The following is a 54,001-nucleotide window of genomic DNA, read 5'->3' on the forward strand; positions in this document are numbered from 1 at the left end:
GAACTCGCGGGCCTTGAGCAGCCGGGTACGCACCCCGTCGTACTTGGACAGGCCGGTGAACAGCACGGTGCGGATCGGCACGTTGATCCCGACGCCGAGGGTGTCGGTGCCGCAGATGACCTTGAGCAGGCCGGCCTGCGCCAGGGTCTCGACCAGCCGGCGGTACTTGGGCAGCATCCCGGCGTGGTGCACGCCGATGCCGTGCCGGACCAGCCGGGACAGGGTCTTGCCGAACCCGGAGGTGAACCGGAAGTTCCCGATCGCGGTGGCGATCATGTCCTTCTCGGCGCGGGTGCAGACGTTGACGCTCATCAGGGCCTGGGCGCGTTCCAGGGCGGCGGCCTGGGTGAAGTGCACGACGTAGACGGGCGCCTGCCTCGTCTCCAGCAGCTCCTCGAGGGTCTCGTGCAGCGGCGTCATCGCGTACGAGAAGATCAGCGGGACCGGCCGCTCGGCGGAGCGGACGACGGCGGTGGGCCGGCCGGTGCGCCGGGCCAGGTCGTCGACGAAGCGGGTGGTGTCGCCCAGCGTGGCGGACATCAGGACGAACTGCGCCTGCGGCAGCTCGATGAGCGGCACCTGCCACGCCCAGCCCCGGTCGGGCTCGGCGTAGAAGTGGAACTCGTCCATGACCACCTGGCCGACGTCGGCGCGTTCGCCCTCGCGCAGCGCGAGGTTGGCGAGGATCTCGGCGGTGCAGCAGATGATCGGCGCGTCGGCGTTGACGCTGGCGTCGCCGGTCAGCATGCCGACGTTGTCGGCGCCGAAGACCTCGCAGAGGGCGAAGAACTTCTCCGACACCAGCGCCTTGATCGGGGCGGTGTAGAAGGTCGTCCGGTCGTCCGCCAGGGCCGCGAAGTGCGCCGCGATCGCGACCAGGCTCTTGCCGGACCCGGTCGGCGTGTTCATGATCACGTTGGCGCCGGAGACGATCTCGATGACCGCCTCCTCCTGGTGGGGGTAGAGGTCGAGGCCGCGCTCCTTCGCCCAGCCGGCGAACGCGTCGAAGAGGGTGTCGGGGTCGGCGCTTGTCGGCAGCGCGGCGGTGAGCGTCATAGCGCGTCCATCGTGCCTGGATCATGCCCCCGAGCGCCAACCGGCCGGGCGGGAGAGGCATGAAAGGGCCGGCTCCGAGGGCGCCGTGCGGCATGGCGGCCCAGGCGCTCCGGCGCCGGAGCGGCCCCCGCCTTCACGCCCGGCGGTGGATCAGGTCGAAGATCGGGCGGCCCGCCCGCAGGGCCCGGCGCTCGAACTTGGTGACCGGGCGGTGGGCGGGGCGGGGGGCGAAGCCGTCGTGCGCGTCGACCAGCCCCGGGTCGGCGTCCAGGGTCTGGCGCATCGCCTCGGCGTACTCGGCCCAGTCGGTCGCGCAGTGCAGGATGCCGCCGGGCGTCAGCCGGGAGCGCAGCAGCGCGACGTGGGCCGGCTGGATGATCCGCCGCTTGTGGTGCCGGGACTTGGGCCAGGGGTCGGGGAAGAAGACGTGCACGGCGTCCAGCGACGCCTCCGGCAGGCCCGCCACGAGGTCCAGGGCGTCGCCCTGCGCCACCCGTACGTTGCGCAGGCCGTGCCGGTCCACCAGGTCCAGCAGGTTGGCGATTCCGGGCGTGTGCACCTCGACCGCCAGATAATCTCGACCGGGGTCGGCGGCGGCCATCTCGGCCGTGGTGTCGCCCATCCCGGAACCGATCTCCAGCACCAGCGGGGCCCGGCGGCCGAACAGGCCGGCGAGGTCCACCGGCGTGCCGGGCCGCTCCGGCACGTGCAGGCCGTAGACCGGCCAGAGCCGGTCGAGGGCGTCCGTCTGGCGGCTGCTCATCCGGCCACGGCGCGGATGGAAGGTCCGGATCGTCCGGGCGGCGGGCGCGGGGACGGCGGCGGGGGAGTCGGTGAAGGTCACAACGACCCGAGGGTACGCGACGACCGCGCCGAATCGGATGTGATGTTCGCCCGGGGATGAGAGGATCCATCCCGTACGGCAGACCGGGTGTCTGGTGTTGCCCGGCACTGCCCCAACGCGCCGGGAGGGGGCGTCGTGTCGGTGCACCGCGGCGGTGTGGCGCTGGCGATCGCGACCGTGCTCGCCGGTCCCCTGCTCGCGGCCCCGCCGGCCCTCGCCGCTCTGCCGCCCACGGCCGCCCTGTCGTCCCTGGCCGCTCTGCCGCCCACGGCCGCCCTGTCGTCCGGCGTCGTCCTGGAGCCCGACGTCGCTTCGCTGGTCCGGGCCGGCGCGCCCCAGCCGGGGCCGCCGGGGCCGCACGTCTTCGTCGAGGTCAGCCCGAGCACGGTCGAGCCCGGCTTCCTGGTGGGGATCCGGGCCAACTGCCGGGACAACTCCGTCCCCGCCACCGTGGTCTCGGACGCCTTCGGCCGGGTGCAGGTGCAGCCGCAGAACGGCTCGCTGACCGCGGCGCCGATGGTGCGGGAGCGCACCCGGCCCGGCAACTACCGGATCAAGCTGGAGTGCCGCGACGGCGAGACCGCCTCGACCATGCTCCAGGTCGTCAAGGCCGTGAAGCCCAGTCGCGGCCCGGCGACCGGGTTCGGTGGGGGCGCCGGTGGCGTCACGGGCGGGCTGCTGCTTCCGGGTGGCCTCGCGCTGATCGTGACCGGCATCGTGCTCGCGGTCCGGGCGGCGCGCCGCCCGCGTACCGTCCGTGGCGCCGCCCGACGCTGAGCCCGGTCATGGCCACCACGCCCGCCCCGAAGCCGGCCGCCGCAGCGGCCCGGGGCCCACGGCCGCCCGGACGTCGCCCCTGGTCGGTGCCGCTGGCCGTGGTGCTGGTGCTGGCCGGGGTCTTCGCCACCGGCGCGGGCCTGGGGCGCACCGCCGGTCCGTTCGACTGGGCCGCCGGCGGGGGACAGGACCGGCCGGCGCGCAGCGAGAGCGGCGCGCTGGCGGCCAGCCGGCCGGTGCGCCTGTCGATTCCCGCGATCAAGGTGTCCGCCCCGGTGGCTCCCGTCGGTCAGGCCCGGGACGGTTCGATCGCCGTCCCGCCGCTCGAGCGGGCCGACGAGACCGGCTGGTACGACCGGGGACCCACCCCGGGCGAGCCGGGCCCGTCGGTCATCGTCGGGCACGTGGACACCAAGCGTGGTCCGTCGGTCTTCTACGACCTGCACAAGCTGCGCCCGGGCGACACCGTCGAGGTGGCCCGGGCGGACGGCTCGGTCGTGGTGTTCCGGGTCGACTCCGTGGAGCACTTCCCCAAGGAGCGGCTGCCGGCGGAGCGGGTCTACGGCGACGAGGGCCCCGCGGGCCTGCGCCTGATCACCTGCGGCGGCGACTGGCTCGGCGGCCGGACGGGCTACGCCGACAACATCATCGCCTTCGCCACCCTGCTCTCCTCCCACAACCGCTGACCCCATCCACCCCGACCCCCGCCCCCCTCCGGTCCGCCCGTTCCCGGTGATCATGAGGTTGGCGGTGGTCAGGGAGATCCACTTCGCCGCCAACCTCATGATCGCCGCCTCCGGAGAGGGCGGGCGGGAGGTGGGGGGAGCGGGAGGGTGAGGGCGGGTCAGGGGCGGCCCGGGACCTGTTGGACGACCTCGAACTCCAGGAGGGTGGCGCCGGAGGCGACCGGGGGACGCTTCTCGCCCGTCCCGGCGTGGGCGGCGCGGGAGGGGCCGGCGGCCCACGCCTGATAGGCCTCCTCGGTCTCCCAGCGGGTGTAGACGAAGTAGCGGTTCTCCCCGGCCACCGGGCGCAGCAGCTCGAAGCCGAGGAAGCCGGGGGAGTTCTCCACGGCCCCGGCCCGGGCGGCGAACCGCTTCTCCAGCTCCTCGCCCGCGCCGGGAGGGACGTCGATCGCGTTGATCTTCACGACTGCCATGGCTCCACCCTAGCGACGGGGCCGGGGCTCAGAACGACTCGACGGCCGGAACCAGGTCGGCGTCGACCACGATCGGCGCGTGGTCGGAGGGCCCCTTGCCCTTGCGCGCCTCCCGGTCCACGTACGCGGAGCGGACCGCCCGGGCGAACGGCGCTGAGGCGTACACGAGGTCGATCCGCATGCCCTTGTTCTGGTGGAACATGCCCGCCCGGTAGTCCCAGTAGGTGAACGGGTGCGGGCCCTTCATCGGCGTGGGCACCACGTCGGAGAGCCCGAGGTCGCGCAGCGCCGCGAGGGCCGCCCGCTCCGCCGGGGTGACGTGCGTGGAGTGGGTGAACACCGCCGGGTCCCAGACATCGGCGTCGGTGGGCGCCACGTTGAAGTCGCCGCAGACCGCCAGCGGCAGGCCACCGGTCAGCTCCGCCTCCAGCGCGTCCCGCAGCGCCGCGAACCAGGCGAGCTTGTACGCGTAGTGCGGGTCGTCCGGCGCCCGACCGTTCGGCACGTACACCGACCAGACCCGGACCCCGTCGCAGGTCGCCGAGATGGCCCGGGCCTCGGGATCGGGGAAGCCCGGTTCGCCGGGAAACCCCACCGTCACGTCGGCCAGGCCGACCCGGGACAGGATGGCCACCCCGTTCCACCGGCCGTCGCTGTGGCTGGCCACCGTGTAGCCCAGCTCGCCCACCTCGGCCACTGGGAAGGCGCCGTCCGGGCACTTGGTCTCCTGAAGGCAGACGACGTCCGGCCCGGTGCCGGCCAACCAGTCCAGCAGCCGGGGCAGGCGGGCCTTCACCGAGTTCACGTTCCAGGTCGCCAGACGCATGTGACCAGCCTGCCCCATTCCCGCGCGCGTCGCCGGTTCAGCTGCCCGGGGTGTCGCCCGGGCGGGTCTGCTCGGCCAGGAACCGCTCCAGTTCGGCGCCCAGCTCGTCGGCGGTGGGCAGCGGCCCGGCCTCGGCGGCCAGCAGGTTCTTCTCGCCCCGCCCGCGCGCGAACGCGTCGTACTGCTCCTCCAGGGCCTGCACGAGCTGGGCTGCGTCGTCGGTCTGGGCGACCTGCCGGTCGATCTCCACGCGGACCACCTCGGCCGCCGAACGCAGCCCGTCGCGGGGCAGCAGCAGCCCGGTGCTGCGGGACACGGAGGCGAGCAGCACCTCGGCGGCGGCCGGGTACTCCGTCTGCGCCACGTAGTGCGGCACGTGGGCGGCGAAGCCGAGGGCGTCGCGGCCCAGCTCGCCGAGGCGGTACTCCAGCAGGTGCCCGACGCTGCCCGGCACCTGCACCCGCTGCAACCACGGCTCGTAGCCGGCGATCAGCTCGCGGCGGGTGGCGTGTGCGGTCACCCCGGCGGGCCGGGTGTGCGGCACGGCCATCGGGATCGAGTTGAGCCCGACGGTGAGCCGGACGTCCAGCCGCGCGGAGATCCCGGCCACCGCGGCCACGAAGCGCTCCCACTGCAGGTCCGGCTCCGGGCCGGTAAGCAGCAGGAAGGGGGTCTCGTCGTCGTCGCGGAGCAGGTGCAGCTCCAGCGCCGGGGCGTCGTACGACTCCCAGTGGTCCTCGACGAAGGTCATCACCGGGCGGCGCGAGCGGTAGTCGAAGAGCTGGTCGACGTCGAACCGGGCGATCGGGCGGGCGTCCAGGGAGGTGAGCAGCTGCTCCCTGGCCAGTCGGGTGGCGCTGCCGGCGTCGACGAAGCCGGTGAGGGTCTGGATCAGCACCGGCTGACCGAGGTCGGGCAGATCGTCGGTGAGCTCGTAGAGCTCGTGTGGGTCGAGCACCGGTGCGGACCTCCCTGGTCGTGCGTACGGGTCGCCGCGCGACGGCACCCGGTTCGGGGAAACGTACCCGCCATCCTCGTGCATTCCTCGCCGCGCCCCGCCGCGGGTCGTCACCTGACCAGTAATCGGGCGTATGCCCGCAAGCCCACCGTCGGACGGCGAAGGATGACCGTCGGGACGATCAGGCTATCGGTCGAACGGGGGAGTTTGGGGATCATGGGCCGGGCGTCGGTGGTTTGTCCGCGTTCCGGCCGCGCGGGGGCGGGCCGGGGCGACCCGGAGGTCTGACCGGTCCGCGAGGTCCGTCCCTCGGGCTGCCCGGGGCGACGGGGGCGTCCACCCGGCCCAGCCCATATCGTGAGGAAAGCCACGAGATCACCCCGGGTGATGGGCGGGTGGGCCTGCCTAGCCTCGGCTGATGCGTGACGACCCCACCCTCGACGACCAGACCGCCCCCGGTGACCGGGTTGACCGTTCGAACGATACCCCCTCGTACGTTCGGTCAACCGTTCTCCGCGCCGCCGGGGCGTACGCCCACCTGCTGACGCGCGGGCCGGCCCGGGCCCGGATCGCCCTCGCCACCGGCGTGCTGTGCTGCCTCGGACTGACCGCCGTCGCCCAGGGCGCGCGCGACGGCTCCGCCGACCCGGCCCCCGCCGCCGCCCCCTCCGCGCTCGCCGAGCGCGCCGAGCCGGACCCGGCTTCCCGCAGGGTGGAGCGCGTCGCCGCCTCCGCCAGCCCGACCCGCGCCGCCGACCCGGACACCACCACCCCGGCGCCGAAGAAGACCACCCGCAAGCCGGTCGACCCCGCCCCGGTCGTCGGGCTCGACGACGCCCAGATGGAGAACGCCGAGGAGATCGTGCGGACCGGGCGCGAGATGGGGATGCCCCGGCGGGCGCTGGTGATCGCGGTCGCCACCGCGATGCAGGAGAGCAACCTCTACAACGTCGCCAGCGGGGTGCTTCCCGAGTCCCGCGAGTACCCGCACCAGGGCATCGGGTGGGACCACGACTCGGTCGGGCTGTTCCAGCAGCGCTCCAGCAGCGGCTGGGGCGAGGTCGGTGAGCTGATGGACCCGGAGTTCGCCACCCGGCAGTTCCTCTCGGCGCTGGCCCAGGTGCCGGGCTGGCAGCAGATGCGGCTCACCGACGCCGCCCAGGCGGTGCAGATCTCCGCCTACCCGGAGCACTACGCCAAGCACGAGTGGCGCGCCACCAAGGTCGTCGCCGCGTGCCTGGAGGCCGGGCAGTAGGCTTGCACCAACCACAGTGGACGGTTGCGGTTCGGGCATCCGGGGTACATGAGTTGTCGCTCCGAGGTACACATGGAACAGGGCACCACCGACTGGAGGACAACATGTCACTGATGCAGCGGATCAGCACCTTCCTGCGCTCGCCCAAGGGTCAGCAGATGGTCGACCGTGGCCGTCGCGAGCTGGCCAAGCCCGGCACCCAGCAGAAGCTCCGGGGCCTCGCGGCCAAGCTCCAGAACCGCCGCTGACCCGTCACCGCCGACCTCTCCGACCCCCGGGAGACCCTGTGACCGATTCCGCGCCCGCCGACGACCAGCACCTCGCCGGAGGACCGCAGCCGCCGGCCGTGGTTCCGGCACCGACGCAGGAGGCCACCGAGGCGCCGCCGCTGAAGCTCTGGGACCGGATGCGGGAGGACCCGCAGTACGCCCCGGAGCACCTCGCCCTGGAGGCCGTACGCCGGCTGGGGCCGGAGGCGGCGCAGTGGGCCGCGCGGGCCCGGGCCGAGCAGCCCGGCATCTCCGCCGAGGCCCTGGCGGAGCAGGCGGTACGCAAGTTCGTCAACCACGCCCGGCTCTCCGGGGCGGTGTCGGGCGCCGCCGGGCTGCCCGGCGCCGTGATCGACGTGGGGGTGCTGGCCTGGACCCAGGCCCGGATGGTGCTGCACGTCGCCGCCGCGTACGGTGTCGACCCGCTGCACGGCGACCGGGCCACCGACCTGCTGGTGCTGCAGAAGGTGCACAAGGTCGCCGAGAGCGCCCGGCTCGCGCTCGGGGTGGCCGCCGGCCGGGAGCGCGCCGGGGCCCTCTTCGGCAGCGGCGGGCAGAACCCGCTCGGCAAGGTGATGCTGCGCCTCGGCGTGCGACTGGCCCAGATGGCCGGGGTGCGCGCGGCGAAGCGGGTCTTCGCCAAGGTGGTGCCCGGCGCGGCGATCGTCCTCGGCACCTGGGCCAACTCGTCGGCCACCAAGGATCTCGCCGCGCGCTCCCACGCCCTCTACCGCCAGTACGGCGGACCGACCGTCCCCGAGCCCCGCCGGCCCTGAGGCGGGCCGCCGTACGCCCATCCCGCCGCCCGGTCCGGGTGGGCCGGTGCGGTCGGTCGGCGGGTCAGGAGCCGAGGCCGGAGGCGCGCCACGCCACGTCGGCCAGCCGGTCCTGCCCCGCGGCATTGGGGTGGAACCAGTCCAGCGGGTTGACCAGCTCCAGGTCGAACCGCACCCGGTGCACCGCCCCGCCGTCGTGCCGGCAGCGAGAGCCGTACGCCTTGCAGGCGGCGGCGAGCTGGGCGTTGTAGTCGGCGATCCGCTCCCGGACGGCCGCCCGGCGGGCCCGGTCGAGCGGATCCGTCGAGGTGGGGTTGGCCAGCAGCGCCGGGCAGACGCCCCGCTTCCAGGCCCGCACCGCCCGTGCGTCGGTGTGCCCGACCTCCCAGAGCCGGTGCAGGTTCGGCACGCTCACCACCAGCACCCTGGCCTTCGGCCGGCCCTGCCGCAGCACCCGCAGGCCGCGGTCGACCTCGGCGCGGAACTGCTTCACCGGGGTCATCGCCTCGATGCCGCCCCGGCACACGTCGTTGGCGCCGATCAGCACGGTGACGTGGTCGACGCGGTCGCGTACCGCCCGCTGGGCCTGCCCCTCCAGCGACGCCGCGCGGGCCCCGGGGCTGGCGTGGTTGTGGACCTTGCCCCGGATCGCCGGGTTCCGGTCGAGCAGCCGTCGGTAGAGGCTGTCGACGCGCAGCCCGTCCCCCGTGGACCAGGAGTTGCGCTGGCACGAGACCAGCACCAGGCAGGAGCCGAAGCCGGTGCTGATCGAGTCGCCGAGGGCCGCGATGCCGCCGGGCGAGCCGGGCGACGGCGTCTCCCGTGGCGGGCGGGAGCCGGGCTCCCCGCCGCCCTCGCAGGCGAGTGCGACCAGCGCCAGCAGGCAGGCGGCCACGGTGACCCAACGTCGAGGCATACCATCCCCAGTCCCGCAGCGGAGAGCGACAGCGCGGTAACTCTAAGCGCGGGCCCGGTGGGGCAACCCGCCGCTGTCGACTATGCGGCAGAGGGCTGTTCCGGCGCGACTCCGCGTGCTAGGCGCGGATCGCGCGCCAGACCGCTGTCGGCGCGCCGGGTGGGATCAGTGTGTCAGAGCGCGGTCGGCGCGCCAGACGGCGGTCGGCGCCGGGCGGGATCAGCGCGGCAGGCGGAGGTCGGCGCGGCAGGCGGCGGTCAGCGCGCGAGGCGCCAGGGCGCGGGCTGGCCGTGCAGCCACCAGTGCAGGGTCCGGGTGATCCGGGGCAGCACCAGGTAGGTCATCAGCGGGGTCAGCGTGAGGGTCATCATCAGCACCCGGGCGGCCAGCGGCACGTCCGGGAGGAACCGGCTGGTGAGCAGCGTCGCGGTCAGGCTGAGCGGGAAGAACGCCAGCCAGATGGTCACCGCCTGCTTCCAGCGCGGTGGGGAGGGCGGCGGGACCGTCGGCTCGGCGCTGACCGGCACGGTCTGCGCCGCGTGCTCCCGCGGCGGGTCGAACCAGCCCTCGACGCCGGTACGCCGCTCGACCCGGGTGTGCTCGACGATGCCCTGCGCGGAGGAGAGCCACCAGTGCCGCTGCGGGGACTCCTCCCAGCGGCGCAGCGTGTCGTGGTCGGCGAAGCGGTAGATGATGTGCCACTCCCCGGAGCCGGGCGCGCTGCGTACCCAGCCGGACCCGAGGAACCCCGGGAACGCCTCGGCCAGCGCCGTGCCGGCCCGCATCCAGGCCACCATCTCGCTGGTCCGGGCGGGGTCGGTGCGCCGGGCGACGGCGACGGTCACCGGCAGCGCGTGGGTCATCGTCATACCGGCCATCCTCTCCGGTCGGAGCCGGTTCGACCGGCTCACCGGCGGCCGGTGTAACGCACCCCACCAGCGGGGTGACGCGGCCCACCGGCACGGCCGACACCGTCCGGCGGGTCACGGGGCGGGCGCCGGAGGACTTCACGGCGTACGCCGCCGACGCGGTGGCCCTGGGCGCCCCGCGCACCGACGAGGGCGCCCGGGGGGAGCCGACCGGCCGGGGCGGGTTAAGCGGGTCGATCGGGGGTAGGTCGGTGCAATGACGAGATCGCAGCCCCGGCGTGCCCGTGGCACGGTCGGCCACGCCTACAGCGCGCTCAACATGCGGCTCCTGCTGGCCGGGTTCGGGCTGGTGACCATGACCGTCTTCGCGGTGCTCGCGTTCAACGCCGACCTGGTGTGGCTGGGGGTCCTCTGCGTCGTCTTCGCGGTGGTCGCCGTCGTCGACCTGGTCATCATCCAGCGCCGCCGCGCCGCCCGCCGCCGGGAGGAGCCGGGCGCCCGCCACTCACTCTTCGAGTGACAGGAGTACGAGATGCCCATCGCGACCACCAATCCCGCCACCGGACAGACGCTCAAGACCTACGACCCGATGTCGCCGGAGCAGATCGACGCCGCGATCGAGCGGGCCGACCTGGCGTACCGACAGCTGCGCGGCACCACGGTCGAGCAGCGCGGGCGCTGGCTGAACGCGGCGGCCGACCTGCTGGAGGCCGAGCGCGACGAGATCGCCCGGCTGATGACCACCGAGATGGGCAAGACGTACGCGTCGGCCAAGGCCGAGGTAACCAAGTGCGCCAGCGCCTGCCGCTTCTACGCGGCGAAGGCGGCCGACTTCCTCGCCGACGAGCCCGCCGACGCGGGAGCGGTCAAGGCCGTCCGGGCCTTCGTCCGCTACCAGCCGATCGGGCCTGTGCTCGCGGTGATGCCCTGGAACTTCCCGCTGTGGCAGGTGCTGCGCTTCGCCGCGCCGGCCCTGATGGCCGGCAACACCGGCCTGCTCAAGCACGCCTCCAACGTGCCGCAGACCGCGCTGCTGCTGGAGGACCTGTTCCGCCGCGCCGGTTTCCCGGAGGGGGCGTTCACCACCCTGCTGGTCGGCTCGGCCGAGGTCGACCGGGTGCTCAGCGACCCGCGGGTGCGCGCGGCGACGCTGACGGGCAGTGAGAGCGCCGGCCGGTCGATCGGCCAGATCGCCGGCCGGGAGCTGAAGAAGACCGTGCTGGAGCTCGGTGGCAGCGACCCGTTCGTGGTGATGCCCTCGGCGGACCTGGACCGGGCCGCCGAGGTCGCGACCACCGCCCGCTGCCAGAACAACGGCCAGTCCTGCATCGCCGCCAAGCGGTTCATCGTGCACGCCGACGTCTTCGACACCTTCGCCGAGAGGTTCGCCGCGAACATGTCGGCCCTGCGGCTCGGCGACCCGATGGACCCCGAGACCGACGTCGGTCCGCTGGCCAGCGAGGGCGGGCGCGACGAGATCCACGCGCAGGTGCGGGACGCGGTCGACAAGGGCGCCACCGTGCTCTGCGGCGGCGAGCCGCCCGCCGGCCCGGGCTGGTTCTACCCGCCGACCGTGGTCACCGACCTGAGGCCGGAGATGCGGATGTGGTCCGAGGAGGTCTTCGGGCCCGTCGCGGGCCTCTACCGGGTGTCGTCGTACGAGGAGGCGATCGAGGTGGCCAACGGCACCTCCTTCGGCCTGGGTTCCAACGCCTGGACCCGCGACCCGCAGGAGCAGGAGCGCTTCGCCACCGATCTGGACGCCGGGAACGTCTTCCTCAACGGGATGACCACGTCCTACCCCGAACTGCCCTTCGGCGGGGTGAAGAACTCCGGCTACGGCCGCGAGCTCTCCGCGCTCGGCATGCGGGAGTTCTGCAACACCAAGACCGTCTGGGTGGGTGAGGGGGCCGCCTCGGCCGGCGCCGGGGCGCACGCGGAGTAGCCCCGTCCGGCTTCGTCGGCGTAGCCGGACGCCGTCATGGGTACGGAGGGACGTCATGACGGTGTTCGGCTTCCACGCGTCCCACGAGCAGATCCATCCCCGCGCCCTGCTGGAGGCGGTGATCCACGCCGAGCGGGCCGGTTTCGACGCCGCCATGTCCTCGGACCACTTCGCGCCCTGGAGCGAGCGGCAGGGCCAGTCCGGCTTCGCCTGGTCCTGGCTCGGCGCGGCGCTCCAGGCCACCGACCTGCCGTTCGGGGTGGTCAACGCCCCCGGGCAGCGCTACCACCCGGCGATCATCGCGCAGGCGATCGGCACCCTCGGGGCGATGTACCCGGGCCGGTTCTGGGCCGCGCTGGGCACCGGCGAGGCGAGCAACGAGCACATCACCGGCGACGGCTGGCCGCGCAAGGACGTCCGCGCCGCCCGGCTGCGCGAGTGCGTGGACGTGATCCGCGCGCTGCTGGCCGGCGAGGAGGTCAGCCAGGACGGCCTGGTCCGGGTGGACCGGGCGAAGCTGTGGACCCGTCCGGAGCAGCCGCCGGCGCTGATCGGGGCGGCGGTCAGCGTGGCCACCGCCCGCTGGTGCGCCGAGTGGGCGGACGGGCTGATCACCGTGAACGCCCCGACCGCGCACCTGCGGCAGATGATCGACGCGTACCGGGACGCCGGCGGGCGCGGCCCGCTGCACCTGCAGGTGCACGTGAGCTGGGCGCCGGAGCAGGCCGAGGCCGAGCGGCTCGCGTACGACCAGTGGCGCAGCAACGTCTTCGCCCCGCCGATCTGCTGGGACCTGGAGACCCCGGAGCACTTCGACGCGGTCTCGCAGGACGTGCCGATGGAGAAGGTCCACGACGTCGTGAACGTCTCCGCCGACCTCGGCCGGCACGTCGGCTGGCTGGAGGAGTACCTGGAGCTGGGCTTCGACCAGATCGCCCTGCACCACGTCGGGCAGGAGCAGCGGGACTTCATCGACGCGTTCGGCGCCGAGGTGCTGCCGAAGCTGCGCAGCGCCGGCTGAGCCGTGGCGGCCCGCGCCGCCGTCGGGACGTGCCGTGTCGACGGGCGGGTGGTCAGGGCAGGCGGCGGACGAGGACCTGCCCGGGCCACGGGTCGCGGCCGGGGCGCTCGACCGTGAACGGGTCGGTGGCGGTGAAGCCCTGCCGCTCGTACCAGCGGACCAGCGCGCCGTCGCCGCCCGCGTAGCAGTCCACCCGGAGCAGGCCGAGCCCGCGCTCCCGGGCCAGCTCGGCGGCGCGCGCCAGCAGCCGGCCGCCGATGCCCGACCCGGCGTGCGCGCGGTCGGTGACCAGCAGGTTCACGTACAGCTCGGGCTCGGTGGCGGGTGGCACGTACTCCGTCGCCGTCCCGACCACCAGCGCGCCGACCGGCCGCTCGGCGAGCGTCGCCAGCCACAGCCCGCCGCCGCCCGCCCAGGCCTCGGCCTGCGCGATGCGCCGCGGGTCGGTCGAGGCCGGCTCGGTGCCCCACTGCCCGGTGCGACCCCGCGCCACCAGCCAGGCGGTGGCATCGTCGAGCAGCCGCAGCACGGCGGGCGCGTCGGTCGGGCCGCCGGGACGCAGACCCGGGCTCCGCTGATCGCTCATGACGGACATGCTGCTACAACCAGGTGCCTCGACGCGAGCAGGCCGGACTGGACGTCGGCCCTCGACGCCGCGAGCCCCGGCCAGGGAGGCGGTCTCCCCACGCTCGTGCTGTCGAGCTGATGTCGTGGACGATTCACCGCTCCGGGCGCCAGCTACGCCGGGAGGTCATGGCGTCCCGCCCGAGTCGCCGGAGCTGGCGGTGCCCATCGTGCTGGGATCCCCGCCGTACCCTTCGCCGCGGAGGCTGCCCCGCCCACGGCGCCGTCCGTCCCGGCGGGACTGCCGGATGGCCCTGCGCGCCGCCGTCAACGCCGCGTCCCGCCCGTCGGGCGGCGACGCCCGCCGCCTGCGCAGCGGCAGCACGACCAGGATGAGGGCGACGACCGTGGCCGCGATCCCGGTCAGGATCCACCCCGTTGCATCCATGGCCATGATGGTAGGGGGCTCCGCCAGGCTCTGGGTCGGCTGATCGTGGTCAGGGCGCCGCTGGCCGCCGGGCCTCGGTGAGCGCGACGAGCCGTTCGGTGGCCAGGCAGGAGGTCAGGCAGCGTTCCTTGGCGTCGCTGGTGAACCGGGCGGTCCAGGCCGTGAAGCCGCCGTCGCCGAGTGCGACCTCGTCCGCGCCGTGCCCGGCGGTGATCCGCAGCGCCGCGCCGACGTAGTAGCCCCGGCCGCGTCGGCGCTCCGGCTCGTCCACCAGCGGTACGCCCGACGGGCTCAGCGCCGGCCGGACGGTGTCCTCGATGCGTTCTCCGACGACAGGGTTGTCGAGCACGGTCAGGCGCACCCGGGCCGCCGCCGACTGCGGCAGCAGAGTGGCGAGCACCGTCCGCCAGTACGCCAGGTGCAGGGTGAGCAACCGTGCCTCGGTGCGCCCCGAGCCGCCGTCGCGGGCGCTGGAGACCAGCGTGAAGAGCCGGAAGTGCGCCGAGGCGCCCGGCCCGAAGTCCTGCGCCCGCAGCACCCGGTGGCAGGCGGCCAGGTGCACGGCGCCGTCGGCCGGCTGTTCCCGGCGGCGTACCGCGGCCTCGATGGCGAGCGCGTTGGTGGGGTCGCTGAGCACCTCGGTGGCGCGGAAGGTGGTGACGATGCGGTTCTGGCTCATCGGCGTGACGGCCGAGCAGGTGCCGAGCGGCGCGACGGGGGAGAGGTCGACGCCGGCGAACTCGGCGGGCAGCAGCCGCCACAGGCGGGCCTCGACGGCGGCCAGCGCGCGGGGGTCGGCCGCCGCCGGCCGGGTGAAGCGGTCCGTGCGCCACCGGCGGACCAGATCCGCGGGGCGTACCGCCGCCGCCCGGTCCCGGGCCACCGCCAGCAGCAGCGTGCGCAGGTCCGCCGGGGTCAGGCCGGCCAGGGCGCTCCGGGTGCCGTCGGGCAGTCGCGACCAGACCCGCCGCTCCGCGTCGTCCATGCCGGCCACCCTGTCGTACGCCCCGGAACGCCGTCCACCGAAAATCGACGGTCGGGGCCGTTCCGGCGGCGACGCCGGGGGAGGCGGCGGCCCGCCTCCCCCGGCTCGCGCGGGTGTTCGCCGGTCCGGGCGGCGGACCGCCCCGACCGGATCGTCAGGAGAGCGTGCAGGCCGCGCCGTTGACGGTGATCAGGCCGGGTGCCGGGTTGGCGCCGCCGCCGGTCACCGCGTTGAAGCCGAAGGTCACGGTGCCGCCCGGGGCGATCCTGGCGTTGTACGACTCGTTCTTCGCGGTGACCGTGGCCCCCGCCTGGGTCGCCCTGGCCAGCCACGCCTCGCGCACCTTCTGGTCGCCGGTGAAGGCGAAGCGGGCCGTCCATCCGTCGACGGTGCTGGTGCCGGTGTTGCGGATGGTCACCTGGGCGGTGAATCCGGTGCCGCCCTGCCAGGCGCCGTGGTTGGTGTACGTGGCCGCGCAGGTGGGCGCCGGCACCGCCGCCGAGTCACCCTGGTCGGCCAGGAACGAGGCGATCCAGGCCAGCGCCGAGTTCCAGTTGATGGCGACCTCGTTGGTCGCGTACGAGTTGATGTCGTCGACGTAGCAGAACATCGGCTTGCAGCCGGCGAGCAGCTTGGCGGCGAACGGGTCCTGGAGGGCGGCGTTCGGGCCACCGGCCAGCGAGCCGGCGGGCGGCTTCGGCAGGTCCGGGTCGAGCTGGTGGCCGAAGATCCGGCTGTGCTGGTTCTCCGCCGCGTGCTCGCCCCACCCGGTCACGTACGAGATGTTCAGGGCGTTGCGGCCGAGGACGTAGTCCATCGCCTGCACCGCGCCGTCGCGGTACTTCGCGTCCCGGGTCAGGTCGAAGGCGGTGGCCAGCACGACCGCGTTGTTGATGACGTTGCTGTTGCCGCCCCAGAAGTAGCTGCCCGCGTCCCCGGGCATGGGCAGCCCGTACGCCTGCCGGCCCGCCTCGGCGAGGTGGGCGTCGGCGGCGGCGGTCACCGAGGCGCGGACGCGGGCCAGGTCGGCGGCCGGCAGCCCGTTCGGCACGGTGGCCAGGTCGAGCCGGCCCAGCGCGGCGACGCCCTGCCAGCCGAAGCCGCGCGGGTCGAACACGTCCCCGGTGTGGTGCGGCGACGCGGTCAGGTCCGCCAGGTACGGCTGCTCCCCGGTGCTCAGGTAGAGCTCGACGGCGGCCCAGTAGAACTCGTCGGTGACGTTCGTGTCGTCGTACGCGCCGCCGCCGGTGCTGTCGGTCGGGCTGGCGTACCGCGTCGGGTTGGCCTTGGCGGCGGCGTAGGCCGTCTTCGCCGCCGTGCCGCAGCGCTTCGCGAAGGCCGCGTCGTAGGGGGCGAAGAGCCGCGCGCACTGGGCGGCGACGGCGGCCAGGTTGAGCGTGGCGGCGGTGGACGGCGGGTGCAGCTCGCGCTGCTCCGGGTCGTCGTGCGGGGCGAGCGGCAGCCCGGTCCAGTTCCGGTCGTGGATCTTGTGGTGGGCCATCCCGGCGAGCGGCTTGCCGGCCGGCACCTGCATGCGCAGCAGGAACTCCAGCTCCCAGCGGGCCTCGTCGAGCACGTCCGGTACGCCGTTGCCACGCTCGGGCACCCGCAGCGTGCTGTCGCCGAGGGCCGCGCCGTGCCCGGCGGTGGCGGCCGTGCGGGTCCGCTCGAAGGTGTTCAGCAGCTGGTAGGTGGCGATGCCGCCGTTGACCACGTACTTGCCGTGGTCGCCGGCGTCGTACCAGCCGCCGCGCACGTCCAGCGAGTAGTCGCAGACGCCCGGCTGGCAGGGCACGGAGGTGTCGCCCTTGTTGGGCGCCACGTCGAGGTGCCCGGCCGGGCGGGCGTACTCGGCGCCGATCAGGTCGCCGTCGATGGCGATGCCGCTGCGCTGGGCGTAGAAGAACTGGAGGGAGTCGGCGCGCAGCCGGTCGTAGAGGGTGCCCGAGATGTCGAAGGGGTGGCTGGTCTCCCCGTCGACGACCAGGGTCAGCCCCGCCCCCGGGGTCCGGTACGACGAGAAGTCGAGCGTCTGCACGTTCTGCCCGGAGGCGGCGTCGACGCCGCGCGGGGTGGTGCTGCCGCTGGCCAGGACGGCGCCGGCGGCGGAGCGGAGCTGCCAGGGCAGGGCGTCGGTCGCCGACGTCACCACGGTGGCGTTCTTCGGCCCACCGGGCAGGTAGCCGACCTGGTTGACCCGCACCCGCGGCCCGGTGTCGGGCACGTACGGCTCCGGCGGGTCGCCGCCGCGCAGCGAGACGTCGTCCAGGCAGACGGTCTGCTCTGCCGCGCCGCCGCCGACCTGGAAGATCAGTTGGGCGGCCGGGTTGCCCTCGGCGACCGTGAACGTCTTCTCGAACCGCTGGGCGGTGCCGCCGGCGGTGGCGTCGACGCTGGCGTACGTGGTGTAGGGGGCGGTGCCCAGTTGCAGGACCGCCTTGACGGCGGTGCCGGGGGTGGCGGAGACGTCGAAGCCGAGCGTGTACTCGGCCCCGGCGACCAGCGGCACGCCGTCCTGGCCGATGCCGGCGTCCCACGGGTTGGCCAGGCCGCCGGGCACCGTGGTGCAGAGCCGGCCGTCGGTGACCCCGAGCGGGCCGGTGCCGTAGGAGAACCAGGGGGACACGCCGGCGCTGAAGTCGCCGTTGTCGATCTGTTCGGGGGCGTCGGGGGGCGGGTCGGCGTGGGCCGTGCCGGCGGTGGCTCCGGTCAGGGCGATGGTGGTCGCGGTCGCGAGCAGCGCGAGGCGACGTCGGGATGGCGTCACGGGTGTTCCTTCCGGACGACTGCGGGGGACGGGGGCGGCGGTGTCGACCTGGGAGCGCTCCCAGGTCGAGTTGATGGTTCCAGTGCCTCCGGCGCCCTGTCAATCGATCCGGCTGGATGGTTCGGAACCGCCCGGCGGGACCCCGGGACAGTGAGATTCGCCGCGCGACGCGCCGAGGTCTCGATCTCCTAGAGACAACCGAGCCCTCCGCCTGGCAGGCTGCCACCCATGACCCTGAAGCTGCGTTCCGTGGGAACGAGCGACCGTGGGCTGATCCGCAGCGGAAACCAGGACGCCCTGCACGCCGGGACCTGGCTCGTCGCCGTCGCCGACGGCATGGGCGGGATGGCGGCCGGCGACCTGGCCAGCGCGATCGCCATCGAGGCGGTCGCTCCGCTCGACGTGGAGACCCCGGAGCACGCGTTGGTGGCCGCGCTGCAGAGCGGCATCCAGCTGGCCACCGCGCGGATCCACCAGGCGGTCGCCGAGGATCCGGAGCGGCAGGGCATGGGCACCACGCTGACCGCCCTGCTCTTCGCCCGGACGGGCAGCTGCCTGGCCCTCGCCCACGTCGGCGACTCCCGCGCCTACCTGTTCCGCGAAGGCGTGCTCAAGCAGATCACCCGGGACGACACGTTCGTGCAGATGCTCGTCGACCAGGGGGTGATCACTGCCGACCAGGCCAGCAGCCACCCCCGCCGGGCCGTGGTCACCCAGGCGTTGCAGGGCGAGGAGGTCTCCCCGGCGTACGCGACGATGGTGCCCTGGGCCGGGGACCGCTGGCTGCTGTGCAGCGACGGGCTGTCCAACGTCGTGCGCCCGGACACCCTCGCCGAGGTGCTCGCCGAGCACCCGGACCGCGCGGACTGCGCCCGCCGGCTGATCGACCTGGCGCTGCGCGCCGGCGGGCCGGACAACGTCACGGTGGTCGTCGCCGACGTCGTGGAGGAGTGAGCGAGCACCAGCCGGTTCAGCGCTCTGGAGCCTCGTGGCGACGACATGAGCCCGCTCAGCGGCGGCGCGGGGTGGCGTGCCGGGTGGGCGGGGCCGTGGTCGGGTCCTCCGGCCACGGGTGGCGCGGGTACCGCCCGCGCAGCTCCCCCCGCACCTGCGGATAGCCGGTGCGCCAGAAGGAGGCCAGGTCGGCGGTGACCGCCACCGGCCGCCCGGCCGGCGAGAGCAGGTGCAGCAGCACCGGCACCCGGCCGTCGGCGATCCGCGGCGCGTCCCGCCAACCGAAGGTCTCCTGGAGCTTCACCGCGAGCACCGGCGCCGCCGGGTCGGCGTAGTCGAGCCGGATCCGCGATCCGCTCGGCACCGCGATCCGCTCCGGCGCCATCTCGTCTAGCCGGGCCGCCAGCGCCCACGGCAGCAGCCGGCGCAGCGCCCCGGACACGTCGATCCGGGCGAGGTCGGCGCGGCGGCGGGCGCGGGCCAGCTCCGGGCCCAGCCAGGCGGGCGCGTCGGCGAGCAACGCCTCGTCACCCACGTCGGGCCAGTCGCCGCCGAGCGACTGCCGGCAGAACGCCAGCCGCTCGCGCAACGCCCGCGCCGCCGGGGTCCAGTTCAGCAGGCCGAGGCCGGTACGACGCAGGCCGGTCAGCAGGGCCTGCGCCACCTCCGCCGGGTCCGGGCGGGCGAGCGGCCGCTCGACCAGCTCGATCGCGCCCAGCCGCAGCACCTCCCGGGCCACCACGTCCTCGCCGGCCCAGCCGACCTCCCGCTCGGTGCGCAGCAGCGGCCCGCCCGCCTCCCGGGCGGTCGCCTCGTCGAGCGGGGTGGCCAGCCGCACCCGGGCGGTCGGCGCGCCGGGGGAGCGGTCCGCCACCGCGACCGCCAGCCAGTCGGAGCCGGCCAGCCCCGACCCGGGGGCCAGCTCCGCCGCGGTCCCGCCGCTCATCAGGTACGCCGAGCCGCCCGGCCGCCGCACCCGGGCCAGCCGCTCCGGGTGGGCGAGCCCGACCAGCAGCCCGGCGGCCAGGTCGTCGGTCAGCCGGCCCCGGTCCGCGTCCCCGGCCGGGTCCAGGTGGCCGCGCCCGAGCGGGTGCACGGCGGGCGGCTCATCGGCCGGTTGCCGGGTCGGCCGCGTCCGGCCGGTGCCGCCCCCCGTCGCCGCGCCGGAGCCGTGGGGCGGGCGTGCCCGGTCGGGCCGCCGCGCGGGAGCGTCGGGCAGGGCGGCGCGCAGTCGGCGTACCTCCGCGCGCCACCGGGCGGTGGCACCCTGGTCCGTGCCCGCGCGCAGCCGGCGCCAGGCGGCGGTCAGGTCGTCGCCCGGCCCGGCGGCGGAGTCCTCGGCGAGCACCGCCACGACCTCCGCCGCCCGGTCCACTCCCACCCGGCCGGCCCCGTCGAGCAGCGCCCGGGCCAGGCGGGGATGCGCGCCGACCGCGGCGATCGCCCGGCCCCGGTCGGTGATCCGGCCGTCGGCGTCGAGCGCGCCGAGGGTGGTGAGGGTGTCGCGGGCCACCGCCATCGACGCCGCCGGGGGCGGGTCGGGCAGGGCCAGCCCGGCGCCGTCCGGCGACCCCCAGGCGGCCAGCTCCAGGGCGAAGCCGGTCAGGTCGGCGGTGGCGATCTCCGGCTCCGGTTGCGCGGCCAGCCGCTCGTGGGTGGCCGCCGACCAGCAGCGGTAGACGTGCCCGGGCGCCTCCCGGCCCGCGCGGCCGGCCCGCTGGGTGGCCGCCGCCCGGGACACGCCGACGGTGACCAGGGCGCCCAGGCCCCGGGCCAGGTCCATCCGGGCGACCCGGGACAGCCCGGCGTCCACCACCACCCGGACGCCCGGCACGGTCAGGCTGCTCTCCGCGACCGCCGTCGCCAGCACCACCCGCCGCCGGTCGGCCGGGCGCAGCGCCGCGTCCTGGTCAACGCCGCGCTGCCGGCCGTGCAGCGGCAGGACGGCGACCGCGTCGCGCAGGTCGGCCAGCCGGCCCGCGACGGCGCCGATCTCGCCGGCCCCGGGCAGGAAGACCAGCACGTCCCCGTCGCACTCGCGCAGCGCCCGGCGCACGGTCGCCGCGACGTGGTCGAGCAGGCCCCGGTCGACCGGGCCGGCCCCGGGCGCGGCCACCGGCCGGGGCGGCGGCGCCCAGATCCGGGTCACCGGGTGCAGGGCCGAGGACGCCCGGACGATGGGCGCGGGAGCGCCCCCGCCGCCGAGCAGCGCGGCGAAGCGGTCCGCCTCCGGGGTGGCCGACATCGCCAGCAGCCACAGGTCGGGGCGCAGCGCGGCCCGGGCCTCCACCGCGAACGCGAGCGCCAGGTCGGCGTCGAGCTGCCGCTCGTGGCACTCGTCGAGCAGCACGGCGCCGGTGCCGGCCAGCTCGGGATCGCGGTGCAGCCGCCGCACCAGCAGCCCGGTGGTGACCACCTCGACGCGGGTCCGCGGTCCGCTGCGGCGCTCGCCGCGCACGGCGTACCCGATCCGCTCGCCGAGCGGCTCGCCGAGCAGCGCGGCCATCCGGCGCGCCGCCGCGCGGGCCGCCACCCGGCGCGGCTGGGCGACCAGCACGCGGCCGGAGACCTCGTCGGCCACGGCCAGCGGGGCGAGGGTGGTCTTGCCTGTCCCGGGCGGGGCGACCAGCACCCCGGCGCCGGCGCCGCGCAGCGCCGCGACCAGTTCCGGCAGCACCGGCCGTACGGGCAGGTCGAGGGGCACGTCCGAGAGCACGGCCCAGTCTCGCACCGCCCGGGGAGTGCTCAGTCGGGGCGTACCCCGTCGACGCCGGTGACGAAGGCGCGCCAGGCGGATGCCGGGAAGGCCAGCGCGGGGCCGGGCCGGTCCTTGCTGTCCCGGACGGCGACCCGGTCCCCGGCGACGGCGACCTCCACGCAGTTGCCGTTGCCCACGCTGCGGCTGCTGATGCGCCACTGGGCCCGGGTCAGGTCGAACGCGGTCATCGCGGTACCCCCGTCTGTGCCGGCGCGCCGCGTCAGCGGTCACGCAAAGTGACGAGAAGCTTCCGTCAGGCGGGTCAGGGACGCCTCCGGACCGAGTGCCATCCGGCACATCTCCTCGTGCACAAGGCTATACCCGCGCACCTGTCCGGCCTCCTCCACAGCCAGCCCCATCGTGAGGTTTTCCAGGTAAACCACGGTCGCGTCGGCGGCATCGGCGAACGTCAGCACGACGTACGGGGCGTTCATCGCCGGGTGCCCGCCGGCCGAGAACGGAAGTACCTGGAGAGTAACGTTGGGTAGTTGAGAGACCTTCGCGAGATGGGCCATCTGATCGGCCATCACGGCGTTGCCGCCGACCGGGCGGCAGAGCACCGCCTCGTTGAGCACCACGGACAACTCGACCGGATTGTCGCGGTGCAGCACGTTCTGCCGGTGCAGCCGCGCGGCGACCTTGCGCTCGATGCCGTCCTCGCCCGCGGTGCGGCGGAAGACCTCCCGCGCGTACGCCTCGGTCTGCAACAGCCCGGGCACCGCCTCGGCCTCGTACGTGCGCAGGCTCGCCGCCTCCGCCTCCAGTCCGACGTAGAACTCGAACCACTCCGGCAGGACGTCGCTGTACTTCTGCCACCAGCCGCGCTGCTGCGCCCCGCGGGCGATCTCGATCAGCGCCTCGGCGTCCGCCCCGGTCACCTCGTACAGCGCCAGCGCGGCCCGGACGTCGCGCGGCTTGATGCCGATCTGGGCGTTCTCGATGCGGGACAGGTTGCTCTTGGACATGTCCAGTTGCCGGGCGGCGACATCCAGGGTCATGCCCGCGCGCTCGCGCAACTGGCGGAGTTCCCGGGCGATGCGGCGGCGGCGGACGGTGGGGCTCGCGGTCACCCTCCGAGTCTGTCACGGCAAGATCCGCAGGTCGCGCAAGTACGGAGTGCAACTTCCATAAACGGGAGTTGCGTTGCAGTCACGGCCGGTGCATCCTTGCCCGGTTGCGATCACTGTGGACAACCCGCGCGGGAGGACCGGTTGCTCATCGCCGACGAGTTCTTCCTGATCACCCACAACGACAGTCGGGGCAAGGCGAAGCTGCACCCGACGGCGACCGGCCTGGGCCTTGCCGGGGGGCTGCTCGGTGAACTGGTCCTGCATGGACACGTCACCGTCTCCGCCGGGCTCGTCACGGTGCTCGACCGACGCCCGCCGGCGGACGCGCTGGCGCACACCGTGCTGGACCAGCTGGTCGGCGAGACGCAGCAGCACCCGGTGCGTACCTGGCTGAGCTTCCTGGCGCAGACCGCCACCACCTCGGTGGGGGAGCGGCTGGTCAGGGCGGGAGTGTTGCGCCGGCAGGAGAGCCGGCGGCTGCTCCGTACCACCGTCAGCTACCTGCCGATCGACGTCAACGCGGTGGCCTGGCCGGCCACCCGGCTGCGCGCCCTGCTCGACCGGCCGGAACCGCCGAGCGTGCCCGACGGGACGCTGCTGGGCCTGGTCGTCGCCGCCGGGCTGAGCCGCGAGGTGCTGTGGAGCGCCGGCCCCCGGGCGCACCACCGGCTGGGCGTGCTCATCCCGGCGCTGCCCCCGCCGCTGCGGGAACTCGTGGCGCACACCGAGGCCGCGGTGGGCGCCGCCGTGCTGCGCGGCGTCGGCTGACGCCCCTCCACCCCCTCCTCCCCTCGAACCGGAGTCCGCGTATGTCGACACCAACGCTCAGCCGACCGAGCAACGTCTCCGAGGCCCTGGCCCGCGGCCGGCTCGGCGTGCCGTCGGTGATCTTCTTCGTCCTCTCCGCCGCCGCCCCGCTGACCGTCGTGGCCGGCGTGGTCACCACCGGCTACGGGGTGGTCGGGGTGCTCGGCATCCCGCTGGCCTTCCTGACGGTGGCCGCGGTGCTCGCCCTCTTCTCCATCGGGTACGTGGCGATGGCCCGGCGGATGGCCAACGCCGGCGCGTTCTACGCCTACGTCGCCCGTGGGCTGGGCCGTCCGGCCGGCGTCGGCGCGGCCTGGGTGGCGCTGATCGCGTACAACGCCCTCCAGGTGGGGCTCTACGGCACCATCGGCGCCGCCGCGGAGCCGGTGCTGGGCCGCCTGTTCGGGGTGGCCCCGGCGTGGTGGGTGGTGGCGCTGGTCGCCTGGGCGACGGTCGGCGTGCTCGGTCTGCTCCGCGTCGACCTCAACGGCCTGGTGCTGGCGGCGCTGCTGGTCGCCGAGATGGTGGTGATCGTCGTCTTCGACCTCGGGCAGCTGACCCACCCGGCCGGCGGGAACGTCAGCTTCGCCGCCCTGTTACCGGAGAACCTCGTCGTGCCCGGCGCCGGCGCGGTGCTGGTGCTGGCCATCCTGGGCTTCGTCGGCTTCGAGTCCGCCGTGGTGTTCAGCGAGGAGAGCAAGGACCCGCGGCGGACGGTGCGGTTGGCCACCTACCTCTCGATCGCCATCATCGCGGGGATCTACGCGCTGTCGTCGTGGAGCATGACCGTCGCCGTCGGGCCGGACCGGATCGCCGCCGAGGCGGGCGAGCAGAGCATCGGACTGATCTTCAACCTGGCCGAGGCGCACCTCGGCGGCACCGCCGTCACCATCGGCCAGGCGCTCTTCCTGACCTCGGTGCTCGCCGCGATGATCTCCTTCCACAACACCACCGCCCGGTACACGTTCGCGCTCGGCCGGGAGCGGGTGCTGCCGGCCGTGTTCGGGCAGACCTCGCCGCGTACCGGATCGCCCCGGGCCGCCTCCCTCGCGCAGAGCGCGCTCGGCCTCGTGGTGATCGTGCTCTACGCGCTCAACGGCTGGGACCCGGTGGTGCAGTTGTTCTACTGGGTCGGCACCGCCGGCGGCTTCGGGGTGCTGCTGCTGATTGCCACCACCTCGGTCGCGGTGATCGCCTTCTTCGCCCGCAGCGGGGCGGACGAGACGCTGTGGCGTCGCGCGGTCGCCCCCGGCCTCGCCGCCGCGGCCCTGGCCGTGATCGTCATGCTGGCGGTGGTCAACTTCGCCGACCTGCTCGGGGTGGCCCCGGACTCGTCCCTGCGCTGGGCGGTCCCGGCGGTCTACCCGGTCGCCGCGCTGCTCGGCCTGCTGTGGGCGCTGGTGCTGCGCGGCAGCCGCCCCGACACGTACGCCCGGATCGGCCTGGGCGCGGAGAGCGTGGCGGTGACGGTGCCGGCGGCCGGGCACGTCGGCGGGCCCGTCCCGAGCGGGACGGCGGCGCGGCGGTGAGCGAGGTGCGGGTCGAGCGGCTCGGGCCGCAGGAGACGTCGCTGGTGGCCGGCCGGATCGCCGAGGCGTTCATGGCCCTCGACGCGCCCCGGTGGCTGGTGCCCGACGCCGGGCGGCGGCAGTCCGTGCTGGCCGGCAACTTCGCGATCCTGGTGGACCACGCGATGCGGTACGGCCTCGTCCACGCGACCGCGGACCGGGCGGGGGTGGCGGTCTGGTTCCCGTCGGTGGGCGACCCGGCCCCGCCGCCGGAGGACTACGACGCCCGGCTGGCCGCGGCGTGCGGGGAGTGGACCGACCGGTTCGCGCACCTGGACAAGCTCTTCGAGACCCACCACCCGCACGCGGACCACCACCACCTGGCCTTCCTCGCCGTCGCACCGGACCGGCAGGGGCAGGGGCTGGGCAGCGCGCTGCTGCGGCACCACCACGCCGTCCTCGACGCCGAAGGGGTGCCCGGTTACCTGGAGGCGGCCAGCGAGACCGGCCGCGACCTCTACGCGCGGCACGGCTACCAGGTCGCCGAGCCCTTCCACCTGCCCGACGGCACGCCGTTCTGGCCGATGTGGCGGGAGCCCGCCCGCTGAACGACGGCGCCCGGGCCACCCGTCGAGAGGGTGGCCCGGGCGCCGGACCTCCGTGGTGACGCGTCCGCACCGGACACGGCGATGGCCGGGCCCGCCGGCCCGGCCATCGCCCACCACCCCTAGTACGTGCCGTCGAGCTGCCCCCGCAGCTTGGTCAGCGCGCGGGCCAGCAGCCGGGAGACGTGCATCTGCGAGACGCCGATCTGCTCGGCGATCTGCGACTGCGTCAGGTTGCCGTAGAACCGCAGCGTGAGGATCTTCTGCTCCCGCTCGTCGAGCGTGGCCAGCGCCGGGCCGAGGGCGACCCGCAGCTCGGCAAGCTCGAACTCCCCGTCCACGCCGCCGAGCATGTCGCCCAGCTCGGTCGCGCGGTCGCCGTCGCCGGTCGGGGTGGAGAGCGAGACCGCGTTGTAGGCGCGGGCACCCTCCAGGCCCTCCAGCACCTCTTCCTCGGTGAGCTTGAGGTGGGCGGCGATGTCGGCCACCGTGGGCGACCGGCCCAGGGTCTGCAGCAGCGAGCTGTTGGCGTCGGAGATGGCCAGCCGCAGCTCCTGGAGCCGGCGCGGGACCCGGATGTCCCAGGTGCGGTCGCGGAAGTGCCGCTTGAGTTCACCGATGATGGTGGGGATCGCGTAGCCGGCGAAGTCGACGCCGCGGGACGGGTCGAACTTGTCGATCGCCTTGATCAGGCCGACGGCGGCGGTCTGGGCCAGGTCGTCGGTGGGCTCGCCCCGGCCGCTGTAGCGGTGGGCGAGGTGGTTGGCGAGCGGCAGCCAGGCCTCGATCGCCTTGTCGCGCAGGGCGGCGCGGGACGGGTGGTCGGCCGGCAACGCGGCCATCGCGTTGAGCAGGTCCGCGGCGCTGTCGGTCAGCGCACGCGGGTCGAGCTTCTGGGTGGTGCTCGGCGGTGTCGTGGTCGCCGGCTCGCTGATCGTTGGCGCGGTCATGGGTGGTCCTCCCTGCACCTCGTCCGCGGATGAATGACGTGACGCTTAGGTTTAAGTTCAGATGTCCGTTCGGAAGTCACCTTAGCCCGATCGGTCTGCCAAAATCTAGCCGAAAGTACGATGTACTTAAGTAATTTTTGGGCACGGACGGCACGAATGGGACAAAGACGCCTCGGATTGTGAGCCGCCTTACGTCGGGCGTACGGTCAGCCGGCCCGGCCGGACATCGACGACGCCCCATCCGGGCGGCCCGGACCGGCCGGCCGAGCGGTCACGGCCCCCGGATGGCCAGCGCCGAATGTCGGCTTTCCGTCGTTGTCCCGTCGACGGGACGGGCCGTAGCGTGCGGGTACCTGCCCCCGCTCCGGAGGTGCCGTGCTCGACCCCGCCGCCCCCCATCTCGTCGTCAACAGCCGCACGCTCTTCTTCGGCTGGCTGCCGGCGGACCCGGACGCGGTCGCGGCGCTGGTCCCGGCCGGGCTGCGCCCGTCGGCCGACCGCCTGGTCTTCATGAACCAGTACGTGGTCGACGACGAGAGCCAGACCTCCGGCTTCGGCGCGTACTCGCTGGCCTATCTCGGAGTGGCACTGGCCGGGGTGGACGCGCCGGGCGGGATGAACCCCGGCGGCTGGTGGACGCACTACGTGACCTGCAGCGAACGGGTCCGCGCCTACGCCACCGCGCGGGGGGCGCCCGCCGTCGTGGGCCGGACCCGCATCGAGCGCCACGACGGGGAGATCGTCGCCGAGACGGAGATCGACGGCGTACCGGTGATCCGGGCCCGCTGCCAGGTGGGCGAGACGGGCCGGGTGATCAGCAGCGGCCACCACCGCTACTTCACGGCCCGCGACGGGCAGCTGCTCAGCGCCGTCTACCCGTACGTCGCCGAACCGGTCGACCCGTTCGTGATCGAGTCGGTGGAGTTCCTGGAGCCGACACACCCGATCTACGCGCTCCGCCCGGAGAACCCGCTGACGATCGGGTTCGGCTTCTACTCCCCGCGCGCCTCGTTCGCCTACCCCGGCGGGCTGACGGTGCACCCCGCCGACGCCGACGCCGAGGCCGTGCCCGACCGCAGCCGGGCCGACGCGCTCTTCGTGCCCGCCTGAGGTTCCACCCCGTGCCGGGCCCCAACGCTCACCAGGTGCCCGCCCGGCGGGCCCGCAGCGGCCGGCCGTCCGGGTCGTAGACCAGCCGGTACGCCGGCAGCGCCCAGGCCCGGGTGTACCAGGGCAGCCGTTCCGCCCGGTGCGGCAGCAGCCGGCCCGGCGGCCGGGGGCCGGCCTGCCCGGCGTCGTACCACCGTTGCAGCGCGTCGGCGGCGGCGGTGACCGCCGCCACGGCGTCGGCCGGGTCGATCAGGTCGGCGTCCTCGCCGCCGTCGGGGTCGCGGTCCAGGTGCTCGCGCCACAGCCGTAGCCGCAGCTCGCGGGCGAAGACCCGGGCGCCGTCGCCGAGGCCGGCCGGGTCGGTCGGCGCCCGGTCGTCGCGGGTGTCGTCGAGCACCGCGCAGGACAGCTCGCTGTCGTGCGTCCAGGACCGGCGGTTGAAGTTGTCGCTGCCCACGCTGGCCCACACGTCATCGACCACACACACCTTGGCGTGCACGTACACCGGATCGCCGGCGTGATTCTCCACGTCGAAGACGTGCACCCGCTCCGGGGCCGCCCGCTCGCAGAGCGACAGCGCCTGCTCGCGGCCGACCGTGTTGGGCGGCAGCGCCAGCCGGCCGTCCACGTCCGGGAACCGGGGGACCACGGCGACCAGGTGCAGGTCGGGATTGTCCCGCAGCGCCCGGGCGAACAGGTCGGCCACCTCGGTGGACCACAGGTACTGGTCCTCCAGGTAGACCAGCCGCCGGGCCCGCCGGACCGCCTTGGTGTAGCCGCGGGCCACCGTGCGCTCGCCGTCGGGGGCGAAGGAGTAGCGGGGCCGGACCGCCGGGTAGGTGCGCAGCACCTGGACGTGGTGCGGGCCGCAGGGCGGCGGGTCGGCCGGCTGCGGCGGCAGCGGGTCGGGCCGCAGGTCCGCGCCGCGCAGCCGGTCCCGCAGGTAGGCGAGGGGGTTCTCCGAGTCCAGCGGCATCGGGTCGGTCCACCGCTCCCGGAAGGTGGTGTCCAGCGCGCCCACCACCGGCCCCCGCACCGCGAGCTGCACGTCGTGCCAGGGCGGGTGGTCGCCGTAGCGGGCGGACATCTGCACCGCCTGCGGGTCGCCCCGGTGCGCGGCGTCGTCGCGCCGGCTGTGGCACAGGTCGATCCCCCCGGCGAAGGCGACGTCGCGTTCCGGCGCCCGGGGGTGGCGCAGCACCACCAGCTTCTGGTGATGCGAGCCGCCCCGGCGGACCCGCTGGTCGAGCAGCACCTCACCGCCGGCGGCGGAGACCGTCTCGCTCAGGGTGCGGTTCTCCGCCTCGCTGTAGGCCAGGACGTCGAGGTGGGAGCGCCAGATGAGGCCCTTGACCACCACGCCCCGCTGCGCGGCGCGCGCGAAGAGCTGCGCCACGGTCGGCCCGTCCGGGCGCAACCGCTGGTCCGGGTCGCCGCGCCAGTCGGTGAAGAAGAGGTGGTCGCCGGCCTCCAGCGCCTCCACCTCGTCGACCAGCCGGTCGAAGTACGCGGCACCGTGAATTAACGGCTCGGCGAGGTTTCCGCTGCTCCAGACGGGTAACTCTGACACCGGGTTGGCGCGTTCGGCTGCGCTCAGGAACCAGTTGCGCGGTGCCACCGTTCCAGCCCCCCGAGGTCGACAACGTCCTCACGGTAGGACCCAGGTCGCGGGTCCGCATCCCGGCCGGCACTCCGGTGACCGGTCGGGCGACCCCCGACCCCCGCCCGATCACGACGCGAACACCGAGGAGGCAACACCATGCCCGGCGAGACGACGAACCCCGTGACCGAGTACCGCGAGCCGGCGGTCGAAAGCGAGCGGGGTGCGCTGGTGACGGTGTTGCTCATGGTGATCCTGGGAGTCGCGGGCATCTTCGCCGTCTCCTGACGCCACGTCCCGACGCGCCGATGGGCGCCACCCGGCCGTGCCGGGGGCGCCCACCGCCGCGCCTGGGCTCAGGGCCTGGGTGCCGGGCCGTCGGTGTGCGGCAGCCGCTCGGCGGGGACGACACCGAGCCGGCCGGCCTTGAAGTCCTCGAACGCCTGGAGCAGCTCGTCGCGGGTGTTCATGACGAACGGGCCGTAGTGCGCCACCGGCTCCCGGATCGGCTCGCCGCCCATGATGTAGAGGTCCAGCGTCGGGGTGTGGCCGTCCTGGCTGGCGTCCGCGGCGAAGGTCAGCGCGTCACCCGGGCCGTGCACGGCGAGCTGGCCCGTGTGCACCGGCCGCCCGTCGGTGCCCACCGTGCCCCGCCCACCCAGCACGTAGACCAGAGCGTTGAAGTCCGGCCGCCACGGCAGGTCGACGCGGGCGCCCGGCTGCACGGTCACGTGGGTGATGGTGATCGGGGTGTGGGTGGAGCCCGGCCCCCGGTGCCCGGCGATCTCGCCGGCGATCACCCGGATCAGCGCGCCCCCGTCGGGCGTGGTCAGCAGGGCCGCCTCCCGGCCGCGGATGTCCTGGTAGCGGGGCGGGTTCATCTTGGCGGCCCGGGGCAGGTTGACCCAGAGCTGGGTGCCGTGGAACAGCCCGCCGCTGACGACGAGGTGCTCCGGCGGCGCCTCGATGTGCAGCAGCCCGCTCGCGGCCGTCATCCACTGGGTGTCGCCGTTGGTGATCGTGCCGCCGCCGCCCTGCGAGTCCTGGTGGTCCATGATCCCGTCGATCATGTACGTCACCGTCTCGAAGCCGCGGTGCGGATGCCAGGCTGTGCCCTTCGGCTCGCCCGGGGCGTAGTCCACCTCGCCCATCTGGTCCAGGTGGATGAACGGGTCCAGCTCGGCCACCGGCACGCCGGCGAACGCCCGGCGGACCGGGAAGCCCTCGCCCTCGTAGCCGCTGGGCGCGGTGGTCAGCCGGCGGACCGGCCGGAACGCGGTGGACTCGTCGAGCCTGGGCAGGCGGGGCAGGACGAGCACGTTGTCGACGGTGATGGCGGGCATCGGGGGCTCCTCAGCTGTGCGGGTGGGCGGTCGACGCGTCGCGGTCCGCGCGCAGGCGCCGGCCGAGTCGCTCGAAGATCCGGGTGAGGCAGGCGACCTCGGCGTCGTCGAGGTCGTCCATCAGGTGGGCGCGCACCGACCGCAGGTGGTGCGGGGCGGCCTCGCGCAGGGCCAGCAGCCCGGCGGCGGTGAGCACGGCCTCGCTGCCGCGGCGGTCGTCGGGACAGGACTCCCGGGCGACCAGGCCGCGCCGCTGCATGGCGGTGATCTGGTACGTCAGCCGGCTCGGCGAGAAGACCAGGCGGCTCGCCAGCTCGCCCATCCGCAGCCGCTGGCCCGGCACCTCGGAGAGCAGGACGAGCACGTGGTAGTCGGCGAAGCTGAGCGCGCTGTCGGCGCGCAGGTCGTCCTCCAACCGCGTGAAGAGCCGCTGGCTGGCCTCGATGTAGGCGCGCCAGGCGGCGAGTCGGGCACTGTCCAGGCTCTCGGTCACGCCACGACAGTAGCACTCTTTCAAAATTTAACTAGTCCCCCGTGAGGGCGCTCACCTCCGCAGCGATTACGCCGTTCGGTTTTGAAGGACGCTGCCCGGAGCCCGGAGCCCGGAGCCCGGAGCCCGGACCCCGGAGCCCGGAGCCCCGGAGCCCGGAGCCCGGAGCCCGGAGCCCGGAGCCCGGAGCCCGGCGCGGCGCGGCGCGGGGGCCCGCCGGGGCGGGCCCGCCCGTGCCCGACGACGAGCCCCGGGCGGGCGCGACCGGCGGACGCCCCCGCGCGGGGGCCTCAGCGGGTGGGCGGCGCGGCCGCCACGTGCATCCGACCGAGCAGCTGACGGGCCTGCTCGGCGTACTGCGCGTCGACGATCACCGCGTACTGGCCGGCGCGCAGCGAGCTGGCCGAGGTGAAGTCGCGCCGCCCGCCGGTCATCGCGTGCGCGACCGCGCCGAACACCGCTCCCCAGATCGCGCCGACGACCAGCCCGACCAGGATCACCGCGATCCAGTTGCCGGCGGTGAAGATGCCGAACAGCAACCCGATGAAGAGTCCGAACCAGGCACCCGTGCCGGCGCCCGCCAGGGCCGCCCGCCCCGTCGTCATCCGTCCGAGCACGGTCTCGACCAGGGTGAGGTTCGTGCCGACGATGGCGCTGTGTTCGACCGGGAACCGGTTGTCCGCCAGGTAGTCGACGACCCGCTGGGCGGACGGATAGTCCGGGTACGACCCGATCGTCACGGTGGGCGGACCGGTCTCCGGGCCGTGGCCGTCGTGGCCGGGGGCCGTCGGCCGGCCGGCGGGACCGGACGGGAGGGTGTCGCCGCCCGGCATCCCGGGCCGCCATGCCGAGGTGGGGCTCGACGGGTTGGTCATGGGCTCCTCCTTCGTCGACCGCCCGCGTTCCCACCGCCGCCGAGGGGTAACGCCACCACCGGAGCGGATGCCGGCTCCGGGGCCGGCGCGAGGCATACGAGGCGGCCGGCGGCGAGGGGCGCGACGGCAGGCGGAGGCGCTCGGCGTCCGGTTCGCGCCGCGCTCAGCGGGCGGCGGCGCGCAGATACGCGGCGGTGGCCTCGTCGGCGGGGAAGAAGGACTCGATGGAGAGCTCCTCGACCGTCACGTCCAGCGGGGTGCCGAAGGTCGAGATGGTGCTGAGGAAGGCCAGCTCACCGCCCGGGTGACGCAGTCGCAGGGGCACGACCACGTCCCCGGCGCGGGGCAGGCCCGCGTCCGGGTCGGCCGGCCCGCCCGGGTAGCCGCGCAGCTCGTCGTGCAGCGCGCCCAGTTCGGGATCGTCGGTCAGCCCCAGGTGCCGGCGCAGCCGCGCGAGCAGGTGGGCCCGCCACTCGGGGAGGTTGGCGATCCGGGGCGCCATGCCCTCGGGGTGCAGCGTCAGCCGCAGCGCGTTGGCCGGCGGCCGGAGCAGGTGCGCGGCGACACCCTCCGTGAGCAGCGGCAGGGCGGCGTTGCCGGCGACCAGGTTCCAGCGCCGGTCCACCGCGACGGCCGGGTACGGCTCGTGCGCCCGCAGGACCCGGCGTACCGCGTCGAGGACCCGGCGCAGCTCGGGCGAGTCCAGCGGGGCGTGGGAGTAGACCGGGGCGTACCCGGCGGCCAGCAGCAGCCGGTTGCGGTCGCGCAGCGGCACGTCGAGATGCTCGGCCAACCGCAGGACCATCTCCCGGCTCGGCGCGGAACGCCCCGTCTCCACGAAGCTGAGGTGCCGGGTGGAGATCTCCGCCCCGACCGCGAGGGCGAGCTGGCTGAGCCCGCGCCGCCTGCGCCACTGCCGCAGCAGCGCCCCGACCGGTGCCCGCCGCTCCTCCACCGCCACGGCCGCGCCCACGCGCCGATCCTAGCCGCGCCGCGCCGGACGGCCGCGTGCCTCGCCCGCCCCGTCCGGGGCGGGCGAGGCACGGCGGTCAGGAGCAGGCGGTGCCGTTGAGGGTGAACCCGGTCGGGGTGGGCAGGGCGCCGCCCGGCCAGGTGCCCTGGAAGCCGACCGAGACCGTGCCGCCCGTGGGCAGGCCGGCGTTCCACGTGGCGTTGCGGACGGTGATCCGCTCGCCCGACTGGGTCCAGTCGCCGTTCCAGCCGTTGGTCAGCCGGACCCCGGCGCCGGGGGCGAACGTGACGGTCCAGCCGGTCAGCGCGGCGCCGTGGTTGGTCACCCGCAGCTCGGCGGTGAAGCCGCCGGACCACGAGTTCGGGGTGTACGACACCGTGCAGCCGCCGGTCGGCGGGGGAGTGGTCGGCGGAGGCGTCGTGGGCGGGGCGGTGGTCGGTGGGGCGGTGGTCGGGGGCGTCGTCGTGGGCGGGGCGGTGGTGGGTGCCGGGCCGGCGGCCACGGCCAGGTCGTACGCCCGCTGCGGCACGAACTGCCCGGCCGGCGCGATGCAGCCGTCGGCCTCGCCGGGCAGCTTTACCCACAGGTACGCGTCGATCGCCGGGTCGCCGGTGGCGGTGGTGCTCGGGGTGCCGATCGCCCGCCCGGCCGGGTCGCACCACTCGGAGCCGGCCGGCCCGTTGCCGTTGCGGCTGGTGTCGACGACCGCCTTGAGCCGCGACACCCCGGTCGCCGCGATCACGGCCTTGGCGTAGGCGACCTCGTCGGCGGTGCGCCGGTAGTTGGAGACGTTGAGCGAGATGCCGTCCGCGCTGTTGGCGATGTCGGCGCCGAGCAGCCGGGAGGCGGCCTCGCCGGGGGAGAGCCACGCCGAGTGCCCGGTGTCGAAGTAGACCTTCGCGGCGGCCGAGCCCGCCTTGAGCTTCTTGCCGGCGTACGCCATGGAGGCCTTCGTCTCGGCCTGCTGGGCCGCGTTCTGGCAGCTGGTCATCAGCGGCAGCACGTCGGGTTCCAGGACGATGGTCGCCGGCCGCCCGGCCAGACCGGCGGCGACCTGGTCGACCCACTGCCGGTAGGTGGCGTGGTCGGGCGCGCCGCCGCCGCTCGCCCCGCTGCAGTCCCGGTTCGGGATGTTGTAGACGACCAGGATCGGCACCCTGCCGGCGGCCGCCGCCGCGCCGACCAGGGCGTCGACCTCGGAGCGTACGGTCGAGGTGTTGGTCCGGGTGAACCACCGGCCCTGGGGGACGTTCGCGATCCGGTCGGAGATCACGGCGGCCCGGGGGTCGCCGGGGTTCGCGGCGACCCAGGCGGCGGCGGCCGTCGCCGGGTCGACGTAGAACGCCGAGTCGGCGGCGACCGCGGCGGGAGCTCGGACGATGCCGACGGCGACGGTGGCGGCGACGGTGAGCGCCGCCGCGGCGCTCAGCGCGGCGAGTGCGGGTCTGCTTCTCACGGGATCTCCCATCCATCGAGGAGCACCGCTGGAAGCGCTCCCATGCATCGCCGTCAAACTACGTGTTGATTGCGCCGATGTGAAGAGTCCGCGTCGCGGCCGGCGACTTTCCGGCCCGTCGTGCCGACCGCGGGACGCGGTCCGCGGGGAGAATGGCGGGATGCGCCTGGTGATCACCGCCGACACCCACGTGCCGAAGCGGGCCGGGGACCTGCCGGAGCCGCTCTGGGCGGCGGTCGACGCCGCCGACGTCGTGCTGCACGCCGGGGACTGGGTCGACGAGTCGCTGCTGGACGCCCTGGCCGCCCGGGCCCGCCGCCTCGTCGGGGTGTACGGCAACAACGACGGGCCGGCGCTGCGCGCCCGGCTGCCGGAGGTCGCCCGGGTGGACCTCGACGGGCTGCGGGTCGCCGTCGTGCACGAGACCGGCCCGAAGACCGGGCGGGAGAGCCGCTGCGCGGCCCGCTTCCCCGACACCGACGTGCTGGTCTTCGGCCACTCGCACATCCCCTGGGACACGGTCGCCCCGGGCGGGCTGCGGCTGCTCAACCCGGGCTCGCCCACCGACCGGCGGGCCCAGCCCCACGCCACGTACCTGACGGCGCGGGTGGCGGCGGGACGGCTCGACGAGGTCGAGCTGCACCGCCTGCCACCGCGCCGCCCGTCCGGTCACTGACCGCGGCCGGTCTCCTCCTGGAGCTGGTCGATCCGCTTGGAGGCCTCGGCCTTGGTCAGGCCCTCCGGCGGCTCCTCACCGGCCTCCCTGGCCAGGGTCGCCAGGTAGGACTCCTGGGCGGCGGTCGGCGGCTCCTCGCCGGTGACCCACTCGTCCGGGTCCTTGATGGCGCCCTGCGGGTTGGGCTGGCTGCTGGTGCGGTCCGTCATGGTCTCCACCTTCCTTCGAACAGACGTGCCAATACCCCGTGCGGCACCGATCCATGCGGCTCCCCGCCGCGTCGTACGCCCCGGAGGCGCCCGGTGTGTCTCCGGCCGCCCGGGCGACGCGGGCGCGCTTACGATCACCGGATGACTGCGGCGGAGCGGGCGGGCGTGGTGGTGGTCGGCGCGGGCATCGCCGGAGTGGCGTGCGCGACGGAACTGGCCCGCGCCGGCATCCCCGTGGAGATCCGCGAGCGCGCCCGGGTGACCGGCGGCCGGATGGCCAGCCGCCGCTTCGACGGCCGGCCGGCCGACACCGGCGCCGCGTACTTCACGGTCAGCGATCCGGGCTTCGCCGAGGTCGCCGAGGGGTGGCGGTCGGCCGGCCTGGCCCGCGAGTGGACCGACACCTTCGTCGCGTACGGCGCCGACGGGCGGCGTGAGGTGCCCGGCCCGATGCGCTGGGCGGCGACCCGGGGGCTGCGCTCGCTGGTGGAGCACCTGGCCCGGGAGCTGCCGGTGACCGTGAACCGGCTCGTGCTCGGCGTCGAGCCGGGGCCGGTGGTGGACGGGCGGCCCTGCGAGGCGGTGGCGCTCGCCATGCCGGGGCCGCAGGCGGCCCTGCTGCTCGACCCGGCCCTGGCCGCCGCCACCCGGGCCACGCAGGACCAACGCTGGTCGCCGTCGCTGGCCGGGGTGCTGCGTTTCCCGGCCCGCCGGTGGACGACCTTCCGGGGCGCCTTCGTCAACGACCACCCGCTGCTGAACCTCGTCTGCGACGACGGCGACCGCCGCGGCGACGACGCGCCGGTGCTGGTCGCCCACACCACGCCCGAGTTCGCCGCCGGCCACCTCGCCCAGCCCACCGGGGCCGGCCCGGCGATCGAGGAGGCCGTCCGGGACCTGCTGGGGCTGCCCGAAGCGGCGGAGCACGTGCACGTGCACCGCTGGACGTACGCGAAGCCGACCGCCGGCCCCGGCGGGACGTACCACCTCGACGCCGACGGCGTCGGGCTGGCCGGGGACGCCTTCGGCAAGCCCAGGGTGCAGAGCGCCTGGCTCTCCGGCCGCGACCTCGGCCGCGCCCTCGTCACCCGCCTGGGCGGACGGTGAGGAAAGGGCCCCTCCGCCAAGGCGGGCCGGGCGGTCAACCCCCGGCGGTGACGGGCTCGCCGGCGCGGCGGCGTTCGGACGGGTCGGAGGTGCGTTCCCCCGCCCGGTCCAGCAACTGCATCACCGGGGTCGCCGCGATGCCGTGCACCACCACCGAGACGATCACCACGAGGCCGACGGTCGCCCAGATCAGGTCCGCCTGGGGGAAGTCGGTCTTCGCGGTCGCGTACGCGATGTAGAAGAACGAGCCGACGCCCCGGATGCCGAACAGGGCGATCACCCAGTGCTCGGCCGGGCGGCCGGGCGCCCCCCGCAGCGACAGCCAGCCGAGCAGCGGGCGGACCACGAAGACCAGCGCCAGCCCGACCGCGGCGGCCGGCCAGGTCAGCGGGCCCAGCAGGCCACCCACCACCGCGCCGCCGAAGAGCAGCAGCAACAGCACGGTGAGCAGCCGCTCGACCTGCTCGGCGAAGCCGTGCAGCACGGAGTGGAACTCGTGGGTGCGTTCGGCGGCCCGGATCGCCCGCGCGGCCACGAAGACCGCCAGGAAGCCGTACCCGCTCACGACCTCCACCAGCCCGTACGCCAGGAAGGTCGCGGCCAGCGCGAGGAAGCCCTCCGAGTGCCGGGCCAGCCGCAGCTTGCTCGGGGCCCGGAAGAAGAGCTTGCCGAGCAGCCAGCCGACCAGCCACCCGCCCGCTACCCCGGCCGCGACCTTCCAGAGCACGTCCACGCCGAGCCAGTGGCCCAGCCAGTCGCCGGGGGCGAGGCTGGTGGTGGCGATGGCGATGGCCGCGTACACGAAGGGGAAGGCCAGCCCGTCGTTCAGCCCGGCCTCGGAGGTGAGGGCGAAGCGGACCTCGTCCTCGGAGTCCTCGACGTCGGTGGGCTCGCCGACCTGCACGTCGGCGGCGAGCACCGGATCGGTCGGGGCGAGGGCCGCCCCCAGCAGCAGCGCGGCGGCCGGCACCAGCCCGGCCCACCACCAGCCGAGCAGCGCCACCGCCGCGATGCACAGCGGCATGGCGATGGCCAGCAGCCGCCAGGTCGACGACCAGCGGGCCCAGCTCAACGGCCGGTCGATCTTCAGTCCGGCACCCATCAGCGCGACGATGACGCCGATCTCGGTGAGATGGGTGGCGATCTCCGGGTGCGCGAGCGGGTCAGGGTCCGGCAGCCCGACGGGGAGGAGGAAGACCACCATGCCTAGCCCCAGGAAGGCGATCGGCATGGACAGTGGCCGACGTTCGAGCACACGGGGCAGGATCCCCGCCAGCAGCGCGCCCAGACCGACCACCGCGAACGCCACGTCTACCGGCTCCACGACCCCACCTCTCCGCCTCGCCCACGGCGTGCGGGCAGGTGGTGCAAGTCCTTGCCCCCGGAAGACTCCTCGTATTCCTGTTCGGAGCGACGGAGCCGGCGCCGGTCACCTCGCCCTGGTGACCGGCGAGTCGTCGAGGGCGGCGAGCAGCGCGGCGGGGTCCTCGTAGACGGCCACCGCACCGGCCCCGGCCAGCTCGCCGCGGCTGGTGCCGCCGCAGGTCAGGCCGACGCAGGGGATGTCCAGCTCGCCGGCGGCGGCGACGTCCCACACCGAGTCGCCGACGAAGACCACGCGCTCGGCGGCGAGCCCGGACTGCTCCAGCGCGGCGACCAGGATGTCCGGCGCCGGCTTGCTCTCCTTCGCGTCCGCCGAGCAGGTGACGGTGTGCACCACGTCGTCGGCGGCCAACGCCCGGCGCAGCGCGGCCACCTCGTGCTCGGCGGCGGAGGTGGCCAGCACCACCCGCAGCCCCCGCTCCGCGCAGGCCCGCAGCAGGTCGGCGGCGCGGGGCAGCGGGACGAGACGCTCCCAGTACTCGGCGAAGAGGGTGTCGTGGGCGTCGCGCAGCTTCTGGTCCGCGCTGCGTTCGCGCTCCGGGCCGAGCAGGTGGTCGAGCAGCTTGTCCGAGCCCATCCCGATGGCGCGGTGGATCGTCGCCATGGGCACGGGCCGGTCGGTCTGGCGCAGCGCCTCCCACCAGCTCACGGTGTGCAGGTAGGTGGTGTCGACCAGGGTGCCGTCCACGTCGAAGAGGACACCGGCGGGCTTGTCGGTGGGCATACGGTCCTCCTACCCCGTCCGGGCCGGGCTGACGCCACGGCTCACCCGGGCGGGATCAGGATCTCGAACCAGACCGTCGAGCCGCGTACGGTCGGGTCCGTCCCCCAGGCGTCGCTCAGCTCCTCGATCAGCCCCAGCCCCCGACCCCGGCTGCTGAGCGTGTCGGTCTGCGCGCGGGTCACCGTGCCCCGGGTGCCCGAGTCGGCGACCGACACCAGCAGCCGCTCCGGGCTGAGGTCGATCTCCACCCGGGCGGCGGTGCCCGCGTGCAGCAGGGCGTTGGTGGTCAGCTCGCTGGTGCAGAGCACCGCCGCGCCGATGATCGACTCGGGCACCTGCCACTCCGTGAGCTGCGCGGTCATCCAGTGCCGTACCCGGCTCGGCGCGGTCGGCTCGGCCGGCACCTCCATGCTCGTCGACCGGGACGGCCGCAGCGCGTGCTCCACTGCCAGCACCGCGACGTCGTCCTCGGTGGCGCCGGACACCGCCGCGGTGGCCACCGCGCACAGCGCGCGGGGGTCGCCGCTGCCCGCGCCGGCCACGGCGACGGCCAGGGCGTCCAGGCCGGTCGTCAGGTCCTGCCAGCGCCGCTCCACCACACCGTCGCTGAACAGCAGCAGCGTGTCGCCGGGGGCGAAGGGCACCGTGACGGTGGGCGGCCGGCAGCCCAGGCCCAGCGGGGCGCCCGCGGGCACGTCCAGGTATTCCGCGACCGGGACGCCGTCCGGGGCGCACCGGCGGACCAGCGGGGCGGGGTGACCCGCGCTGGCCAGGGTGAGCCGCTGCCGGTCGGCGTCGACGACGCCGAAGACCACCGTCACGAAGAGCTCGTGCGTGTCGCCCTCGGCGCCCAGGCTGGTGACCAGCCGGTCGAGCCCGGCCAGCACGGCGTCCGGGCGGGGGTCGGTCAACGCCAGCGCCCGCAGCGCCGCGCGGACCTGACCCATCCGGGCCGCGGCCTGCACGTCGTGGCCGGCGACGTCGCCGAGCACGATCCCCAGGCCGCCGTCGGGCAACAGGAAGGCGTCGTAGAAGTCCCCGCCGGCGGCGTTGCCGTCGACGCCCGGGTCGTAGCGGGCGGCGATCCGCATCCGGGGCAGGTCGGGCAGGTGCTCCGGCAGCATGCTGCGTTGCAGCAGCTGGGCCGTGCCGTGCTGGGTCTCGAACCGGCGGGCCCGTTCGGCGGCCTGACCCACCAGCTCGGCCGAGGCGGCCAGCAGCGCGCGCCGGGCGGCCGACCAGACGTGCGGGACCTGGTAGCCGACCGTCAGCCCGCCGCGCACCACCGAGGCCCGCAGCGGCACCGCCGCGAGCGAGCGGACCTTCTGGTCGTGCCGGTCCACCGCGATCTCCCGCAGCGGCTGGCCGTCGTCGACGAAGTGCGGCACGCCGCTGCGGGCGGCGGTCACCACCGGCCCCAGCCACTCCGGCGGGACGCGCCGCCACAGCGGGGGGAGGCGCTCGTCGGCCTCGTCCATCAGCTCGCCGCGGATGCGCCGGACCATCCGCCAGCCGCCGCCGCCCTCGTCGACGGCGAACGAGACCCGGTCGGCGTCGAACGCGGTGATCGCGTAGCGCAGCGCGACCCGGGCCACGTCGTCCAGGGTGAGGGTGCCGGCGAGCGCCGCGGCGAAGTCGCTGAGGCTCTGCAACTGTTGGGTGACCTGGGTGGTCTCCGCGGCCACGGTCAGCACGCCGACGATCCGCCCGGCGCTGTCGCGCACGGGGGAGTAGCCCCGGGTGAAGACCGACTGCTCGACCAGGCCGGGACGGCGGTGCAGCGGGAGGGTGGTCTCCTTCTCCAGGAACGGCTCCCCGGAGCGGTAGGTGTGCGCGATGGCGTCGCCGACGCCGGGCAGCGGCCAGGACTCCGCGAACACCTGGGCCGCCGGCCGGCCCACCGCGTCGGGGTGCCGGTCGCCGATCAGCTCGGCGTACGCGTCGTTGTAGACGAGCAGGTGCTCGTCGCCCAGGGTGAGGGCCATCGGTACGGGCGAGGCGAGGAGCAGTTCGGTGGCGGCCCGGACCGCCGGATCCCACGTCCGCCACGGGCCGAGCGGGGTGCCACCCCAGTCGTGGCGCGGGACGGTGGCCGCCATGCCCGACACGGAGGGTGTTCCCGAGACCGGGGCTGGTGGGTTCGGGACCCGTCCGACCGTACCTGGCATGAGCGCAGCCTAGCCGGAGGGTCCGTCGGCTGTTTCCGATCATGCCCAGCGCGTCGCCGGGGCCGCACGTCCGGGCAGGTCAGGGCCCTTCTGCGGTGACATGTCGGGAAAAACTCGGGGACCGGGACGGCGTGCAGCGTCGGTGACCGGGTAAGCGCGCGGCGCAGTCCATGCGACAGGAGGGACATCATGCCGGAAAGCCTCGCGGTCAGGCAGGTCGACATCGGCGACGCCGTGGCCGACATGTGGAGGTCGGTGCTGCTGTTCATACCGCGGGCCATCGCGTTCATCGCGATCCTCGTGGTCGGATGGCTCATCGCCAGAGCCGTGCTCAAGATCGTGGACGCGGCGCTGGAACGGGTCGGTTTCGACAGGGCGGTGGAACGGGGCGGCATCAGGCGCGCGCTGGAACGCACGAAGTACGACGCCAGTGACATCCTGGCGAAGCTGGCGTACTACGCCGTGCTGCTGTTCACCCTGCAGTTCGCCTTCGGGGTGTGGGGACCCAACGCGATCAGTGACCTGATCAGCGGCGTGGTGGCCTGGCTGCCACGCGCCTTCGTGGCGATCGTCATCGTGGTCGTGGCCGCCGCGATCGCCAACGCAGTCCGGGACCTGGTCACCGGGGCGCTGGGCGGGCTCGCGTACGGCAAGGTCCTGGCCGACCTGGTGGCGGTCTTCATCCTCGCGCTGGGTGTGATCGCCGCGCTGAACCAGGTGGGCATCGCCACCACGGTGACCACGCCGGTGCTGATCGCGGTGCTCGCGACCGTGGCCGGCATCCTGATCATCGGCGTCGGCGGCGGTCTGGTGCGGCCGATGCAGAACCGCTGGGAAGGCTGGCTGAACCGGATGGCCGAGGAGTCGCGGGCGGTGCAGGAGCACCGCCGGGCCCGGGAGGCCGGTCAGACCGACGTCGGCCGGCAGATGGCCGACCGGACGGCGGCCGAGCGCACCGAGGTCATGCCCCGCGGGCAGGAGTCCGCGACGGCTGGCGGGCGCGGCACGTACCAGTCGGGGAACGTGGGCGACGAGACCCAGCAGTTCCGCCGTTGACCGGGCGGTGAGCGGGACGGGGAGGGGTGTCCGCGGACGTGCGGGCGCCCCTCCGGCGTGTCCGGCCGGGGTCGGGGCCGCCCGGCCGGTGGCGGTCGGCGCGACCGCCCGGTGCGTCGGTTTCAGACCAGGGGGAGCGGAGCGGTCGCCGGGGCCCCGAGCGTGCGGGTCAGCGCGCAGACCGCGAGCAGCCGGGTGAGCAGCCAGTCCGGCGCGGACCAGTCCACCGGCGCCGCCGGCGGCTGCCAGCCGTGCTCCAGCGCGGCGGCGCGGACGCCCTCCGCGTAGCCGGCGAGCGCGGCGGCGCTCAGCGGCCGGCGGTCGCCGTCCAGGCTCTCCCGCACCGCCGCGGCGTGCTGGTCGACCAGGGCGAGCAGGCCCGGACGCGCGGCGGCGGCGGCCAGCCCTTCGGCGCCGACCGAGGCGGACAGGAGGGCGAGGGTGGCTCGCGCCGAACTGGCGGCGGTACGGGCCTCGACCCGGGTGAACGGCACACGCATGGTGACCGAGGCTATCCGGCCGTGACCAGGGCCGACCTCGGCCGGTCGGCGGGTTTTTGACCCTCCCCCGAACGGTCAGCGGGCGGCGCGGGGATTGACCCGACTCGGGTGGGGCAGGAGGAGAACCGCCCGGACGGGCACAGCCGAAACCTGGAGGAACGGATGGGACGACACGAGGACGGGCCGGACGAGCGGCACCGCAGGCCCGCCGGGATCAGCGACGAGACGGTGGCGGCGCTGGGCAAGCTGAGCGAGGCGCTGGAGTGCGTCGAGCGGGTCCGCGGTCACCTCTACTCCCTGCACCAGCTGGTGGGGCACGCCGACCTGATGCTCGACGACGCCGTGGAGATGTTCCGCGCCGCCGGGCACGACCGGATCGCCGACCGCATCGACACCGACCTGCTGGGCCGCAACGTCATCGCCGGACGGTGGACGTTCCAGATCGTCGAGGACTTCGACGACAACTACTACGCCCTCTTCCGCGACCTGGACCGGGCCGCCCGGGAGGAGCTGGTCGGCGGTCGCCGGCACCTCTACGAGGCGGAGATGAAGGAGCGGCGGCGCAGCCGGGGCCGACCCGGGCACGAGGCGCGCCCCGACGGCGAGGGCTAGCCGGCGGGCGCCCCACCGCGTACGGGTCGGGCGGGCCGCCGCGACGGCGCATGGTCAGCGCGTCGCGACGGCGTCTGTCGGCCCGCCGCGACGGCGTGCGGGTCAGCGCGCCCCGACCGGGCGCTCCTCGGCCGCGATGCGCAGCGCCTCGACCAGGCGGCGGTAGAGGTCGTCGCCGGCCAGCAGCTCGGAGTGGGTGCCCTGGGCCCGGATCCGGCCGTGCTCCATCACCACGATCCGGTCGGCGTCGAGCACCGTGGAGAGCCGGTGCGCGATGGTCAGCACGGCGCCGACCGCCGCGCGCTGCCGGACGCACTCCTGCAACGCCGCCTCGGTCAGCCCGTCGACCTGGGCGGTCGCCTCGTCGAGCAACAGCACGTCGGGGGTACGCAGCATGGCCCGGGCCAGGGCGATGCGCTGGCGCTGCCCGCCGGAGACCTCCGTCGACGACAGCGACGTGTCCAGACCGTCCGGCAACGAGTCGATCTTGTCGTCGAGCCGGACGGCGCGCAGCACCGCCCGGATCTCCTCCTCCGTGGCGTCGGGGTGGGTGAACCGCAGGTTGTCGCGGATGGTGCCGGGCACCACCGGCGTCTCCTGCTCGACGTACGCCAGCCGGGCCCGCACCTGGTCGTGCCCGTGGGCCGCGTACGGGCGGCCGTCGAGCAGCAGTTGCCCCCGCTCGGGCTCGAGGAAGCGCAGGATCAGCGAGAAGATCGTGGTCTTGCCGGCTCCCGAGGGCCCCACGATCGCGGTGTGCCCCCGCCGGGGCACGGCCAGGTCGATGTCCCGCACCGCCGGGGGCGCCTCCGGCCCGTACCGGGCGGTGACCCCGCGCAACACGAGCACCGGCTGCTCCGCGTCGGGCGTCGGCGCGCGGTCCGCCGGGGCGGGTGCCGGGCCCGCCGGCTCGGTCGCGATCGTCTCGACCTCACGGATCCGTCCCGCCGCCGCGACCCCCGCCTGCAACGCCGTGGTGTTCTGGGTCAGCTCGGTGATCGGCCCCATCAGCTGGAACGTGTACAGCAGGAAGGCGATCAGGCTGGAGATCTCCAGCAGGTCGTGCTGGGCCCGCCAGGCGCCGATGCCCAGGATCGTGATCACCGCGAGCTGGATCCCCGTCCAGGCGATCGTCCAGACCGAGGCGGTCACCCGCGCGGCCCGTACGCTGTGCGCCGCCGCCTGCCGGGCGTCGGCGACGATCCGCTCCGTCAACCGGGCCTCGGCCCGGCTGGCCTTGACCGTACGGATCGCGCGCAGCGCCCCCTCCAGCGCGCCGCCCAGCGCGCCCGTCGACTCCTGCGCGGCGGCCTGCGCCTTGGCGATGCGGGGCATCAGCGCGCCCATGATCGCCGCGACGACCAGCACGGCGGCCAGGGTGCAGCCGAGCAGGAAGGGGTCGAGCACCCCCATCAGCGCGAGCGTGCCGACCAGGGCGATGCCGGCGTTGACGAGGCCGACGATGCTGCCGGACGCCTCGCGCAGCAGTTGGGTGTCGGAGGTGGCCCGGGTGACCAGTTCGCCGGTGGGCCGCCGTCGCAGGTCGTCGACGCGGGCCCGGAAGTAGTGCCGGACGATCGCGGTCCGCGCGTCGAGCACGACGTGCTCGGCGAGCGCCCCGAGCAGCCGCCACTGCCACAGCGAGACGGCCGCGCCGACGACGACGAGCGCCAGCAGGGCGCCGATCGGACGGGCCATCGCCGGGGGAGCGCCGGACCGGAAGAAGTCATGCCCTGAATGGAACAACGGTGTTCCAGTATGGTCAATCAATATTCCGAAACGAGGTGTTGCTATCCTCGCCGACGTGACCGACCAGCAGGTGTCCGGCAGTCGCGCCCGGACCCGCCAGGCCATCGTCGACGCGGCGATCGAGGTGTGGGGGCGCAATCCCGCCGCCTCCCTGGGCGACATCGCCGCCGCCGCCGACGTGGGGCGTACGACGCTGCACCGCTACTTCGCGGAGCGTGCCGACCTGTTCGGGGCGGTCGGCGTCGAGGCCAAGGCCCGGCTCGACCGGGCGACCGCCCAGGCACGGATGGCCGAGGGCACCGGTGCGTCGGCCGTACGCCGGCTCTGCCAGGAGTACTTCGACCTCGGCAGCCTGCTCTCGCTGATCTTCACCGAGCCGGAGACCGGTGCCGGTTCCGTCGACGGCGGATGCGACCCCGACTTCGTCGCGATGGTCGAACGCGGTCGACGCGACGGCACCATCGACCCGGAGCTGCCGGAGGGGTGGGTGCAGAGCCTGATCTGGTCCCAGTTGTACGCCGGTTGGGCCTACCTGGCCGAGACCGGTGCCTCCCGGCACGAGGTGCTGCGCCTGATCCTGCGTACCGTCGACGGCGCGATCGCGGTCAAGCCGGACTGAGCCGGCCGGCGCGGCGGGCTGCCGTCGCGCCGGCCGCCGCGTCAGTCCGTGGAGCGGGCGTCCGCCGGGCGGCGCCGGGCCGCGTCGTCGGCGATGATCACGGTCGCCACCATCAGCGCGACGCAGAGGCTGAACAACCAGGAGTCGTCCGAGACCAGCTTGGCGGAGACGGGAGCCTGGAGCGCGGCGAGGAGAAAGCCGAGCCATGCCAGGCGGCGCTGACGCGTGGAGAGGATGCCGGAGCCCTGATGCATCCCGAAAGTCTTGCGCGCGACCCGGGGCTTGCCGTCAGCCGAACGGCCGATTCTGGATGAGCTGTCCGTTTCCTCGACCGTCCGGATTGTAATCCTCGTCCCAGTGGGGGAGGCCGCGCGGCGTCGCCGCCGGCGGGGGGCAGGATGGTCCTCCGTGTCCACCGTCCGGCCCCGCGCCTCGCTGCTCCTGCTGGCCTACCTCGCCTTCGTCAGCCTCGGCCTGCCCGACGGCCTGATCGGGGTGGGCTGGCCCTCGATCCGGGCCGACTTCGGCGTGCCCACCGAGGCCGTCGGCCTCGTGCTCACCGCGGGCACCGCCGGCTACCTGACCTCCAGCGTGCTGGCCGGCTTCACGCTGGCCCGGCTCGGCGTCGGCTGGCTGCTCGCCGGCAGCACGCTGCTGGCCAGCCTCGCGCTCACCGGTTACGCGCTGACTCCGGGGCTCGTGCTGATGGTGGGCTGCGCGCTGGTGCTCGGCCTGGGCTCCGGCGCGATCGACTCCGGCCTGAACGCGTACGCGGCCGGCGCCTTCGGCCCCCGGCACATGAACTGGATGCACGCGTTCTTCGGCCTCGGTGTGGCGCTCGGGCCGTTGATCATGACCGGTGCGCTCAGCGTCGGGCTCTCCTGGCGCTGGGGCTACGGCCTGGTGGCGGGGGCCCAGCTCGCGCTGGCCGCCGCGTTCGCGCTGACCGTGCGGGCCTGGCGGGACCGCGCCCCGGCCCGCGAGCCCGCCGGGTCCGCCGCCGGGGAGGCGGCCGTCGCCCCGCCGACCGTCACCCGGGTACGCGAGACGCTGCGCCTGCCGGCGGTCTGGCTCGGCGCGTCGGCCTTCGCCGTCTACGTGGCCATCGAGGTGGCCGCCGGCCTCTGGGCGTTCCTGCTGCTGACCGAGGGACGGGGCCTCGGCGCGGCCGTCGCCGGCGTCTGCGTCTCGGGCTACTGGGGGAGCCTGTTCGTCGGGCGCGTGGTGCAGGGCGTGGTGGCCGAACGGCTGGGCGCGGCGGTGGTGCTGCGGGGCAGCCTGGTCGGGATGGCGGTCGGCGCGGTCCTGGTCGCGCTGCCCGCACCGGCCTGGGTCGCCGTGGCCGGGCTGTTCGTCGTCGGCTTCGCCGCCGCCCCGGTCTTCCCGCTGCTCACCCTCACCACCGCCGAGCGGGTCGGTGCGGCGCACGCGGACCGGACCATCGGGCTCCAGATCGCCGCGGCCGGGCTGGGCGGCGCGCTGGTGCCCGCCGGCATCGGGGTGCTGCTCGGCAACACGTCGGTCGAGCTGCTCGGGCCGGCGCTCGTCGTGCTCGCGCTGGGCCTGATCGCCCTGCACGCGGCCAGCACCCGCCGGCCGGCCCCGACGCCCCGCTGAGCGGCCCGGCACGTCGTCGCGGCGGGCCGGCTTCTCAGCGCCCGGGCTGCCGCCGGGCGGCCCGGACTCGTGGCGTCGAGCGGCGCGGCGGGCGGACCCCGATCGGGCCCGCCCGCCGCGCCGTGCGGTTCACATGTTGTCCGGTCCGGTCCGGCCGGTCGTCGACGGCCGGTACGCGCGGTCCGGGTCGGTCGGCTCCCGGCCCGCACCGGCGGCCTGACCGCCCCGGTCCACCGCCTCCGGGCCGTGCCCGAAGGCCGCCTCCTCGCCGGCGTCGTTCCCCGTCACGTCGTCGGCCTGGCCGTCCAGGGTCGATCGCGCCACGGCCCGGTCCAGTTCCCGCAGGGGGGTCCGTTCCTCGTCCCGCCACACCTTGTCGTCGTCCGTCATACCTGTCGCGGTACCCCGGCCCGGTGCCCGCAAACGACGATGGCCGCCGGGGCGACCGGCGACCATCGGACGTTCGTGCCCGGGGGGCGGGGGATCAGGGCTGCGGGCGGTCGACCTTGCCCCGCCAGGCGCCGGTCTCCTGACCGCGCCGCTCGATGAACTGCTTGAACCGCTCCAGGTCGCCCTTCGCGCGCCGGTCGATGATGCCGAGCTTGTCGCCGGCCTGCTCGACCACGCCGTGCGGTTCGAACTCGAGCTGGAGCGTGACCCGGGTGGTGTCCGGGTCCAGCCGGTGGAAGGTCACCACGCCAGCCTGCTGGGTGCCGCCCGTGGAGCGCCAGGCGACCCGCTCGTCCGGGAGCTGCTCGGTGATCTCGGCGTCGAACTCCCGCTTCACCCCGGCGATCTCGACCGTCCAGTGGGTCATCGTGTCCGTCAGCTGCCGGACCTCCTGGACCCCCTCCATGAAGTGCGGGAAGTCCTCGAACTGGGTCCACTGGTCGTACGCGGTGCGCACCGGGACGGAGACGTCCACGTGTTCGGTAACGCCACTCATAAGGCATCCTCCTTCGTCCGCCGGTGACGGGCCGGATCGTGCGGGGATCCGGTCACCAGCGCGTCGTCTCGTTCTTGTGGCCGAGCGCCGCCCACACCTCGGAGATCGTCTGGTAGCGGGTGCCCTCGGGCAGCCGCTCCAGTTCGGCGACGATGTCCGCCGGCGCCTCGTTGTCCCGCGCGTTGGCGATCAGCGTCTCCCGGTCACCGGGGAGGGCGGCCATCGTGATGAACCGGCCGAGCCGGCTGCGTCGCTCGACGTCCTCGGAGCTCATCCCCTTGGGCGCGCCCGTACGCAGTTCGCCGGCCGGGGCCGTGGTCGGCTCCGGCTGGTCCTCGCCCGCCGGCTCCGGCACACGGGACTCGTCGACCCGCGAGCCGCCGGTCCCCGGCCCCTGCACGAGGCCGCTGACCTCCCGGCTCATCTGCTCGTCGACCCTCGGTCCGTGCTTGCTGCTGCCACGTTCCATGCCTTCTGCGCTACCCGGTGGCACCGGCGGTAAACGGGCGGGCCGGCGGCGCGCCCGGTAAACCCGCGCGGGTCACGTGGTGGCCGGCGCCTTCGGGGGCAGGACCGGCTCGTCGGCGTCCGGCTCGCCGGCCTGGAGCACCCGGCCGCGCTGGAGCTCCGCGTTGATCTGCACGCCGAGCATCAGCGCCGAGTTGGACAGGTAGAGCCAGACCAGGAACGCGATCACCGCCCCGAGGCTGCCGTAGGTGGCGTCGTACGAGCCGAAGTTGGCCACGTAGAGGCCGAAGCCGAAGGAGGCGAGGGCCCAGGCGAGCAGGGCGACCGCGCCGCCCGGGGTGAGCCAGCGGAACCGCGGCTGCCGGACGTTCGGCGCGATCCAGAACAGCAGGCTCAGCAGCACCATCATGATCAGCGCGAGCACGGGCCACTTGGCGACGCTCCACACCGTACGCGCCAGCCCGCCGGCGTTGACCAGGTCGCCCACCGCGTCGGTGACCGGCCCGCTGACGATCAGCCCGGTGGCGACGACCGCCAGCAGCACCAGCGAGATCGCCGCCAGGCCGATCTGCATGGGCCGCAACTTCCAGACCGGCCGACCCTCCTCGACCCCGTAGACGGCGTTGGAGGCCCGGGTGAACGCCCCGATGAAGCCGGAGGCCGACCAGAGCGCACCGAGCAGACCGAAGCTCAGCAGCACGCTGGCCGAGTCGTTCTGGTCGACCACGCCCCGGACCACGCCGACGAAGCCCTCGTTGGCCACCACCGAGCCGGCGCCCATGTCCCGGGCCAGGTCCAGCACGGTGTCGACGGTTTGCTCGCCGTTGGACACCAGCCCGACCAGGGCGACCACCACGATCGTGGACGGGAAGAGCGCGAGCACCCCGTAGTAGGTCAGCGCGGCGGCCCAGTCCGCGCAGTTGTCCTTGACGAAGTTGCGCACGCTGCGCACCAGCACCCCGCGCCAGGTCGGCCAGCTCAGCTGCCGTACCCGGCGGGGGATCCGGGGTCGCCGCTGGCCGGTGAGCACCGCGCCGGGTTCCGTCGTCGTCATGCCCACTCCCTGTGCCCCGGCCTCCGGATGGCCCGGTGCGTCCGGCTTCGCCTGGCCCGCCGGTACCCCTGGCCGGAAATCGACAAACCCGACCTCCCGGTTTGCCGACCGGAGGCGGGGGAACGGTCAAGGGGAACCCATCGACGCGGAGGAGGACGAGATGCCCGGGCGCGAGGTACTGCCCAGCACGCTGCGACGCTCCCCGAAGAAGGCGCAGCGCACCTGGGAGAAGACGCACGACTCGGCCGTGGAGACGTACGGCGAGGGGGAGCGGGCGCACCGCACCGCCTTCGCCGCCGTCAAGCACGAGTTCGAGAAGGTGGGCGACCACTGGGAGCCCAAGGGCCGCAAGGGGCCGAGCGACCGCCAGGCGGCCGGCGGCGGGCCGGAGCGCCGCGCGCCCACGGCCGGCGGGGTGGACGCCAACGCCACCAAGGACCACCTGATGAAGGTGGCCCGCAAGCTGGACGTGCCCGGCCGTTCGACCATGACGAAGCCGGAACTGGTCAAGGCCATCGAGAAGGCGAACAACCGCCAGACCGCCAAGGCCCGCGGCCGCTGAGGCCGCCATCGGGTACGCGACGCGGAGGCTGTCCGCCCGGCGGACAGCCTCCGCGCGTGCGTCACCAGTGGCCGCCCCCGGGCGCCTCGATGTGCACCGCCTTCGTCGCGGTGAACTCGTCCAGCAGTTCCGGCCCGTAGCCGAAACCGTGCCCGCTGCCCCGGCGCGGGTGCGCGGCACCCCCCGGCGCCCCGCCGAACACCGCGTTGACCTTGACGGTGCCCACCGGCAGTTCCCGCCAGGCGCGCTGGGCGTGACTCATCGATCCGGTCAGCACCGTCGCGGCCAGCCCGTACGGGGAGTCCGCGGCGCACCGCAGCGCCTCGGAGAACGAGTCGACGGCGACGATCGCGGCGACCGGCCCGAACGTCTCCTCGCGTACCACCGTCATGTCGTGCCGGCAGTCGGTCAGCACCGTCGCCGGGTAGAAGGCCCCCGGTCCGTCGGGCAGCGTGCCGCCGGTGCGGATCCGCGCGCCCTGGGCCACCGCCGCGGTCACCTGCCCGTGCACGTGGTCGCGGTGCCGCCGGTCCACCAGCGGCCCCAGCTCGGTACGCGGGTCGCCGCCCGGACCCGTCCGCAACTGCGTGGCGCGATCCACCAGCGCCTGCGCGAAGTCCTCCGCGACGTCCCGGTGCACGTAGATCCGCTCCACCGCGACGCAGATCTGCCCCGCGTTGGCGAACGCGCCGAGGGCCGCCTGCCCGGCCGCCCACACCGGGTCGACGTCGCCGTCCACGACGAGCGGGTCGCTGCCGCCGTTCTCCAGCAGCACCTTCGCCCCGGTCCGCGCCGCCGCGGCCGCGATGGCCCGCCCGGTGGCGGTGGAGCCGACGTGGGCGACGACGTCCACCTCCTGCGCGGCCAGCGCCGCGCCGACCTCCGGGCCCCCGGTCAGCAGCGACAGCACCCCGGGCGGCAGCGCGGAGTCGAGCGCCTTCGCCAGCAGCCAGCCGGTCGCCGGGGCGCGCTCGCTCGGCTTGTGCAGCACCACGTTGCCGGTGACCAGGGCCGCGCCGAGCAGCCCGCAGGACACCGCCACCGGGTCGTTCCACGGGGTGATCGCGGCGACCACCCCGCGCGGCTGCGGCGTCATGAAGTCGAGGGCGTGGGTGCCGCCGTGCAGGGTCCGCCCGCCGCGCACGGGGGCGAGCTCCGCGTACTGTCGCAGCGTGCCGATCCCCGCCTCCACACCGCCCCGGGCGTCCGACAGGGGTTTGCCCATCTCGGCCGTCGTCGCCCGGGCCAGGTCGTCGGCCGCCGCCGCCACGGCGTCCGCCGCCCGGTGCAGCGCCGCCGCCCGTTCCGCGGGGGCGGTCGCCGCCCACTCCGCCGCGGCGCCGCGCGTCGCCTCCACCGCCTTGCCGACCTCGTCGGCCGTCGCCACCGGCGCCGAGCTGACCGGGGAGCCGTCGGCCGGATCGTGTACGACCAACTCGCCGCCCTCGCCGCCCGCGCCCCACACTCCGCCTATGAGCTGCGCAACCGTGTACATGGCAGTGCATGCCCCGGCCCCGGCGCGGCAAACGCGTTTCGCCCGGTTGCTGGCCGGGTAGGCGGATCGGATGAGTTCGCCCGGCGCGGAGAGCGCGGACGCCGTCATCGTGGGAGCAGGCCACAACGGCCTGGTCGCCGCCAATCTCCTGGCCGACGCCGGCTGGGACGTGCTGGTGCTGGAGGCCACGGCCACGCCGGGCGGGGCGGTGCGCTCCGCCGAGGTGACGGCCCCCGGCTACCTGAGCGACCTCTACAGCTCCTTCTACCCCCTCGGCTACGCCTCGCCGGTACTGCGCGGGTTGGGGCTCGAACGGTACGGGCTGCGCTGGCGGCACTCCCCGGACGTGCTGGCCCACCTGATGCCCGACGGCCGGGCGGCGGTGCTCAACCGCGACCCGGAGGCCACCGCGGCCTCGCTGGAGGCGTTCGCGCCGGGCGACGGCAAGCGCTGGCTGCACGCGTACGACGACTGGCGCCAGGTGGCCGAGCCGATGCTGGAGACCATCACCACCCCGTTCCCGCCGGTGCGCGGGGGCCTGACCCTGCTGCGCCGCCTGCGGGTGTCGGGGGCGTTGCGGCTGGCCCGGCGGCTGGTGGTGCCGGTACGCAAGCTCGGCGACGAACTCTTCGACGGCGAGGGAGGCCCGGTGCTGCTGGCCGGCTGCGCCCTGCACACCGACCTGTCGCCCGAGGAGGCCGGTTCGGGCGTGTACGGCTGGCTACTCGCCATGCTCGGCCAGCAGGTCGGCTGGCCGGTGCCCGACGGCGGCGCACAGAAGATCACCGACGCGCTGGTGGCCCGGCTGACCGAGCGCGGCGGCCGGATCCTCTACGGCGCCACAGTCGACCGGGTGCTGACCGCGCGCGGCCGGGCGATGGGCGTGCGTACCGTCGGCGGCGCCCTCTGGCGGGCCCGCCGCGCGGTGCTCGCCGACGTCCCCGCGCCCGCCCTCTACCTGGACCTGGTCGGCGCGGCGGCCCTGCCACCCCGGCTGGTGGAGGACCTGGCGCACTTCCGCTGGGACGGCTCGACGCTCAAGGTGGACTGGGCGCTGTCGGCCCCCGTGCCGTGGACCAACCGGGCGGTGGCCACCGCCGGCACGGTGCACCTGGGCGCGGACCTGGACGGTCTCACCAGTTACTCCGCCGCGCTGGCCCGTCGGGAGATCCCGCGCGACCCGTTCCTGCTGCTGGGGCAGATGTCGGTGGCCGACCCGAGCCACTCGCCGCCGGGCACCGAGTCGCTCTGGGCGTACACCCACCTGCCGTTCCGCCAGCAGTGGCGGGCCGAGGAGATCGCCGCGCACGTCGAGCGGATGGAGCAGGTGCTGGAGGATGCCGCGCCGGGCTTCCGCAGCCTGATCGTGGGGCGGCACGTGGCCGGGCCGGCCGACCTGGAGGCGGGCGACCCGAGCCTCGTCGGCGGCGCGCTCGGCGGCGGCACCGCCGCCGCGTACCAGCAGCTGTTCCTGCGCCCGATCCCCGGCCTGGGCCGCGCGGACACCCCGGTCGACCGGCTGTTCCTGGCCAGCGCGTCGGCGCACCCGGGCGGCGGGGTGCACGGCGCGCCCGGCGCGAACGCCGCCCGCGCCGCCCTGGCCCGCGACCGCGCCCTCACCGGCCCGCTGTACGCGGCCGGGATCGACGCCGCGCACCGCGCGGTCTACCACTGAGCTTCAGCACGGCGAGGACGGCGAGGACGGCCAGCTTGCGCCGGTCGCCGAACGCCGGCCAGCTTGCGCCGTACGCCGTACGCCGGCCAGCTTGCGCCGTACGCCGTACGCCGGTGGTCTGCCTGCGGGGGCATCGGACGGGCGCGTGCCCGCCAGCGGATACGTGGGGCGAGGCTGTTCACGCACAGTGAGGCGAACGCTGGCCGCCTGGGTTGCTCCCCGCACCCTTTGCTCTGCATCCATATACGCAACGGTTGCTCCGGGTAACGGCGGGCGGGCTGGCCCGCCGCACCGTCGCTGGGCCAGCCGCAGGTCAACGGCGTGGTGCGTCCGTGGCTGCAGAGCAAAGGGCGGAGAGCGGCGATCCGAAGGCGGGGCCAACGGTCACAGAAGGTGATGGTTACGCTTCGCAATCGCGGTGATCACGCGTCCCGTGCGGTGGAGCGGCGGCCCAAGCTCAAGGTCCTTCGCTCGCCCCGCCGCTCCGTCCGGCCGCTCCCGCTCGGCCGCTCCGCCCGCTGCTCCCGCTCGGCTGCGCCGACTCGGCCGCTCCGCCCGCTGCTCCCGTTCGGCCGCTCCGGCTCGGCCGCCGCTCGCGCTCGGCCGCCGCCCCGGGCCCGGCTTGCTGAACCGGACCGGGGCAGGGCAACGCAGGGGCGTGGGCGGGTGAGGGATCGGGCCGGGTCAGCGCTCGATGTTGCGGTGCTTGCTGCGCAGCTTGAACGGCATCAGCGCGCTCTCGATCTTGGTCGCGGTGGTCATCTTGGACGCGCCGTCGCGCCGTTCCTCGAAGCGGATCGGCACCTCCAGGATGGTGTGCCCCAGCTTGGTGGCCAGGTAGTGCATCTCCACCTGGAAGCTGTAGCCGTTGGACTGCACCCGCTCCAGGCCGATGTCGCGCAGCGCGTCCGCCCGCCAGATCTTGAAGCCGGCGGTGAGGTCGCGGATCCGGACCCGCAGCAGCGTGTGCACGTAGAGGTTGGCCCAGCCGCTGAGCGCCCGCCGGTAGAGCGGCCAGTTCTCGTCCAGCTCGCCGCCCGGCACGTACCGGGAGCCGATCACCACGCCGGCCTGGGTGGAGAGCAGCGCGCCGAGCATGCCCGGCAGCGCCTCCGGCGGGTGCGAGAGATCGGCGTCCATCTGCGCCACGTACTCCGCGCCGCCGTCGATGGCGCGCCCGATGCCGTCCACGTAGGCCCGGCCGAGGCCCTCCTTGCCGGCCCGGTGCACGACCTCGATCCGCTCGGGGTGCTCGATGGCCAGCTTGTCCGCCACCTCACCCGTGCCGTCCGGCGAGTTGTCGTCGGCGACCAGGATCTTCAGGCCCGGCAGCGGCAGGGCCAGCAGCCGCTCGACCAGCACCGGGAGGTTGCCCGCCTCGTTGTAGGTGGGAACCACGACGGTCAGGCGTGCGTCCCGCCACGGCACGGGCAACTGCACGGGTTCG

Annotated in this window: 56 protein-coding genes (2 of these 56 only partly in view); 22 read left to right on the forward strand and 34 right to left on the reverse strand. The window is 74.8% G+C overall.

From position 1 onward, the window contains the following. Both ACLQ22_RS18930 and trmB read right to left on the reverse strand, forming a co-directional pair. A protein-coding gene (locus ACLQ22_RS18930; RefSeq protein WP_121395544.1) for a DEAD/DEAH box helicase crosses the window boundary here: on the reverse strand, nt 1-1,056 show its 5' portion. The gene continues 1,449 nt to the left of window position 1, outside the view; the window shows 1,056 of its 2,505 coding nt (coding positions 1-1,056); the start codon lies at nt 1,054-1,056; the stop codon falls past the left edge of the window. 133 nt (nt 1,057-1,189) lie between these two features. After that, a complete protein-coding gene (gene trmB / locus ACLQ22_RS18935; RefSeq protein ID WP_425693566.1) occupies nt 1,190-1,819 on the reverse strand; it encodes a tRNA (guanosine(46)-N7)-methyltransferase TrmB in 630 nt (209 codons plus the stop codon). A gap of 222 nt (nt 1,820-2,041) precedes the next feature. On the opposite strand from trmB, the gene ACLQ22_RS18940 reads away from it, so the two are divergent. Together ACLQ22_RS18940 and ACLQ22_RS18945 are read left to right on the forward strand one after the other, a co-directional pair. Beyond that, nucleotides 2,042-2,677 carry a hypothetical protein gene (locus ACLQ22_RS18940; protein WP_425693567.1) on the forward strand — a complete coding sequence of 212 codons (636 nt, stop codon included), beginning with the start codon at nt 2,042-2,044 and terminating at the stop codon, nt 2,675-2,677. A gap of 8 nt (nt 2,678-2,685) precedes the next feature. Further along, nucleotides 2,686-3,363, forward strand: a complete 678-nt coding sequence (locus ACLQ22_RS18945) for a class F sortase (RefSeq protein WP_425693480.1) — start codon at nt 2,686-2,688, stop codon at nt 3,361-3,363. A 158-nt stretch (nt 3,364-3,521) separates the two neighbouring features. On the opposite strand, the gene ACLQ22_RS18950 is transcribed toward ACLQ22_RS18945, so the two are convergent. From ACLQ22_RS18950 to ACLQ22_RS18960, 3 genes are read right to left on the reverse strand one after another with little or no spacing between them, the layout of a single operon-like run. Beyond that, nucleotides 3,522-3,836 (reverse strand): antibiotic biosynthesis monooxygenase family protein, encoded by a 315-nt coding sequence (locus tag ACLQ22_RS18950; RefSeq protein WP_357086250.1) that lies wholly within the window; start codon nt 3,834-3,836, stop codon nt 3,522-3,524. Nucleotides 3,837-3,864: 28 nt separating this feature from the next. Next, the gene (locus ACLQ22_RS18955; RefSeq protein WP_425693481.1) at nt 3,865-4,662 is read right to left on the reverse strand and encodes an exodeoxyribonuclease III; all 798 of its coding nucleotides are present in this window, start codon (nt 4,660-4,662) and stop codon (nt 3,865-3,867) included. Nucleotides 4,663-4,699: 37 nt separating this feature from the next. Next, complete coding sequence (locus tag ACLQ22_RS18960; protein WP_121395537.1) at nt 4,700-5,620, reverse strand: proteasome assembly chaperone family protein; 921 nt, start codon at nt 5,618-5,620, stop codon at nt 4,700-4,702. Nucleotides 5,621-6,038: 418 nt separating this feature from the next. Between ACLQ22_RS18960 and ACLQ22_RS18965 the strand changes: the two genes are divergently transcribed. The 3 genes from ACLQ22_RS18965 (at nt 6,039) to ACLQ22_RS18975 (ending at nt 7,920) form a co-directional block, all read left to right on the forward strand. Then, entirely contained in the window at nt 6,039-6,875 is an 837-nt protein-coding gene (locus ACLQ22_RS18965) for a peptidase M23 (protein ID WP_425693482.1), read from the forward strand. Nucleotides 6,876-6,979: 104 nt separating this feature from the next. Next, the gene (locus ACLQ22_RS18970) at nt 6,980-7,123 is read left to right on the forward strand and encodes a hypothetical protein (protein WP_165947802.1); all 144 of its coding nucleotides are present in this window, start codon (nt 6,980-6,982) and stop codon (nt 7,121-7,123) included. 38 nt (nt 7,124-7,161) lie between these two features. Then, on the forward strand, nt 7,162-7,920 hold the full coding sequence (locus tag ACLQ22_RS18975) for an EcsC family protein (protein ID WP_425693483.1): 759 nt from the start codon (nt 7,162-7,164) through the stop codon (nt 7,918-7,920). Between the two features lie 64 nt (nt 7,921-7,984). Here the strand turns inward: ACLQ22_RS18975 and ACLQ22_RS18980 are convergent, their stop codons facing one another. Beyond that, a complete protein-coding gene (locus ACLQ22_RS18980; protein WP_425693484.1) occupies nt 7,985-8,836 on the reverse strand; it encodes a GDSL-type esterase/lipase family protein in 852 nt (283 codons plus the stop codon). A 257-nt stretch (nt 8,837-9,093) separates the two neighbouring features. Next, entirely contained in the window at nt 9,094-9,705 is a 612-nt protein-coding gene (locus ACLQ22_RS18985) for an antibiotic biosynthesis monooxygenase (RefSeq protein WP_121395531.1), read from the reverse strand. 256 nt (nt 9,706-9,961) lie between these two features. On the opposite strand from ACLQ22_RS18985, the gene ACLQ22_RS18990 reads away from it, so the two are divergent. The 3 genes from ACLQ22_RS18990 to ACLQ22_RS19000 are packed head-to-tail and all read left to right on the forward strand — an operon-like array spanning nt 9,962 to nt 12,671. Continuing rightward, nucleotides 9,962-10,225: a DUF6343 family protein gene (locus tag ACLQ22_RS18990; RefSeq protein WP_121395528.1), complete on the forward strand. Its 264-nt coding sequence runs from the start codon at nt 9,962-9,964 to the stop codon at nt 10,223-10,225. A 12-nt stretch (nt 10,226-10,237) separates the two neighbouring features. Further along, the gene (locus tag ACLQ22_RS18995) at nt 10,238-11,650 is read left to right on the forward strand and encodes an NADP-dependent succinic semialdehyde dehydrogenase (RefSeq protein ID WP_425693485.1); all 1,413 of its coding nucleotides are present in this window, start codon (nt 10,238-10,240) and stop codon (nt 11,648-11,650) included. Between the two features lie 55 nt (nt 11,651-11,705). Beyond that, nucleotides 11,706-12,671 (forward strand): TIGR03885 family FMN-dependent LLM class oxidoreductase, encoded by a 966-nt coding sequence (locus ACLQ22_RS19000; RefSeq protein WP_425693486.1) that lies wholly within the window; start codon nt 11,706-11,708, stop codon nt 12,669-12,671. A gap of 52 nt (nt 12,672-12,723) precedes the next feature. On the opposite strand, the gene ACLQ22_RS19005 is transcribed toward ACLQ22_RS19000, so the two are convergent. The 4 genes from ACLQ22_RS19005 to ACLQ22_RS19020 all read right to left on the reverse strand — a co-directional run bounded on the left by ACLQ22_RS19005 (nt 12,724) and on the right by ACLQ22_RS19020 (nt 17,435). Beyond that, on the reverse strand, nt 12,724-13,257 hold the full coding sequence (locus tag ACLQ22_RS19005; protein ID WP_425693487.1) for a GNAT family N-acetyltransferase: 534 nt from the start codon (nt 13,255-13,257) through the stop codon (nt 12,724-12,726). Between the two features lie 165 nt (nt 13,258-13,422). Continuing rightward, nucleotides 13,423-13,683: a hypothetical protein gene (locus ACLQ22_RS19010; protein WP_425693488.1), complete on the reverse strand. Its 261-nt coding sequence runs from the start codon at nt 13,681-13,683 to the stop codon at nt 13,423-13,425. Between the two features lie 49 nt (nt 13,684-13,732). Beyond that, nucleotides 13,733-14,668 (reverse strand): hypothetical protein, encoded by a 936-nt coding sequence (locus ACLQ22_RS19015; RefSeq protein WP_425693489.1) that lies wholly within the window; start codon nt 14,666-14,668, stop codon nt 13,733-13,735. Between the two features lie 154 nt (nt 14,669-14,822). Next, a complete protein-coding gene (locus tag ACLQ22_RS19020) occupies nt 14,823-17,435 on the reverse strand; it encodes a glycoside hydrolase family 9 protein (protein ID WP_425693490.1) in 2,613 nt (870 codons plus the stop codon). A gap of 228 nt (nt 17,436-17,663) precedes the next feature. Between ACLQ22_RS19020 and ACLQ22_RS19025 the strand changes: the two genes are divergently transcribed. Continuing rightward, nucleotides 17,664-18,389, forward strand: coding sequence for a PP2C family protein-serine/threonine phosphatase (locus tag ACLQ22_RS19025; RefSeq protein WP_366639092.1), 726 nt, complete (start codon nt 17,664-17,666; stop codon nt 18,387-18,389). A gap of 55 nt (nt 18,390-18,444) precedes the next feature. Here the strand turns inward: ACLQ22_RS19025 and ACLQ22_RS19030 are convergent, their stop codons facing one another. Genes ACLQ22_RS19030 through ACLQ22_RS19040 form a run of 3 tightly spaced genes read right to left on the reverse strand, consistent with a single transcriptional unit; the run spans nt 18,445 to nt 22,217 of the window. Further along, the gene (locus ACLQ22_RS19030; RefSeq protein WP_425693568.1) at nt 18,445-21,105 is read right to left on the reverse strand and encodes an ATP-dependent RNA helicase; all 2,661 of its coding nucleotides are present in this window, start codon (nt 21,103-21,105) and stop codon (nt 18,445-18,447) included. 29 nt (nt 21,106-21,134) lie between these two features. After that, complete coding sequence (locus ACLQ22_RS19035; RefSeq protein WP_425693491.1) at nt 21,135-21,335, reverse strand: DUF397 domain-containing protein; 201 nt, start codon at nt 21,333-21,335, stop codon at nt 21,135-21,137. A gap of 39 nt (nt 21,336-21,374) precedes the next feature. Further along, nucleotides 21,375-22,217 (reverse strand): helix-turn-helix domain-containing protein, encoded by an 843-nt coding sequence (locus ACLQ22_RS19040; RefSeq protein ID WP_425693492.1) that lies wholly within the window; start codon nt 22,215-22,217, stop codon nt 21,375-21,377. 141 nt (nt 22,218-22,358) lie between these two features. On the opposite strand from ACLQ22_RS19040, the gene ACLQ22_RS19045 reads away from it, so the two are divergent. Genes ACLQ22_RS19045 through ACLQ22_RS19055 form a run of 3 tightly spaced genes read left to right on the forward strand, consistent with a single transcriptional unit; the run spans nt 22,359 to nt 25,140 of the window. Beyond that, nucleotides 22,359-22,985, forward strand: a complete 627-nt coding sequence (locus tag ACLQ22_RS19045; RefSeq protein ID WP_425693493.1) for a GOLPH3/VPS74 family protein — start codon at nt 22,359-22,361, stop codon at nt 22,983-22,985. A 41-nt stretch (nt 22,986-23,026) separates the two neighbouring features. After that, on the forward strand, nt 23,027-24,553 hold the full coding sequence (locus ACLQ22_RS19050) for an APC family permease (RefSeq protein ID WP_425693494.1): 1,527 nt from the start codon (nt 23,027-23,029) through the stop codon (nt 24,551-24,553). Then, nucleotides 24,550-25,140, forward strand: a complete 591-nt coding sequence (locus ACLQ22_RS19055) for a GNAT family N-acetyltransferase (protein WP_121395506.1) — start codon at nt 24,550-24,552, stop codon at nt 25,138-25,140. Before ACLQ22_RS19050 ends, ACLQ22_RS19055 begins: the two co-directional genes overlap by 4 nt. Nucleotides 25,141-25,259: 119 nt before the next feature. Here ACLQ22_RS19055 and ACLQ22_RS19060 read toward each other — a convergent pair whose 3' ends face one another. After that, entirely contained in the window at nt 25,260-26,087 is an 828-nt protein-coding gene (locus ACLQ22_RS19060; protein ID WP_121395504.1) for a SigB/SigF/SigG family RNA polymerase sigma factor, read from the reverse strand. Nucleotides 26,088-26,462: 375 nt separating this feature from the next. Between ACLQ22_RS19060 and ACLQ22_RS19065 the strand changes: the two genes are divergently transcribed. After that, nucleotides 26,463-27,197: a hypothetical protein gene (locus tag ACLQ22_RS19065; RefSeq protein ID WP_425693495.1), complete on the forward strand. Its 735-nt coding sequence runs from the start codon at nt 26,463-26,465 to the stop codon at nt 27,195-27,197. Nucleotides 27,198-27,225: 28 nt separating this feature from the next. Here ACLQ22_RS19065 and ACLQ22_RS19070 read toward each other — a convergent pair whose 3' ends face one another. Beyond that, nucleotides 27,226-28,815, reverse strand: a complete 1,590-nt coding sequence (locus ACLQ22_RS19070) for a phospholipase D-like domain-containing protein (RefSeq protein WP_425693496.1) — start codon at nt 28,813-28,815, stop codon at nt 27,226-27,228. Between the two features lie 141 nt (nt 28,816-28,956). On the opposite strand from ACLQ22_RS19070, the gene ACLQ22_RS19075 reads away from it, so the two are divergent. After that, nucleotides 28,957-29,085 (forward strand): hypothetical protein, encoded by a 129-nt coding sequence (locus ACLQ22_RS19075; RefSeq protein ID WP_255421004.1) that lies wholly within the window; start codon nt 28,957-28,959, stop codon nt 29,083-29,085. Between the two features lie 68 nt (nt 29,086-29,153). Here the strand turns inward: ACLQ22_RS19075 and ACLQ22_RS19080 are convergent, their stop codons facing one another. The 5 genes from ACLQ22_RS19080 to ACLQ22_RS19100 all read right to left on the reverse strand — a co-directional run bounded on the left by ACLQ22_RS19080 (nt 29,154) and on the right by ACLQ22_RS19100 (nt 33,934). Beyond that, complete coding sequence (locus tag ACLQ22_RS19080) at nt 29,154-30,140, reverse strand: pirin family protein (protein WP_121395500.1); 987 nt, start codon at nt 30,138-30,140, stop codon at nt 29,154-29,156. A 10-nt stretch (nt 30,141-30,150) separates the two neighbouring features. Then, nucleotides 30,151-30,633, reverse strand: a complete 483-nt coding sequence (locus ACLQ22_RS19085; RefSeq protein ID WP_425693497.1) for a MarR family winged helix-turn-helix transcriptional regulator — start codon at nt 30,631-30,633, stop codon at nt 30,151-30,153. Between the two features lie 287 nt (nt 30,634-30,920). Then, nucleotides 30,921-31,505 carry a general stress protein gene (locus ACLQ22_RS19090; RefSeq protein ID WP_425693498.1) on the reverse strand — a complete coding sequence of 195 codons (585 nt, stop codon included), beginning with the start codon at nt 31,503-31,505 and terminating at the stop codon, nt 30,921-30,923. 163 nt (nt 31,506-31,668) lie between these two features. Continuing rightward, nucleotides 31,669-32,478 (reverse strand): helix-turn-helix domain-containing protein, encoded by an 810-nt coding sequence (locus ACLQ22_RS19095; protein ID WP_425693499.1) that lies wholly within the window; start codon nt 32,476-32,478, stop codon nt 31,669-31,671. A 76-nt stretch (nt 32,479-32,554) separates the two neighbouring features. Beyond that, complete coding sequence (locus ACLQ22_RS19100) at nt 32,555-33,934, reverse strand: glycoside hydrolase family 6 protein (protein ID WP_425693500.1); 1,380 nt, start codon at nt 33,932-33,934, stop codon at nt 32,555-32,557. Nucleotides 33,935-34,094: 160 nt separating this feature from the next. Here ACLQ22_RS19100 and ACLQ22_RS19105 point away from each other — a divergent pair, with 160 nt between their 5' ends. Next, on the forward strand, nt 34,095-34,610 hold the full coding sequence (locus ACLQ22_RS19105; protein ID WP_425693501.1) for a metallophosphoesterase family protein: 516 nt from the start codon (nt 34,095-34,097) through the stop codon (nt 34,608-34,610). Here ACLQ22_RS19105 and ACLQ22_RS19110 read toward each other — a convergent pair. After that, entirely contained in the window at nt 34,604-34,819 is a 216-nt protein-coding gene (locus ACLQ22_RS19110; protein ID WP_121398895.1) for a DUF3072 domain-containing protein, read from the reverse strand. The genes ACLQ22_RS19105 and ACLQ22_RS19110 overlap by 7 nt on opposite strands. A 165-nt stretch (nt 34,820-34,984) precedes the next feature. On the opposite strand from ACLQ22_RS19110, the gene ACLQ22_RS19115 reads away from it, so the two are divergent. Beyond that, complete coding sequence (locus tag ACLQ22_RS19115) at nt 34,985-35,926, forward strand: NAD(P)/FAD-dependent oxidoreductase (protein ID WP_425693569.1); 942 nt, start codon at nt 34,985-34,987, stop codon at nt 35,924-35,926. A gap of 34 nt (nt 35,927-35,960) precedes the next feature. On the opposite strand, the gene ACLQ22_RS19120 is transcribed toward ACLQ22_RS19115, so the two are convergent. The 3 genes from ACLQ22_RS19120 to ACLQ22_RS19130 form a co-directional block, all read right to left on the reverse strand. Next, nucleotides 35,961-37,250, reverse strand: a complete 1,290-nt coding sequence (locus ACLQ22_RS19120; protein ID WP_425693502.1) for a cation:proton antiporter — start codon at nt 37,248-37,250, stop codon at nt 35,961-35,963. Nucleotides 37,251-37,355: 105 nt separating this feature from the next. Then, nucleotides 37,356-38,033 (reverse strand): HAD family hydrolase, encoded by a 678-nt coding sequence (locus tag ACLQ22_RS19125; protein WP_425693503.1) that lies wholly within the window; start codon nt 38,031-38,033, stop codon nt 37,356-37,358. A gap of 41 nt (nt 38,034-38,074) precedes the next feature. After that, complete coding sequence (locus tag ACLQ22_RS19130) at nt 38,075-40,201, reverse strand: SpoIIE family protein phosphatase (protein WP_425693504.1); 2,127 nt, start codon at nt 40,199-40,201, stop codon at nt 38,075-38,077. Nucleotides 40,202-40,390: 189 nt separating this feature from the next. Between ACLQ22_RS19130 and ACLQ22_RS19135 the strand changes: the two genes are divergently transcribed. Next, on the forward strand, nt 40,391-41,257 hold the full coding sequence (locus ACLQ22_RS19135; RefSeq protein ID WP_425693505.1) for a mechanosensitive ion channel family protein: 867 nt from the start codon (nt 40,391-40,393) through the stop codon (nt 41,255-41,257). Between the two features lie 122 nt (nt 41,258-41,379). On the opposite strand, the gene ACLQ22_RS19140 is transcribed toward ACLQ22_RS19135, so the two are convergent. Further along, nucleotides 41,380-41,757, reverse strand: coding sequence for a DUF6401 family natural product biosynthesis protein (locus ACLQ22_RS19140; RefSeq protein ID WP_425693506.1), 378 nt, complete (start codon nt 41,755-41,757; stop codon nt 41,380-41,382). A 162-nt stretch (nt 41,758-41,919) separates the two neighbouring features. On the opposite strand from ACLQ22_RS19140, the gene ACLQ22_RS19145 reads away from it, so the two are divergent. Beyond that, on the forward strand, nt 41,920-42,369 hold the full coding sequence (locus tag ACLQ22_RS19145) for a hypothetical protein (protein ID WP_425693507.1): 450 nt from the start codon (nt 41,920-41,922) through the stop codon (nt 42,367-42,369). A gap of 102 nt (nt 42,370-42,471) precedes the next feature. On the opposite strand, the gene ACLQ22_RS19150 is transcribed toward ACLQ22_RS19145, so the two are convergent. Beyond that, the gene (locus tag ACLQ22_RS19150) at nt 42,472-44,067 is read right to left on the reverse strand and encodes an ABC transporter ATP-binding protein (RefSeq protein WP_425693508.1); all 1,596 of its coding nucleotides are present in this window, start codon (nt 44,065-44,067) and stop codon (nt 42,472-42,474) included. Between the two features lie 106 nt (nt 44,068-44,173). Here ACLQ22_RS19150 and ACLQ22_RS19155 point away from each other — a divergent pair, with 106 nt between their 5' ends. Next, the gene (locus tag ACLQ22_RS19155) at nt 44,174-44,737 is read left to right on the forward strand and encodes a TetR/AcrR family transcriptional regulator (protein WP_425693509.1); all 564 of its coding nucleotides are present in this window, start codon (nt 44,174-44,176) and stop codon (nt 44,735-44,737) included. A gap of 41 nt (nt 44,738-44,778) precedes the next feature. Here the strand turns inward: ACLQ22_RS19155 and ACLQ22_RS19160 are convergent, their stop codons facing one another. Next, entirely contained in the window at nt 44,779-44,991 is a 213-nt protein-coding gene (locus ACLQ22_RS19160) for a hypothetical protein (protein ID WP_121395475.1), read from the reverse strand. A 154-nt stretch (nt 44,992-45,145) separates the two neighbouring features. Here ACLQ22_RS19160 and ACLQ22_RS19165 point away from each other — a divergent pair, with 154 nt between their 5' ends. Continuing rightward, nucleotides 45,146-46,354, forward strand: coding sequence for an MFS transporter (locus ACLQ22_RS19165; RefSeq protein ID WP_425693510.1), 1,209 nt, complete (start codon nt 45,146-45,148; stop codon nt 46,352-46,354). A 129-nt stretch (nt 46,355-46,483) separates the two neighbouring features. On the opposite strand, the gene ACLQ22_RS19170 is transcribed toward ACLQ22_RS19165, so the two are convergent. From ACLQ22_RS19170 to ACLQ22_RS19185, 4 genes are all read right to left on the reverse strand, one after another. Then, on the reverse strand, nt 46,484-46,744 hold the full coding sequence (locus ACLQ22_RS19170) for a hypothetical protein (protein ID WP_121395471.1): 261 nt from the start codon (nt 46,742-46,744) through the stop codon (nt 46,484-46,486). A 94-nt stretch (nt 46,745-46,838) separates the two neighbouring features. Then, entirely contained in the window at nt 46,839-47,300 is a 462-nt protein-coding gene (locus ACLQ22_RS19175) for an SRPBCC family protein (protein WP_425693511.1), read from the reverse strand. 52 nt (nt 47,301-47,352) lie between these two features. Further along, complete coding sequence (locus ACLQ22_RS19180) at nt 47,353-47,769, reverse strand: DUF2795 domain-containing protein (protein ID WP_132235968.1); 417 nt, start codon at nt 47,767-47,769, stop codon at nt 47,353-47,355. 72 nt (nt 47,770-47,841) lie between these two features. Beyond that, complete coding sequence (locus ACLQ22_RS19185) at nt 47,842-48,822, reverse strand: YihY/virulence factor BrkB family protein (RefSeq protein ID WP_425693512.1); 981 nt, start codon at nt 48,820-48,822, stop codon at nt 47,842-47,844. A 160-nt stretch (nt 48,823-48,982) separates the two neighbouring features. On the opposite strand from ACLQ22_RS19185, the gene ACLQ22_RS19190 reads away from it, so the two are divergent. Then, nucleotides 48,983-49,384, forward strand: a complete 402-nt coding sequence (locus ACLQ22_RS19190) for a ChaB family protein (protein WP_089001082.1) — start codon at nt 48,983-48,985, stop codon at nt 49,382-49,384. Nucleotides 49,385-49,445: 61 nt separating this feature from the next. On the opposite strand, the gene ACLQ22_RS19195 is transcribed toward ACLQ22_RS19190, so the two are convergent. Then, the gene (locus ACLQ22_RS19195; protein WP_425693513.1) at nt 49,446-50,879 is read right to left on the reverse strand and encodes an aldehyde dehydrogenase family protein; all 1,434 of its coding nucleotides are present in this window, start codon (nt 50,877-50,879) and stop codon (nt 49,446-49,448) included. Nucleotides 50,880-50,949: 70 nt separating this feature from the next. On the opposite strand from ACLQ22_RS19195, the gene ACLQ22_RS19200 reads away from it, so the two are divergent. Further along, nucleotides 50,950-52,554: a phytoene desaturase family protein gene (locus ACLQ22_RS19200; RefSeq protein ID WP_425693514.1), complete on the forward strand. Its 1,605-nt coding sequence runs from the start codon at nt 50,950-50,952 to the stop codon at nt 52,552-52,554. A 684-nt stretch (nt 52,555-53,238) separates the two neighbouring features. Here the strand turns inward: ACLQ22_RS19200 and ACLQ22_RS19205 are convergent. After that, a protein-coding gene (locus ACLQ22_RS19205; protein WP_425693515.1) for a polyprenol monophosphomannose synthase crosses the window boundary here: on the reverse strand, nt 53,239-54,001 show its 3' portion. It continues 5 nt past the right edge of the window; only the last 763 of its 768 coding nucleotides appear in the window; the start codon falls outside the window, past its right edge — the gene reads right to left on this strand; the stop codon is at nt 53,239-53,241.

The sequence above is a fragment of the Micromonospora sp. DT178 genome, assembly GCF_049841695.1.
Taxonomy (GTDB): Bacteria; Actinomycetota; Actinomycetes; order Mycobacteriales; family Micromonosporaceae; genus Micromonospora.

Bases quoted from the DNA above. Each gene is read 5' to 3' on its own strand.
- ACLQ22_RS18985 (WP_121395531.1), bottom strand. From the start codon at position 9,705: ATGACGATGACCCACGCGCTGCCGGTGACCGTCGCCGTCGCCCGGCGC.
- ACLQ22_RS19140 (WP_425693506.1), bottom strand. From the start codon at position 41,757: ATGCGTGTGCCGTTCACCCGGGTCGAGGCCCGTACCGCCGCCAGTTCG.
- ACLQ22_RS18965 (WP_425693482.1), top strand. From the start codon at position 6,039: ATGCGTGACGACCCCACCCTCGACGACCAGACCGCCCCCGGTGACCGG.
- ACLQ22_RS19090 (WP_425693498.1), bottom strand. From the start codon at position 31,505: ATGACCAACCCGTCGAGCCCCACCTCGGCATGGCGGCCCGGGATGCCG.
- ACLQ22_RS19195 (WP_425693513.1), bottom strand. From the start codon at position 50,879: ATGTACACGGTTGCGCAGCTCATAGGCGGAGTGTGGGGCGCGGGCGGC.
- ACLQ22_RS19160 (WP_121395475.1), bottom strand. From the start codon at position 44,991: ATGCATCAGGGCTCCGGCATCCTCTCCACGCGTCAGCGCCGCCTGGCA.
- ACLQ22_RS18970 (WP_165947802.1), top strand. From the start codon at position 6,980: ATGTCACTGATGCAGCGGATCAGCACCTTCCTGCGCTCGCCCAAGGGT.
- ACLQ22_RS19185 (WP_425693512.1), bottom strand. From the start codon at position 48,822: ATGACGACGACGGAACCCGGCGCGGTGCTCACCGGCCAGCGGCGACCC.
- ACLQ22_RS19190 (WP_089001082.1), top strand. From the start codon at position 48,983: ATGCCCGGGCGCGAGGTACTGCCCAGCACGCTGCGACGCTCCCCGAAG.
- ACLQ22_RS18980 (WP_425693484.1), bottom strand. From the start codon at position 8,836: ATGCCTCGACGTTGGGTCACCGTGGCCGCCTGCCTGCTGGCGCTGGTC.
- ACLQ22_RS18950 (WP_357086250.1), bottom strand. From the start codon at position 3,836: ATGGCAGTCGTGAAGATCAACGCGATCGACGTCCCTCCCGGCGCGGGC.
- ACLQ22_RS19080 (WP_121395500.1), bottom strand. From the start codon at position 30,140: ATGCCCGCCATCACCGTCGACAACGTGCTCGTCCTGCCCCGCCTGCCC.
- ACLQ22_RS19130 (WP_425693504.1), bottom strand. From the start codon at position 40,201: ATGCCAGGTACGGTCGGACGGGTCCCGAACCCACCAGCCCCGGTCTCG.
- ACLQ22_RS18995 (WP_425693485.1), top strand. From the start codon at position 10,238: ATGCCCATCGCGACCACCAATCCCGCCACCGGACAGACGCTCAAGACC.
- ACLQ22_RS19145 (WP_425693507.1), top strand. From the start codon at position 41,920: ATGGGACGACACGAGGACGGGCCGGACGAGCGGCACCGCAGGCCCGCC.
- ACLQ22_RS19170 (WP_121395471.1), bottom strand. From the start codon at position 46,744: ATGACGGACGACGACAAGGTGTGGCGGGACGAGGAACGGACCCCCCTG.
- ACLQ22_RS19200 (WP_425693514.1), top strand. From the start codon at position 50,950: ATGAGTTCGCCCGGCGCGGAGAGCGCGGACGCCGTCATCGTGGGAGCA.
- ACLQ22_RS19105 (WP_425693501.1), top strand. From the start codon at position 34,095: ATGCGCCTGGTGATCACCGCCGACACCCACGTGCCGAAGCGGGCCGGG.
- ACLQ22_RS18955 (WP_425693481.1), bottom strand. From the start codon at position 4,662: ATGCGTCTGGCGACCTGGAACGTGAACTCGGTGAAGGCCCGCCTGCCC.
- trmB (WP_425693566.1), bottom strand. From the start codon at position 1,819: ATGAGCAGCCGCCAGACGGACGCCCTCGACCGGCTCTGGCCGGTCTAC.
- ACLQ22_RS19150 (WP_425693508.1), bottom strand. From the start codon at position 44,067: ATGGCCCGTCCGATCGGCGCCCTGCTGGCGCTCGTCGTCGTCGGCGCG.
- ACLQ22_RS19000 (WP_425693486.1), top strand. From the start codon at position 11,706: ATGACGGTGTTCGGCTTCCACGCGTCCCACGAGCAGATCCATCCCCGC.
- ACLQ22_RS18945 (WP_425693480.1), top strand. From the start codon at position 2,686: ATGGCCACCACGCCCGCCCCGAAGCCGGCCGCCGCAGCGGCCCGGGGC.
- ACLQ22_RS19025 (WP_366639092.1), top strand. From the start codon at position 17,664: ATGACCCTGAAGCTGCGTTCCGTGGGAACGAGCGACCGTGGGCTGATC.
- ACLQ22_RS19050 (WP_425693494.1), top strand. From the start codon at position 23,027: ATGTCGACACCAACGCTCAGCCGACCGAGCAACGTCTCCGAGGCCCTG.
- ACLQ22_RS19110 (WP_121398895.1), bottom strand. From the start codon at position 34,819: ATGACGGACCGCACCAGCAGCCAGCCCAACCCGCAGGGCGCCATCAAG.
- ACLQ22_RS19060 (WP_121395504.1), bottom strand. From the start codon at position 26,087: ATGACCGCGCCAACGATCAGCGAGCCGGCGACCACGACACCGCCGAGC.
- ACLQ22_RS19015 (WP_425693489.1), bottom strand. From the start codon at position 14,668: ATGGACGACGCGGAGCGGCGGGTCTGGTCGCGACTGCCCGACGGCACC.
- ACLQ22_RS19035 (WP_425693491.1), bottom strand. From the start codon at position 21,335: ATGACCGCGTTCGACCTGACCCGGGCCCAGTGGCGCATCAGCAGCCGC.
- ACLQ22_RS19125 (WP_425693503.1), bottom strand. From the start codon at position 38,033: ATGCCCACCGACAAGCCCGCCGGTGTCCTCTTCGACGTGGACGGCACC.
- ACLQ22_RS19135 (WP_425693505.1), top strand. From the start codon at position 40,391: ATGCCGGAAAGCCTCGCGGTCAGGCAGGTCGACATCGGCGACGCCGTG.
- ACLQ22_RS19005 (WP_425693487.1), bottom strand. From the start codon at position 13,257: ATGAGCGATCAGCGGAGCCCGGGTCTGCGTCCCGGCGGCCCGACCGAC.
- ACLQ22_RS19175 (WP_425693511.1), bottom strand. From the start codon at position 47,300: ATGAGTGGCGTTACCGAACACGTGGACGTCTCCGTCCCGGTGCGCACC.
- ACLQ22_RS18990 (WP_121395528.1), top strand. From the start codon at position 9,962: ATGACGAGATCGCAGCCCCGGCGTGCCCGTGGCACGGTCGGCCACGCC.
- ACLQ22_RS19180 (WP_132235968.1), bottom strand. From the start codon at position 47,769: ATGGAACGTGGCAGCAGCAAGCACGGACCGAGGGTCGACGAGCAGATG.
- ACLQ22_RS19075 (WP_255421004.1), top strand. From the start codon at position 28,957: ATGCCCGGCGAGACGACGAACCCCGTGACCGAGTACCGCGAGCCGGCG.
- ACLQ22_RS19010 (WP_425693488.1), bottom strand. From the start codon at position 13,683: ATGGATGCAACGGGGTGGATCCTGACCGGGATCGCGGCCACGGTCGTC.